This is a genomic window from uncultured Parvibaculum sp. (assembly GCF_963975745.1).
Lineage (GTDB): Bacteria > Pseudomonadota > Alphaproteobacteria > Parvibaculales > Parvibaculaceae > Parvibaculum.
Genome location: NZ_CAXBIB010000021.1, coordinates 1 through 49,305, shown reverse-complemented (window position 1 = coordinate 49,305; position 49,305 = coordinate 1). Strand labels below are relative to the sequence as shown.

The 49,305-nt window shown below is 64.7% G+C and carries 52 protein-coding genes and 2 tRNA genes; 38 read left to right on the top strand and 16 right to left on the bottom strand.

Features of this window, described 5'->3' with window-relative positions; translation table 11 throughout:
- Positions 1–276 precede the first annotated feature (276 nt).
- Positions 277–1,023, top strand: coding sequence for a creatininase family protein (locus AAC071_RS14865; RefSeq protein WP_339833986.1), 747 nt, complete (start codon positions 277–279; stop codon positions 1,021–1,023).
- Positions 1,024–1,361: 338 nt separating this feature from the next.
- On the opposite strand, the gene AAC071_RS14860 is transcribed toward AAC071_RS14865, so the two are convergent.
- Genes AAC071_RS14860 through AAC071_RS14850 form a run of 3 tightly spaced genes read right to left on the bottom strand, consistent with a single transcriptional unit; the run spans position 1,362 to position 3,123 of the window.
- Positions 1,362–1,787, bottom strand: a complete 426-nt coding sequence (locus AAC071_RS14860; RefSeq protein ID WP_339833984.1) for an EVE domain-containing protein — start codon at positions 1,785–1,787, stop codon at positions 1,362–1,364.
- Positions 1,788–1,806: 19 nt separating this feature from the next.
- Entirely contained in the window at positions 1,807–2,091 is a 285-nt protein-coding gene (locus AAC071_RS14855; RefSeq protein ID WP_339833981.1) for a YciI family protein, read from the bottom strand.
- Between the two features lie 27 nt (positions 2,092–2,118).
- The gene (locus AAC071_RS14850) at positions 2,119–3,123 is read right to left on the bottom strand and encodes an NAD(P)H-dependent glycerol-3-phosphate dehydrogenase (protein ID WP_339833979.1); all 1,005 of its coding nucleotides are present in this window, start codon (positions 3,121–3,123) and stop codon (positions 2,119–2,121) included.
- Between the two features lie 87 nt (positions 3,124–3,210).
- On the opposite strand from AAC071_RS14850, the gene AAC071_RS14845 reads away from it, so the two are divergent.
- Together AAC071_RS14845 and AAC071_RS14840 are read left to right on the top strand one after the other, a co-directional pair.
- Positions 3,211–3,837 carry a TetR/AcrR family transcriptional regulator gene (locus tag AAC071_RS14845; protein WP_339833977.1) on the top strand — a complete coding sequence of 209 codons (627 nt, stop codon included), beginning with the start codon at positions 3,211–3,213 and terminating at the stop codon, positions 3,835–3,837.
- Positions 3,838–4,265: 428 nt separating this feature from the next.
- Entirely contained in the window at positions 4,266–4,391 is a 126-nt protein-coding gene (locus tag AAC071_RS14840; RefSeq protein WP_339833974.1) for a hypothetical protein, read from the top strand.
- A 113-nt stretch (positions 4,392–4,504) separates the two neighbouring features.
- Here AAC071_RS14840 and AAC071_RS14835 read toward each other — a convergent pair whose 3' ends face one another.
- Both AAC071_RS14835 and tsaD read right to left on the bottom strand, forming a co-directional pair.
- Complete coding sequence (locus AAC071_RS14835; protein WP_339833973.1) at positions 4,505–5,404, bottom strand: alpha/beta hydrolase; 900 nt, start codon at positions 5,402–5,404, stop codon at positions 4,505–4,507.
- 11 nt (positions 5,405–5,415) lie between these two features.
- A complete protein-coding gene (gene tsaD, locus AAC071_RS14830) occupies positions 5,416–6,492 on the bottom strand; it encodes a tRNA (adenosine(37)-N6)-threonylcarbamoyltransferase complex transferase subunit TsaD (RefSeq protein WP_339833972.1) in 1,077 nt (358 codons plus the stop codon).
- 123 nt (positions 6,493–6,615) lie between these two features.
- Between tsaD and hemC the strand changes: the two genes are divergently transcribed.
- The 7 genes from hemC to AAC071_RS14795 all read left to right on the top strand — a co-directional run bounded on the left by hemC (position 6,616) and on the right by AAC071_RS14795 (position 13,805).
- Positions 6,616–7,542, top strand: coding sequence for a hydroxymethylbilane synthase (hemC, locus tag AAC071_RS14825; RefSeq protein WP_339833970.1), 927 nt, complete (start codon positions 6,616–6,618; stop codon positions 7,540–7,542).
- Between the two features lie 6 nt (positions 7,543–7,548).
- On the top strand, positions 7,549–8,262 hold the full coding sequence (locus tag AAC071_RS14820) for a uroporphyrinogen-III synthase (protein ID WP_339833968.1): 714 nt from the start codon (positions 7,549–7,551) through the stop codon (positions 8,260–8,262).
- Positions 8,263–8,345: 83 nt separating this feature from the next.
- Complete coding sequence (locus AAC071_RS14815) at positions 8,346–9,599, top strand: mitofilin family membrane protein (protein ID WP_339833965.1); 1,254 nt, start codon at positions 8,346–8,348, stop codon at positions 9,597–9,599.
- 7 nt (positions 9,600–9,606) lie between these two features.
- The gene (locus AAC071_RS14810) at positions 9,607–11,124 is read left to right on the top strand and encodes a heme biosynthesis HemY N-terminal domain-containing protein (RefSeq protein WP_339833963.1); all 1,518 of its coding nucleotides are present in this window, start codon (positions 9,607–9,609) and stop codon (positions 11,122–11,124) included.
- Positions 11,118–12,134 (top strand): alpha/beta hydrolase, encoded by a 1,017-nt coding sequence (locus AAC071_RS14805; RefSeq protein WP_339833961.1) that lies wholly within the window; start codon positions 11,118–11,120, stop codon positions 12,132–12,134. The genes AAC071_RS14810 and AAC071_RS14805 overlap by 7 nt, the downstream gene beginning before the upstream one ends.
- A gap of 78 nt (positions 12,135–12,212) precedes the next feature.
- Positions 12,213–12,288 (top strand) — tRNA-Thr (locus tag AAC071_RS14800).
- A gap of 98 nt (positions 12,289–12,386) precedes the next feature.
- Positions 12,387–13,805 (top strand): saccharopine dehydrogenase C-terminal domain-containing protein, encoded by a 1,419-nt coding sequence (locus AAC071_RS14795; RefSeq protein ID WP_339833959.1) that lies wholly within the window; start codon positions 12,387–12,389, stop codon positions 13,803–13,805.
- An 18-nt stretch (positions 13,806–13,823) separates the two neighbouring features.
- On the opposite strand, the gene AAC071_RS14790 is transcribed toward AAC071_RS14795, so the two are convergent.
- Positions 13,824–14,354 (bottom strand): hypothetical protein, encoded by a 531-nt coding sequence (locus AAC071_RS14790; protein WP_339833956.1) that lies wholly within the window; start codon positions 14,352–14,354, stop codon positions 13,824–13,826.
- A gap of 160 nt (positions 14,355–14,514) precedes the next feature.
- Here AAC071_RS14790 and AAC071_RS14785 point away from each other — a divergent pair, with 160 nt between their 5' ends.
- The 11 genes from AAC071_RS14785 to AAC071_RS14735 all read left to right on the top strand — a co-directional run bounded on the left by AAC071_RS14785 (position 14,515) and on the right by AAC071_RS14735 (position 28,849).
- Positions 14,515–15,387, top strand: coding sequence for an ATP-binding protein (locus AAC071_RS14785; RefSeq protein WP_339833953.1), 873 nt, complete (start codon positions 14,515–14,517; stop codon positions 15,385–15,387).
- The gene (locus AAC071_RS14780) at positions 15,384–17,108 is read left to right on the top strand and encodes a DUF87 domain-containing protein (RefSeq protein ID WP_339833950.1); all 1,725 of its coding nucleotides are present in this window, start codon (positions 15,384–15,386) and stop codon (positions 17,106–17,108) included. The genes AAC071_RS14785 and AAC071_RS14780 overlap by 4 nt, the downstream gene beginning before the upstream one ends.
- 105 nt (positions 17,109–17,213) lie before the next feature.
- Positions 17,214–17,678, top strand: coding sequence for a copper chaperone PCu(A)C (locus AAC071_RS14775; protein ID WP_339833947.1), 465 nt, complete (start codon positions 17,214–17,216; stop codon positions 17,676–17,678).
- A gap of 311 nt (positions 17,679–17,989) precedes the next feature.
- Positions 17,990–19,996, top strand: coding sequence for a DUF1302 domain-containing protein (locus AAC071_RS14770; RefSeq protein WP_339833944.1), 2,007 nt, complete (start codon positions 17,990–17,992; stop codon positions 19,994–19,996).
- 983 nt (positions 19,997–20,979) lie between these two features.
- Positions 20,980–22,320 (top strand): DUF1329 domain-containing protein, encoded by a 1,341-nt coding sequence (locus AAC071_RS14765; RefSeq protein ID WP_339833941.1) that lies wholly within the window; start codon positions 20,980–20,982, stop codon positions 22,318–22,320.
- A 440-nt stretch (positions 22,321–22,760) separates the two neighbouring features.
- On the top strand, positions 22,761–23,840 hold the full coding sequence (locus AAC071_RS14760; RefSeq protein WP_339833938.1) for a YCF48-related protein: 1,080 nt from the start codon (positions 22,761–22,763) through the stop codon (positions 23,838–23,840).
- Positions 23,841–24,007: 167 nt separating this feature from the next.
- Positions 24,008–24,811 carry an enoyl-CoA hydratase-related protein gene (locus tag AAC071_RS14755; RefSeq protein ID WP_339833935.1) on the top strand — a complete coding sequence of 268 codons (804 nt, stop codon included), beginning with the start codon at positions 24,008–24,010 and terminating at the stop codon, positions 24,809–24,811.
- Positions 24,812–24,816: 5 nt separating this feature from the next.
- Positions 24,817–26,004 carry an acyl-CoA dehydrogenase family protein gene (locus tag AAC071_RS14750; protein WP_339833932.1) on the top strand — a complete coding sequence of 396 codons (1,188 nt, stop codon included), beginning with the start codon at positions 24,817–24,819 and terminating at the stop codon, positions 26,002–26,004.
- A gap of 10 nt (positions 26,005–26,014) precedes the next feature.
- On the top strand, positions 26,015–27,208 hold the full coding sequence (locus AAC071_RS14745; protein ID WP_339833930.1) for an acyl-CoA dehydrogenase family protein: 1,194 nt from the start codon (positions 26,015–26,017) through the stop codon (positions 27,206–27,208).
- Positions 27,209–27,244: 36 nt separating this feature from the next.
- The gene (locus AAC071_RS14740) at positions 27,245–28,030 is read left to right on the top strand and encodes an SDR family oxidoreductase (protein WP_339833928.1); all 786 of its coding nucleotides are present in this window, start codon (positions 27,245–27,247) and stop codon (positions 28,028–28,030) included.
- Between the two features lie 72 nt (positions 28,031–28,102).
- Positions 28,103–28,849 carry a glutamine amidotransferase gene (locus tag AAC071_RS14735; RefSeq protein WP_339833925.1) on the top strand — a complete coding sequence of 249 codons (747 nt, stop codon included), beginning with the start codon at positions 28,103–28,105 and terminating at the stop codon, positions 28,847–28,849.
- A gap of 42 nt (positions 28,850–28,891) precedes the next feature.
- On the opposite strand, the gene AAC071_RS14730 is transcribed toward AAC071_RS14735, so the two are convergent.
- A tRNA-Ala gene (locus AAC071_RS14730) sits at positions 28,892–28,967 on the bottom strand.
- 219 nt (positions 28,968–29,186) lie between these two features.
- Here AAC071_RS14730 and AAC071_RS14725 point away from each other — a divergent pair.
- Genes AAC071_RS14725 through AAC071_RS14710 form a run of 4 tightly spaced genes read left to right on the top strand, consistent with a single transcriptional unit; the run spans position 29,187 to position 31,771 of the window.
- Positions 29,187–29,486, top strand: coding sequence for a YggT family protein (locus AAC071_RS14725; RefSeq protein WP_339833922.1), 300 nt, complete (start codon positions 29,187–29,189; stop codon positions 29,484–29,486).
- Between the two features lie 14 nt (positions 29,487–29,500).
- A complete protein-coding gene (locus tag AAC071_RS14720) occupies positions 29,501–29,836 on the top strand; it encodes a DUF167 family protein (RefSeq protein WP_339833919.1) in 336 nt (111 codons plus the stop codon).
- Positions 29,833–30,744: a bifunctional methylenetetrahydrofolate dehydrogenase/methenyltetrahydrofolate cyclohydrolase FolD gene (folD, locus tag AAC071_RS14715; protein WP_339833916.1), complete on the top strand. Its 912-nt coding sequence runs from the start codon at positions 29,833–29,835 to the stop codon at positions 30,742–30,744. Before AAC071_RS14720 ends, folD begins: the two co-directional genes overlap by 4 nt.
- 10 nt (positions 30,745–30,754) lie before the next feature.
- On the top strand, positions 30,755–31,771 hold the full coding sequence (locus AAC071_RS14710) for an aldo/keto reductase (RefSeq protein ID WP_339833913.1): 1,017 nt from the start codon (positions 30,755–30,757) through the stop codon (positions 31,769–31,771).
- A gap of 20 nt (positions 31,772–31,791) precedes the next feature.
- Here the strand turns inward: AAC071_RS14710 and AAC071_RS14705 are convergent, their stop codons facing one another.
- Positions 31,792–32,049 (bottom strand): YjhX family toxin, encoded by a 258-nt coding sequence (locus tag AAC071_RS14705; protein WP_339833911.1) that lies wholly within the window; start codon positions 32,047–32,049, stop codon positions 31,792–31,794.
- A 163-nt stretch (positions 32,050–32,212) separates the two neighbouring features.
- On the opposite strand from AAC071_RS14705, the gene AAC071_RS14700 reads away from it, so the two are divergent.
- Both AAC071_RS14700 and AAC071_RS14695 read left to right on the top strand, forming a co-directional pair.
- Positions 32,213–33,730: a serine hydrolase gene (locus AAC071_RS14700; RefSeq protein ID WP_339833907.1), complete on the top strand. Its 1,518-nt coding sequence runs from the start codon at positions 32,213–32,215 to the stop codon at positions 33,728–33,730.
- A gap of 32 nt (positions 33,731–33,762) precedes the next feature.
- Positions 33,763–34,434 (top strand): DNA-3-methyladenine glycosylase I, encoded by a 672-nt coding sequence (locus AAC071_RS14695; RefSeq protein WP_339833904.1) that lies wholly within the window; start codon positions 33,763–33,765, stop codon positions 34,432–34,434.
- Between the two features lie 3 nt (positions 34,435–34,437).
- On the opposite strand, the gene ppa is transcribed toward AAC071_RS14695, so the two are convergent.
- Together ppa and AAC071_RS14685 are read right to left on the bottom strand one after the other, a co-directional pair.
- On the bottom strand, positions 34,438–34,971 hold the full coding sequence (gene ppa, locus AAC071_RS14690; RefSeq protein ID WP_339833901.1) for an inorganic diphosphatase: 534 nt from the start codon (positions 34,969–34,971) through the stop codon (positions 34,438–34,440).
- On the bottom strand, positions 34,972–36,204 hold the full coding sequence (locus AAC071_RS14685; protein WP_339833898.1) for an argininosuccinate synthase: 1,233 nt from the start codon (positions 36,202–36,204) through the stop codon (positions 34,972–34,974).
- A gap of 152 nt (positions 36,205–36,356) precedes the next feature.
- Between AAC071_RS14685 and AAC071_RS14680 the strand changes: the two genes are divergently transcribed.
- The 4 genes from AAC071_RS14680 to AAC071_RS14665 all read left to right on the top strand — a co-directional run bounded on the left by AAC071_RS14680 (position 36,357) and on the right by AAC071_RS14665 (position 39,295).
- Positions 36,357–36,938 carry a LemA family protein gene (locus tag AAC071_RS14680; protein WP_339833895.1) on the top strand — a complete coding sequence of 194 codons (582 nt, stop codon included), beginning with the start codon at positions 36,357–36,359 and terminating at the stop codon, positions 36,936–36,938.
- Positions 36,939–36,945: 7 nt separating this feature from the next.
- Positions 36,946–37,887 (top strand): DUF3137 domain-containing protein, encoded by a 942-nt coding sequence (locus AAC071_RS14675; RefSeq protein WP_339833892.1) that lies wholly within the window; start codon positions 36,946–36,948, stop codon positions 37,885–37,887.
- An 81-nt stretch (positions 37,888–37,968) separates the two neighbouring features.
- Positions 37,969–38,556 (top strand): 2-hydroxychromene-2-carboxylate isomerase, encoded by a 588-nt coding sequence (locus AAC071_RS14670; protein ID WP_339833889.1) that lies wholly within the window; start codon positions 37,969–37,971, stop codon positions 38,554–38,556.
- 103 nt (positions 38,557–38,659) lie between these two features.
- On the top strand, positions 38,660–39,295 hold the full coding sequence (locus tag AAC071_RS14665; RefSeq protein WP_339833887.1) for a glutathione S-transferase family protein: 636 nt from the start codon (positions 38,660–38,662) through the stop codon (positions 39,293–39,295).
- Between the two features lies 1 nt (position 39,296).
- Here AAC071_RS14665 and AAC071_RS14660 read toward each other — a convergent pair whose 3' ends face one another.
- The 3 genes from AAC071_RS14660 to AAC071_RS14650 form a co-directional block, all read right to left on the bottom strand.
- A complete protein-coding gene (locus AAC071_RS14660; protein WP_339833885.1) occupies positions 39,297–39,617 on the bottom strand; it encodes a hypothetical protein in 321 nt (106 codons plus the stop codon).
- A 19-nt stretch (positions 39,618–39,636) separates the two neighbouring features.
- Positions 39,637–40,821, bottom strand: coding sequence for a 23S rRNA (adenine(2503)-C(2))-methyltransferase RlmN (gene rlmN, locus AAC071_RS14655; protein ID WP_339833882.1), 1,185 nt, complete (start codon positions 40,819–40,821; stop codon positions 39,637–39,639).
- 75 nt (positions 40,822–40,896) lie between these two features.
- Complete coding sequence (locus tag AAC071_RS14650; RefSeq protein ID WP_339833879.1) at positions 40,897–41,535, bottom strand: hypothetical protein; 639 nt, start codon at positions 41,533–41,535, stop codon at positions 40,897–40,899.
- A gap of 217 nt (positions 41,536–41,752) precedes the next feature.
- Between AAC071_RS14650 and AAC071_RS14645 the strand changes: the two genes are divergently transcribed.
- The 3 genes from AAC071_RS14645 to AAC071_RS14635 are packed head-to-tail and all read left to right on the top strand — an operon-like array spanning position 41,753 to position 44,787.
- Positions 41,753–42,757: an NADPH:quinone oxidoreductase family protein gene (locus AAC071_RS14645; protein ID WP_339833876.1), complete on the top strand. Its 1,005-nt coding sequence runs from the start codon at positions 41,753–41,755 to the stop codon at positions 42,755–42,757.
- Between the two features lie 46 nt (positions 42,758–42,803).
- On the top strand, positions 42,804–43,526 hold the full coding sequence (locus tag AAC071_RS14640; protein WP_339833873.1) for a GDSL-type esterase/lipase family protein: 723 nt from the start codon (positions 42,804–42,806) through the stop codon (positions 43,524–43,526).
- 34 nt (positions 43,527–43,560) lie between these two features.
- Positions 43,561–44,787 (top strand): serine hydrolase domain-containing protein, encoded by a 1,227-nt coding sequence (locus tag AAC071_RS14635; protein WP_339833870.1) that lies wholly within the window; start codon positions 43,561–43,563, stop codon positions 44,785–44,787.
- On the opposite strand, the gene AAC071_RS14630 is transcribed toward AAC071_RS14635, so the two are convergent.
- Complete coding sequence (locus tag AAC071_RS14630) at positions 44,788–45,192, bottom strand: YkvA family protein (RefSeq protein ID WP_339833867.1); 405 nt, start codon at positions 45,190–45,192, stop codon at positions 44,788–44,790.
- Between the two features lie 238 nt (positions 45,193–45,430).
- On the opposite strand from AAC071_RS14630, the gene AAC071_RS14625 reads away from it, so the two are divergent.
- From AAC071_RS14625 to AAC071_RS14615, 3 genes are all read left to right on the top strand, one after another.
- Positions 45,431–46,213, top strand: coding sequence for an SDR family NAD(P)-dependent oxidoreductase (locus AAC071_RS14625; protein WP_339833865.1), 783 nt, complete (start codon positions 45,431–45,433; stop codon positions 46,211–46,213).
- Between the two features lie 158 nt (positions 46,214–46,371).
- Positions 46,372–46,752 (top strand): type II toxin-antitoxin system RelE/ParE family toxin, encoded by a 381-nt coding sequence (locus AAC071_RS14620; protein WP_339833863.1) that lies wholly within the window; start codon positions 46,372–46,374, stop codon positions 46,750–46,752.
- Positions 46,736–47,059, top strand: a complete 324-nt coding sequence (locus AAC071_RS14615; protein WP_339833861.1) for a DNA-binding transcriptional regulator — start codon at positions 46,736–46,738, stop codon at positions 47,057–47,059. The genes AAC071_RS14620 and AAC071_RS14615 overlap by 17 nt, the downstream gene beginning before the upstream one ends.
- Before the next feature lie 68 nt (positions 47,060–47,127).
- On the opposite strand, the gene AAC071_RS14610 is transcribed toward AAC071_RS14615, so the two are convergent.
- Together AAC071_RS14610 and AAC071_RS14605 are read right to left on the bottom strand one after the other, a co-directional pair.
- Positions 47,128–48,396 carry an NAD(P)/FAD-dependent oxidoreductase gene (locus AAC071_RS14610; protein WP_339833858.1) on the bottom strand — a complete coding sequence of 423 codons (1,269 nt, stop codon included), beginning with the start codon at positions 48,394–48,396 and terminating at the stop codon, positions 47,128–47,130.
- Positions 48,397–48,407: 11 nt separating this feature from the next.
- Positions 48,408–48,722 (bottom strand): 4a-hydroxytetrahydrobiopterin dehydratase, encoded by a 315-nt coding sequence (locus tag AAC071_RS14605; RefSeq protein WP_339833856.1) that lies wholly within the window; start codon positions 48,720–48,722, stop codon positions 48,408–48,410.
- Between the two features lie 81 nt (positions 48,723–48,803).
- Between AAC071_RS14605 and AAC071_RS14600 the strand changes: the two genes are divergently transcribed.
- Positions 48,804–49,208, top strand: coding sequence for a metallopeptidase family protein (locus tag AAC071_RS14600; protein ID WP_339833854.1), 405 nt, complete (start codon positions 48,804–48,806; stop codon positions 49,206–49,208).
- Positions 49,209–49,305: the final 97 nt, after the last annotated feature.

Below are 49,305 nucleotides of genomic sequence, written 5' to 3'. Positions count from 1 at the left end.
ACCGCCAAATCCTGCGCAACTGGAGATTGCCTATGCTTAACCGGACAGCAGTGGGTCGAGCCCGGCAAAGACAAGTGTGGGAAAGTGCTTCTTCCGGCGCGAAGCGCCAACAAACCTTCTCTGCGCTGGCGAGGGTCCGATGCCTTTGCCCCGCATCACGACATCTCTGCGTCTCTGCGCCTCTGCGTGAGTCCTTCCCTTTCTTCGCCCCATCCCCTCACCAGCAGCATGCCGCCCCGATTCCACATTCGCCGCCATCTCCCTTATGCTCCCCCCATGCTGCTGCATCTCTCCACCTGGCCCGAGATCGAGGCCTATCTCGAAAAGTCGAAGGGGATCGTCATCCCGATCGGCTCGACGGAGCAGCACGGGCCGAACGGGCTGATCGGCACCGATGCGATCTGCCCCGAGGCCATCGCGCATCGCGCGAGCGAGGAAGCCGGCTTTCTGGTCGGCCCGACCTTCAATGTCGGCGTCGCGCAGCATCACCTCGGCTTTCCGGGCTCGATGACGCTCCGGCCCTCGACCATGATCGCGGCGATTCACGACTGGGTGTCGTCGCTGGCCCGCCACGGCTTCGAGCGCATCTATTTCTTCAACGGGCATGGCGGCAATGTCGCGACCATCGAGGCGGCCTTCGCCGAGATCTATGCCGACAGCTCGCTCGGCAATGCGGCCTCCAATCGCGGCCCGGTCAAATGCAGGCGCGCCAACTGGTGGGACTTCAAGCCGGTCACCGATTTCTGCAAGACGCGCTATGGCGCCGCGCATGGCGCGCATGCGACGCCGTCCGAAGTCGCGGTCACGCAGTTCGTCTATCCGGCCGCGATCAAGCAGGCCGAGATGACGCCCAAGGTCGCGCCCTGGGGCCGCTACACGGACGCCGAAAGCTACCGCGCCGCCTTCCCGGACGGGCGCATCGGCTCCGACCCCTCGCTGGCCGATCCCGCCGACGGCGAAAAGCTCCTCGCCCTGTCGGCGGCCGGCCTGATCGAGGATTTCCGCAAATTCGAGGCGGAGTGACAGCGGTCACTTGGTCCGTGTGCGCCGTTTTCTGCACTGTCACCCAAACGCCACAGCGCAGCGCTGCGCTGGTGTACCCGGGCCACAGCGGGGATAAGTCGCGTCGCTTATCCCCGAATCGGGGACAAGTCGATGTTGCGTTGCGGTGCCGCGACGAAAAGAGAGACGCATTCGTCTCCTTTGCGGTCTCTCATCCCGGCACCGGGAAATGTTCGAATTCGATTTGTGACAGTTTTTTGACAGTTGCGTGACAGAGGGGGGGGTCGCTGTCGTTTTCGCTGTCGATCGGCTGTGCCTTCCGGCCCTCATCCTCCGTCAACGGATGAAGTTGTCCCCGGTCACGGCGCCTTCTTCAATCCGCCCATGGCGCAGATCCGTTTCCACTCCCCGGCGCGGACCGGCTGGACCGAAAGCCGCGACTGTTTCAGCAGCGCCATCTCGGCCAGGCGCGGCTCGCCCTTGACGTCGGCCAGCGTCACGGGCGCGGGCATGTCGCACACCGCCTCGATATCGACAAGCCCGAAGCGGCCCGTCTCGTCGGTCGGGTCGGGGCGATGTTCGCCGATCACGCGGACGATGCCGACGATGCGCTTCTCGTCGACCGAATGATAGAAGAAGCCGAGGTCGCCCTTCTTCATCGCCTTCATGTTGTTGTTGGCCTGGTAGTTGCGCACGCCGTTCCAGGGCTCGCCCCGGGCGCCCTTCTTCTTCTGGTCGTCCCAGGACCAGGTCGAGGGTTCGGACTTGAAAAGCCAGTAGGCCATGTTCGCCGTTCCTTCGCGCTTATTGCTGCGGGCCGAGCAGCCATTTCCAGGCGCGTATATCCGTGTGCTGAAAGAGGCCGGCCTTGTTGTAGGGATCGTTCGCGACCAGCCTTTCGGCGGCGGCGCGATCGGCGACATCGATCACCAGCAGCGAACCGTTCATCACGCTTGCATCGTCATTGGTGAAAGGCCCGCCGATCTTCACGCAAGCCGCCTCGCCCCAGTATTTCAGATGCGCCTCGCGATTGGCGAGGCGAAGCTCCAGCGCGTCCGGCTTGTCGGTACAGATCAGGCAGAAAAGCATTGGCGTCGTTCCGTTGTGTTGGTCGTTTCAATTCTCGCGGCCGATCGGGCGGGCCAGCAATGCGGCAATCGCCTCGTCGACGCCGGCCTTGCCGGCGACGATCGCCGCGACCGCCTCGGCGATCGGCATCTCGACCTTGTGGCGGGCGGCGAGGGCCACGACCGCGGCGGCCGAATGCACGCCCTCGCTGACCGAGTTGCGCGCGCCCATGATCTCGTCGAGCGTCTTGCCCTCGCCCAGCGCCATTCCCAGCGACATGTTGCGCGACTTCACCGAGTTGCAGGTCAGGATCAGATCGCCAAGACCGGAGAGCCCTGTCAGCGTTTCGGCGCGGGCGCCCAGCGCGAGGCCGAGCCTTGTCAGTTCGGCAAAGCCGCGCGTCGTCAGCGCGGCGCGTGCACTCTCGCCGAATTTCTTGCCCTCGACAATGCCGCAGGCGATCGCCAGCACGTTCTTGACCGCGCCGCCGATCTCGGCGCCGGTCAGGTCGGCGGAATAATAGGGGCGGAAGGTCGGCAGGCCGATCGCATGGGCGAGCGCTTCGCCCGTCGTCTCGTCGGCGCAGGCCAGCGTCACCGCGGTCGGCAGGCCGCGCGCGACCTCGGCGGCGAAGCTCGGGCCGGAGAGCACGGCGGCTTGCGCCTGCGGCACGGTTTCGGCCAGGACCTCGGTCAGCAGCTTGCCGGTTTCCTGTTCGATGCCCTTGGCGCAGAGCACCACCGGCGTGCCGGCCGCGACGACGGGAGCCAGTTCCGTCAGTACCCGGCGCATATGCTGGGCCGGCGTCACCATCAGCAGCGCCTCGGCGGTCGCCGCCTCGGCCATTTCGGTCGTCGCCCGGATCGTCGCCTCGAGCGGGATGCCCGGCAGGAAGAGCGCGTTGACATGGCGCCGGTTGATCGCCTCGGCGACCTCGGCCTCGCGCGCCCAGAGCGTCACCCGGCAGCCGGCGCGGGCCGCCACCTGGGCCAGCGCCGTGCCCCAGGCGCCGGCACCGATGACGGCGATGTTGCTGATCTGCTTTGCGGCCAACAGGGCCCTCCCTCCCGCAATCCGGTGCAGGTTCTAACGATTGAACGGTTCGTTGATTATTTACTCGGTCGCATTATAGTCATTTGTATGACTGCTCACGACGCGACGCATCAGAAAATCATCGACGCCGCCAAGCGGCGCTTCATGCATTACGGCTATACCAAGACGACCATGGCCGAGCTTGCGTCCGATTGCGAGATGTCGCCGGGCAATCTCTACCGTTATTTTCCGGGCAAGCTCGACATCGCCGAAGCGATCTGCCGCGAGGCGTCGATGCAGACGGCCGAGGATCTGTCGCGCATCCTGACCGCGCCCGGGCGCAGCGCCGCGCAACGGCTCTACGATTTCCTCTTCATGGATCTGCGCGAGACCTTCCACAAGCTCGAGGAAGATCCGAAGATCGTCGAGATGGCGCAGATCGTCACCGCCGAGCGGCCCGAGTTCCACAATGAGGGACTGAAACGGGAACGCGAGGTTCTCGCCCGCATCGTCGAGCTCGGCAACATGTCGGGCGAGTTCAAGGTGCCCGAACCGGAATTCGCCGCCGAGATGATCCAGGCCGCCACGCTGAAATTCAGCTACCCGCAGCTCTTCACGCGCTTGCCGCTCGAAAAACTCGAACGCGAACTGGAAGGCGTCTATCAGCTGATCGTCGCGGGCTTGAAGGGCGGCGCTGCCTGTTGCGACCCGCACAAACAACTCGCGGAAGCTTGAGCCGCTCTAAACCCTCGTTCAAAATCCTGTTTTTATTGCGGCGCATCGCATTTTTCGATGCACCTTTTTGTATTCCAGGCCCCTGATTTCATTAACAAAACACAGCGGGATGCCGTGTTATGTGTTGCCGCGCCGCAACATAAATCCTGATGATTGAACATTTTTTATTTTGTTCATTGTTTTTGATTTTCCAGCTCCTAAATCCCCTCTGTCAGCGGGACACCGGACCCGACCCGCCGACAAGGAACACAGGAGCAAGAGCCATGATCAACATCTCCAGCAAGCTGACCAACCGCGTCATCACCCTCGCTGTCGGCGGTTACTCGCTCGTCTTTCTGGCTCAGATCGCCTCCCAGTACGCGGCCTGAGCGGGAACGGCATACCCATCACCGGCGGCATTGGCCGCCAGCCATCGAAAGACCATTGCCATGACGCAGAACCGGAAAGTCTTCCCCCTTGTGGAGCGCGTCGCCGCCAAAGCCATCGCCGCGCTGTTTGTGGCCTACACGCTCGCGCTGATCGTGCAGACCTCGGGCGTCGCCACCATCGTCTGATTTCCCCGTCCGGGCTCCTCTCCCTCCCCTCACGGAGCCCGGCGATCCCAGGACCCTTGCCCCCCAAGGGTCTCTTGACCCCGCCGCCTCCCCCGCGGCGGGGTCCTTTTTTGTCAATCGAGATGCTGGCGGGCGAAACGCACGATATGCGCGATTGCCTCGCGGGCTTCGGGCAGCATGTCGGCGTTGAGATGCCAGACATGCCAGACCTTCGGCCAGACCTCGAGCGTCGCAGCGGCGCCGGCGGCTTTCAGCGCGGCTGCCATGCGGACGGCGTCATCCCTCAGGATTTCGCGCTCGCCGACCTGAATGAGCGTTGACGGAAAGCCGGAAAGGTCGCCGAAAAGCGGCGAAAGATAGGGGTTTTCCGGCGCGGCGCCCGGGCAATAGGCCGGCATCAGACTATGCATGATTTCAGGCACGAATATCGCGTCCGTCTCGGCATTCGACTCGAGCGAGGCGCCGCTGCCGGTCATGTCGGTGGCGGGCGACAGGCAGATCAGCGCCGCCGGCAGGGGCAGACCTTCCGCCTTGAGGCGCAGGACAAGCGCCAGCGTCAGGTTGCCGCCGGCCGAATCGCCGCCGACCAGGATCGATTTCGGCGACAGGCCGCGGGCGATGAGCGCGCGGTAGGCTGTGACGCAATCGTCGAGCCCCGCCGGGAAGAGATGTTCGGGCGCCAACCTGTAGTCGATCGCATAGACCGGCACGCCGATCTCTTTCGCCAGCCGCCAGGTCAGTGGGCGATGTGTGCGCGGCGATCCGGCAACAAAGCCGCCGCCATGAATATAGAGAAACGCCGCGTCGGCCCGCGTCTCGGGCGCCGACAGCCTTTCGGCCGGTATGCCGCCGAGCTCCAGCGGTTGGCAATCGATCACGGCCGGCAGCTTCGAGGAACGCGGCTCCATCTGCAGCATCAGCGGCCGCAACAGGTTGACGTCCGGGTTCTTGCGGAAGCGGCGCTTGATCTGCCAGCGGATCAGCAGGTCGATCAAGGTCAACTGCAGACTCATGTGGGTTCCTTTCAGGCTTTTGCGCCGGCCGAGGCGGCTTCGGCGTCCAGCGGCCAGCGGGCGCGGGGGCCGATCGAGATCGGGTCGACAAGGCCGAGCGCCAGTCGTTCGGCGCCTGCCCAGGCGATCATTGCGCCATTGTCGGTGCAGAGCTTCAGTGGCGGCACGACGATCTCATAGCCGCAGGCATGGGCTGAAACCTTCAGCCGTTCGCGCAGCAACTGATTTGCGGCGACGCCGCCGGCGACGACCAGATGCCGATAGCCGGCCGGGATCGCTTCGGAGGCCAGCGCCATCGCATTTTCCGTACGCTCCGCCAGCACATCGGCGACTGCAGCCTGAAACGAGGCGGCGATGTCGGCGCGGTCCTGGTCGCCCAGACGGCCATGGGTTTCGGCGGCCTGCCGTACGGCGGTCTTCAGGCCCGAGAAGGAAAAATCGCAGCCCGGCCTGCCCATCATCGGCCGCGGCAGCGCAAAGCGCGTCGCATCGCCCTCCAGCGCGGCGCGTTCGACCGCCGGCCCGCCGGGAAAGCCCAGGCCCAGCAGCTTGGCAACCTTGTCGAAGGCTTCTCCCACCGCGTCGTCGATCGTCGTTCCGAGGCGGCGATAGCGACCAACTCCCTCGACAACAAGAAGCTGGCTGTGCCCGCCCGAAACCAGCAGCAGCAGATAGGGGAAGGGCAGGCCGTCGGTCAGCCGTGCCGTCAGCGCATGACCTTCGAGATGGTTGACCGCGATCAGCGGCAGACCCCGCGCCGCCGCAATGCCCTTGGCCGTCATCAGGCCAACAATGACGCCGCCGATCAGGCCCGGACCGGCGGTTGCCGCCACGCCGTCGAGATCGTCCCAGCCGATACCGGCCTCGTCCAGCGCCCGGGCGATCAGCCCGTCGAGATGCTCGACATGCGCGCGGGCCGCGATTTCCGGCACCACGCCGCCGAACGGTGCATGTTCGGCAATCTGCGAAAAAACGACGTTGGAGAGGATTTCGCCGCTGGCATCCGGGCCGGCGCCGCGGCGCACAACGGCGGCGGCCGTCTCGTCGCAGCTTGTCTCGATGCCGAGCAGGGTGAGCGGTTTCGCCACGGGTTTTCAGTCCAAAAGGTCCGGCTTTCCCTCTCGTCAGAGGGCAAACGGGGCTATAAGAAGCCGGTGCGGCATCTGTGCCGCCCGGAAATTCCTGTTGGCATACAACCTTAGAGACCCCGCATGCAACGGCGCTACCGTATCGGCACCAGAGGATCGAAGCTCGCGCTGATCCAGGCCAATGAAGTGGCGCGGCGGATCGCGCAGGTCCAGCATCTGTCGGTCGAACATGCGGCAGAGATCGTCGTCATCAGTACCGAAGGCGACCGGGTGCAGGATCGGGCATTGTCCGAAATTGGCGGCAAGGGACTTTTCACGCAGGAAATCGAGGAACAGCTGGCCGATGCACGCATCGACATCGCCGTTCATTCGATGAAGGACATGCCGACCGCATTGCCTGAGGGACTGACCATCGATTGCCTGCTCGAGCGTGCCGATCCGCGCGATGCGTTTCTCTCGCCGAAGGCGGCAACGCTGGCGGCGTTGCCCAAAGGCGCGGTTATCGGCACGTCCTCGCTTCGCCGCTCGGCACAGATCCGGGCGCTCAGACCCGATATTCGCGTGGTGCCGTTTCGCGGCAATGTCGACACGCGGCTCGCGAAACTTGCCGACGGTGTTGCCGATGCAACGCTGCTGGCAATGGCCGGCCTGATCCGGATGGGGTTTCAGGACAAGGTGACGTCACCGCTTTCCCCGGACCACATGCTGCCGGCCGTGGCGCAGGGCGCGATCGGCATCGAACGCCGTTCCGGTGACGACGAGGCAGCTCATCTGCTGGCCAAGATCAATCACCGGGAAACCGGTCTGCGCGTCGCCGCGGAGCGGGCCCTGCTTGCCGTCCTTGATGGTTCCTGCCGTACGCCGATTGCTGCGCTGGCCGAGATCGCGGGCGAGCGACTCACGCTGCGTGCGATGATCCTGACACCCGACGGATCGGAGGTGCTCGAAACGTCGCGTGAGGGCCTTGCAAGTGACGGTGTTGCGCTGGGCCGCGATGCCGGGCTCGAGCTCAAATCCCGCGCGGGACCGCATTTCTTCGACGGGATCTGAGCGGCGATGCGGCTCCTGGTCACCCGGCCCGAAGCGGATGCGGCCGCGCTCGCGGGGATTCTTGCCGGCAGGGGCCATGAGCCGATCGTGGCGCCTGTCATGTCGATCCGCTTTCTCGATCAAGCCGCCATACCCTCGCGCGCCTGGCAGGCATTGCTGGTCACCAGTGCCAATGGTGCGCGTGCGCTGGCGCGGCGGCCGGAAGCGGCGGCGCTGAAGAATGTGCGCGTTCTCGCTGTCGGACCGGCCAGCGCTCAGGCCATGGCCGATGCGGGGTTTCGCTGGGTCGAGGCGGCGGCGGGCGATGTCGACGCGCTGGCAGCCCTTGTCTGTCTCGAACTCTCGCCCGATGGCGGGCCGCTGCTGCATGTCGCGGGGAGCGTGGTCGCCGGCGATCTCCAGACGGTGCTGGCGGTCCAGGGCTTCGAGGTCGAACGAGCGGTCCTCTACGAGGCGGCGCCGGCGGCCGCGCTTCCTTCAGCGGCTGTGCAGGCGCTTGCCGAAGGCGGTGTCGATGGCGTTCTTCTCTATTCGCCGCGAACGGCCCGCCTCTTTCTGTCTCTGGTGCGTGCCGCTGGTCTCCAATCCGGACTTGCGGCGATCACCGCTTATTGCCTGTCGCCTGCAGTCGCCGAGGCGCTGGGCGATGCAAGCTTTCTTACGGTGAAAATCGCCGAGCAGCCCGAACAGGCAACCTTGCTCGCGCTGCTCGATCGCTGATGCCGGCCAAGTTCGTCCTGACCCGGCGTCTTTGAGTCTCTATAGTGTCCGCCGAACCGATATGTCCCCCAAGATGGTTCCTCATGACTGATTCAAGCGATGCGGATGCGGGCAAGGGTCCCGAGCCCGAAATTCTGAAGCCGGATGCGGAAGCGCGGCGGCACAATGAAAAGCCGCGCAAGGGGCCGCGTACCCTTGAGGGCACAGCGGAAGAGGTAGGCGACGAGACGGCGGCCGGCGGGGAGACGCGTAGCGACGACGCGCGGCCGAAGTCAGCGGCCGGTGCATCGCCGGGAGTAGGTGTCGCAGTTGCGGCATCCGCCGGCCTGGGCGGTGCCGTCGTCGCGCTCGCCGCGGCCTGGTTTCTCGGCTTCGGCGGACCGGCGACCGGTCCGGTGCCGGATAGCCGCCTCGACGATATCGAGGCGCGGCTGGCGGCGGTCGAGCCGGAAAGCGGCAATGATGTGCGCAGCATCGCGGCGCGCGTGCAGGCGCTCGGCGCCCGTCTCGATGCCGTGGAGAAAGGTGTCGCGACGGTCGAGGCGGCGGCGCCAGACGCGCAAATGGCGCGGCTTGCTGACGAGCAGCAATTGCTGACGCAGGCGCTCGACGATACGCGGCGTCAGGTGGAGGCCGCGCAGGAGCGGATCGATATGCTGGCGGCCGATCTGCCGCCCGCCGGCATGGCTGATCGGGTCGGCGGCCTCGATGTGCTGGTCAAGGCACTCGATGCGCGGCTTGCTGCCCTCGGACCACAGATCGAAACGATGGAGGCACGGGTCGTTCTTCTCGAGGAAAAGAAGGAGGACCCGGATGCCGCTGCGCGTGCCGCACTCGGCCTTGCTCTTGCAAACCTCGCCCGAACCGCCGAAACGGCCGCACCTTTCGCGGCGGAACTCGATGCGGTTGCAAGCTTCCTGCCCGGCGAAGCCGGCATCGCCTCGTTGTCGGAGATCGCGGCGCGCGGCGTTGCGACACGCGCTGCTCTCAAGGCGCGTTTTCCATCGGTTGTCGAGGGCATTTTCGATGCGGAACGGCGCGCCGGCGCAGAAGGTCTCTGGTTGCGCCTTGTCGCCAATGCCAAATCGCTGGTGACGATCCGGCGCACCGGCGAGATTTCGGGCGCGACGACCGAAGCGATTGTCGCGCGCATGGAGGAGCGCCTGCGGACAGACGATCTTGCCGGCGCCGTGGCCGAAGGACACATGTTGCAGGGGCCGGCCGGCGAGGCGGCGGCAGCCTGGCTTGATGATGCAAAGGCACGGCTCGAAATCGATATCCTGCTGCGCGATCTTTCGGCGCGCGTTGCGACCCAGCTCTCGCAAGGCAGGGAGTGACACCGCGATGCTGCGTGCCCTGTTCATTTTCATCGTCATCGCGCTTCTGAGCGCGCTTGCGATATGGCTTGCGGAAAATCCCGGCGATCTGACGATGCATTGGCGCGGGTTCGAAATCCGCACGAGCTTCGTGGTCGGTGTCGGCGTGATGGCACTGGCGGCGTTTCTGGTCCTTCTCGTCTATCGCGTCGTGTCGGCGTTTCTCGATACGCCCGCGAGCGTTTCCGCCTTTCTGGAGAAGCGTCGTCAGCAGAAGGGTTTTCTGGCGCTGTCGCGCGGCATGGTGGCTGTTGCGGCAGGCGATGCGGCCGATGCGAAACGATATGCGGCCCAGGCGCACAAGCTTCTCGACGCACCGCCCCTGACATTGCTGCTGGCGGCGCAGGCCGCCCAACTCGAAGGCGACGAGGCTGCGGCGACCGGCTATTTCGAACGGATGCTCGATGCGCCGGAAACGGCGTTTCTGGGTCTGCGCGGGCTCTTCATCCAGGCGCGTCGCGCCGGCGACCGGGAGCAGGCGCTGGTCCATGCGCGGCGTGCCTTCGAGCTGCGGCCACAGACGCCATGGGCCGCGCAGGCCGTTTTCGAGATCGAGGCGGCCGAAGAGGATTGGGATGGTGCGCTCAAGACACTCGACCGTGAAGTTTCGGCGCGGGTCATTTCACGCGACAAGGCACGCCGCCGCCGCGCCGTCCTGCTGACCGGCAAGGCGATGACGGCTGTCGAGGCCGCGCATGGGCAGGCCGGTGATGCACGAAAGGCGGCACTCGAAAATGCCGTTGCGCTTGCCCTTGATGCGGCGGTACTCGAACCGACCTTTCCGCCGACGGTTGCGCTGGCGGCGCGTCTCTGCGCCGAGACCGGCCGCGCGCGCAAGGCGACGCGGCTGATCGAGACAGCCTGGGGCTCTGCGCCGCATCCCGAACTCGCCGATGTCTGGCTCGACATGATTGAGGGCGAGAGCGGCTATGATCGTGCCATTCGTGCGCGTGTGCTGGCCGCGCACAATCCGGACCATATCGAAAGCCGCATTCTCGTTGCACGCGGCGCGATCGGCGCCCGCGACTGGCCGGCGGCGCGCGAGGCTCTCGGCGCCTATGTGGGCCCCGATGCTCACGAGATGCCGACACAGCGCATCTGCGAGTTGATGGCCGAGATCGAGGAGGGCGCCTTCGGCGACCGCGGCGCCGCGCGCGGCTGGCTTTCCCGTGCGCTGCACGCACCGGAGGATCCGCACTGGACGGGTGAGGGCTATCGATCCTTGCGCTGGTCGCCGATCAATCCGATGACCGGTGCCTTTGACGAGCTTGTCTGGACGGCACCGGTCGTCGCGCTTGCCCGGACGGAGCCGTTGTCTTCGGAGCCCGCAGCGGAAGCAGGAGTTGTCGAGCCGCCGGTGGCGGCGGTTTCTCGGCCGCAGCCGGTGTCCGCCGGCGAGGCTCTTGTTTTTCAGCCCCCGTTGCCCGACGATCCGGGTACGGACGGGGCTGCCGAAGAGGCGCATCAGGGGGAACGGAAATGGTGAAGCGGATACTGCTCGGAACGCTGACACTGATCGTGCTGGCATTTGCGGTGATCGTCATTTCGGTCGTGCGGTTCGACGTGCCGCGCGAGGAGTTGATCGGCAAATACGCCGGTGGCGCCTCGCAATTCGTGACGTTGCCTTCAGGCGCGAGCGCGCATTTCCGCGACGAGGGAAATCCGGACGGACCGGCCCTTGTACTGGTGCACGGGTCAAATGCCTCGCTGCACACATGGGAACCCTGGGTCGCGGAACTCGGCGGCACCTATCGCATCGTCAACATGGACCTGCCGGGACACGGACTGACGGGGCGCGTACCGGGCGACGATTACAGCCGCGAGGGCATGGCCGCCTTCGTGCATGAGCTGACCGAAACGCTCGGCCTGACGCGGTTCGCCATTGGCGGCAATTCGATGGGTGGCGGCATCTCGGCGCTTTATGCACTCGAACATCCGCAGCGCGTTTCGGCACTGATCCTGGTCAATTCGGCCGGCGTGCCGGTGGCGCGCGACGACACCGATCCGCCGCTGGCCTTCCGTCTGGCGCGGATGCCGGTGCTCAGCAAGGTCATGCGCTATGTGCTGCCGCGCTCGGTGGTCGAAGAGGGCGTGCGCAAGGTCTTTGTCGATCAGTCGAAAGTGACCGATGAGATGGTGGCGCGCTATCTCGACCTGTCGCTGCATGAAGGAAATCGCGATGCGACGCGGATCCGGTTCGCGAGCTATGCCGGTCGTGATGAGGCTGCCTTCGCTGCGCGCCTCGATGCCATCGAAATGCCGACCCTGATCATCTGGGGCGATCAGGACCTGCTCATTCCGGTGGCGGCGGCCCATGCGTTCAAGGAACGCATCCCGCATGCCGAACTGGTGATCTATGAGAATGTCGGCCATGTGCCGATGGAAGAGGTGCCGATGGAGAGCGCCGGTGCGGTGGCGGCCTTTCTCGGGGTGGCGGCGGTCCCGCTGGCTTCAAGCGCCGTGCTGGTTGAGGAAGAACCGGAAGAGGTGGAATAGGGTTGTTGCCAAAGGGCGCGGGGCGGGGTATCTGAGGCCTCTCGGCGGCCGTTTCGCAAGGCGGACGGCCGCTCCGGCGCCGCTTTAGCTCAGTTGGTAGAGCACCTCATTCGTAATGAGGGGGTCGGGTGTTCGAGTCACCCAAGCGGCACCACCCCCCTCTCTGTCATCGAACTGTCAAGAAACTGTCACAAAACCGTTGCGACCGGCTCGCAAACGGGGGCCGGGTCGAACACGCAATCGAGGCACGTCATGACTTCCGACATCCAGCATGCCCGTTTCGGGGGCCGTATCGTAATTGTCGGCTTTGGCAGCATCGGGCAGGGCGTGCTGCCGCTTCTGCTCCGGCATGTCGATGTGGCGCCGGACCAGATTTCGATCCTGACCGCCGACGAAAGCGGGCGGGAAGTGGCCGAAAGCTATGGCATCGGCTTCGCGGTGATGCCGTTGCGCAAGGGCAATTACCTGTCGGTGCTCGACCCGCTGCTGGGCCCGGGCGACTTCCTGCTCAATCTGTCGGTCGATGTGTCGAGCCTGGCGCTGGTCGAGTTCTGCCGCACCAAGGGGGCGCTCTATCTCGACACCTGCATCGAGCCCTGGAGCGGTCAGTACACGGACACGTCGCGCTCGCCGGCGCAGCGTTCGAACTATGCGCTGCGCGAAAACGCCATGGCGCTGAAGGCGAAGCACGAAGGCGGGCCGACGGCGATCCTGACGCATGGCGCCAATCCCGGTCTCGTCTCGCATTTCGTCAAGCAGGCGCTGCTCGACATCGCGGCCGACACAAGGACGGCCGCCGAAAAGCCGCAGACGCGCGCCGACTGGGCACGGCTTGCGGCCCGGCTCGGCGTCAAGGTCATTCACATCGCCGAACGCGACACGCAGGTCTCGCCGATCCCCAAGCGCATCGGTGAGTTCGTCAACACCTGGTCGGTCGACGGTTTCGTCAGCGAAGGGTGCCAGCCGGCCGAACTCGGCTGGGGCACGCATGAACGGCACTTCCCGCCGGACGGGCACCGCCATCCGGGCGGGCCGGGTTGCGCCATCTATCTGGCGCGGCCGGGCGCCTCGACGCGGGTCCGGAGCTGGACGCCCAACGAAGGCCCCTATCACGGCTTCCTGATCACGCATGGCGAAGCGATTTCGCTGGCCGATTATTTCACCCTGCTGCAGGACGGCGCCGCGCAATACCGGCCGACCGTTCACTACGCCTATCATCCCTGTGACGCCGCCGTGCTGTCGGTGCATGAATTTGCCGGCAAGAACTGGCAGCTCCAGAAGGCCAAGCGCCTGATGATGGAAGAAATCAGCACCGGCGTCGACGAGCTCGGCGTGCTGCTGATGGGACATGCGCGCGGCGCTTACTGGTTCGGCTCACAACTTTCGATCGACGAGGCGCGGCGCCTCGTGCCGCACAACAATGCCACCAGCCTGCAGGTGACGGTCGCCGTGCTGGCAGGCGTCGTCTGGGCGATCGAGAATCCCGATCGCTGGATCGTCGAACCGGAGGAGATGGATTTCGAACGGATTCTCGAGATCTGCCGGCCCTATCTCGGGACGATGCTCGGTGCCTATAGCGACTGGACGCCGCTGCTCGACCGGGGCCTGCTCTTCGAGGAAGAGCTCGACGAGGCGGATCCCTGGCAGTTCCGCAATTTTCGCGTCGTCTGACGCCGGCGGCGGCGCGGCTCAGTCGCCGGCATGGTGGCGGAAGGTCAGGCCGGCAAAGGTCTCGCCGCCGACGGTCAGGGTGCCGGCCAGACTGCCCTGCCCGAACCGGCCGGTGAAGCCGACCGGACCCAGCGCGTCATGCGTGCCGGCGAAACGGACATCATCGGGAAAGACGCGATAGGCCGAAGGCAGGACGCGGTGGGATACCTCGTACCAGGTCTGGCCGAGTTCGTTGACGCCCCGGGCGCTCGTCTCGTCGTCGAACTGCAGCATCAGGGGCGCATAGGTTGCCAGGCGTTCGCCGCCGCCTTCGAACAGACCGAATTCGCGGGGGCTGCCGATATGGAGATGATGCAGGCGGAGGTCGCCGATCCGGACCGGCGGCTCGGCAAAATAATAGCCGAAGAAATCGCGACCGGGCGCATGGGCAAAGCCTTCAAGCGGCGGTGGCGCCGCTCTTTCTCCCTCGGCGGCGGGCCGCGGCACGAAGAGCAGCCAGATCGCGGCGATGGCCGCCAGAATGAACAGCGCCACTGTCCGTTTCCGCATCATTCATCTCCCGCTTATTGCCGTTTCCCCATCCCGTACCGCCGGCGCGGAGATCGTGCAGAAACCCGTATTTCAACTAACAAGTCGTTTACCTCCGTGCAAGGTGCCCCGCCCCATACTGCGGTTCAATGTTCCTCTGGCCCGGATTCCAAGAAGCGCCATGCATGGCCACAGACACATAACGCCCCGGCGGCGGAAATCGCTGCTGGCGGAATATTCGACCGACCTCGGTCAGTTGATGTCGCGCCACCGGTCGGAAGCCGCGTTGCGCGCGGCCAAGATCGAATCCGATGCGGCCAGCCGCACCAAGTCCGAGTTTCTCGCCAATATGAGCCATGAGCTGCGCACGCCGCTCAATGCGATCATCGGCTTTTCGGAGTTCATCCAGCACATCGCCGCCACCGGCAAGCCGTCGGAGAAAACCGCCGAATATGCCGAGCACATCGCCGGCGCCGGGCGGCATCTGCTCAACATCATTTCCGACATTCTCGACATCTCGAAGATCGAAAGCGGCACCTTCACCCTGTCGACCGAAATCTACAGCCTGCGCGAACTGATCGATGCCTGCACGGTGCTGATCGAACCGCGGACGCGCGAGAAGAAACAGATTCTCGAGATCAAGGCCGATCACGACCTGCCGCAGGTGCCCATCGATGTGCGACGCATCAAGCAGGTGCTGATCAACCTTCTGTCGAACGCCCACAAATTCACGCCCGAAGGCGGCCGTATCGTTCTGGTGGCGACGCGGGCGCCGGATGGCGGCGCGACGGTGGCCGTCGCCGACAGCGGCATCGGCATGAACGAGAAGCAGCTCGCCTATGCGATGACGCCGTTCGGCCAGGTGCAATCGAGCTATGCGCGCGGTCATGAGGGCACCGGTCTCGGCCTGCCGATCGCGGCGGCGCTGGCACGGCTGCATGGCGGCGAGTTCCATGTTCACAGCGAACCCGGCAAGGGCACGACCGTGTTCTTCACGCTGCCGCCGATGCGCCATGCATCAGATGGTTCATCCGTACAAGGTATGTTGCAATGAGTGTTGCCGCTCCCCCCGCTGCCGAAAAGGCCGAAGCCGTTGCCGGTCCGTCCGCCGAACCCGAAGCGCCGCCCTTTGTCGAGCGCCGCGGATTGCCCGCCGCGCCGCCGCGCCGCATCGGTCATATCGTGTCGGTGTCAGGGTCGCAGGCCATTGCCGTGCTTGAACACGACACGGCGCCGGATGCCCCGGATATGCGTGTCGAGATCGGCCAGCTCGTCAAGATTCCGACGCCGGTTTCAACGGTGGTCGGACTGGTGTCGAGTGTCAGTTCGCCTTCGCCCGCCATGGGCGGCGGCGAAGATCTCGGCCTCGTCGAAATCAATCTTGCCGGCGAAGTCGTCCCCGATGCGAAGGACGGGCGGCTCGGGTTCCGCCGCGGCGTCACCAATCTGCCGACGCTGGGGGATATGGTGCTGCTGGCCGACCGCCACGATCTGACGCGCGTCTACACGCAGCCCAATGTCGCCACCATCGAAGTCGGCTCGCTCTACCAGGACGCTTCGGTGCCGGCACGGTTTCTGACCGACGATCTGCTCGCCAAGCATTTCATCGTTGTCGGCACGACCGGTTGCGGCAAGTCCTGTGCGCTGACCGCGATCCTGCAACGCGTGCTGATGCAGCACGATCATGCGCATATCGTCGTGCTCGACGTTCACAACGAATATCCGGCGGCCTTCGGCGCGCGGGCCGAACTGATCAACCCGACCAATCTTCATCTGCCGTTCTGGCTGCTGAATTTCCAGGAACTCGTCGCGGCACTGACCAGCGGCGATGCCGATCACGACGCCGAGGTCGAGATTCTCAGCGATGCGGTGCTCACGGCCAAGCGGCGCTATTCCGACGCCTCGTCGAGCCGCCAGCTGGCGCGCCGTCCGGGCGATCTCAGCGGCCTGACCGTCGACGCGCCGACGCCGTTCCGCCTGTCGGATGTGCTGGCCATCATCGACGAACAGCTCGGCAAGCTCGAACGGACCCAGAAGACGATGCCCTACCGGCGGCTGAAGAGCCGCATCGAAACGCTTGCCAGCGACCAGCGCTACAGCTTCATGTTCGGCAGTCTGACCGTGCAGGACACGATGACCGACATTCTCGGCCGGTTGTTCCGTGTACCGAATGACGGGCGGCCGATCACCGTCATCGACCTTTCCACGGTGCCGCCGGAAATTCTCGATGTGGTGATCTCGGTGATCGCGCGGCTGGCCTTCGACCTGGCGGTCTGGAGCAAGGGCGGGCTGCCGATGCTGCTCGTCTGCGAGGAAGCCCATCGCTATGCACCGGCCGCTGTCGGCCAGGGGTTCGAGCCGACACGTCAGGCGCTGTCGCGAATCGCCAAGGAGGGACGCAAATACGGGCTCTCGCTGGCGCTGGTCACGCAACGGCCGTCCGAGCTCGACACGACGATCCTTTCACAATGCAGCACGGCGGTCGCGATGCGGCTGTCGACCGAGCGCGACCAGCAGGTGATGCGCGCCAACACGCATGACGGCGCCCTCGATCTGCTCGATTTCCTGCCGCTCCTGGGCGACCGTGAAGCCATCGTGCTGGGGCAGGGCGTTGCCATGCCGATGCGCATCCGCTTCCACGATGTTGCCGAAAAAGGCCTGCCGCGCAATCTCAACAGCGCCTTTTCCGATTCCTGGAGCCGGCCCAATCTCGACCGCGCCGGGCTCGAAGCCATCGTTTCGCGCTGGCGCCATGCGGGCCGCGAAAAACCCTGAGCAGGCGCGACGGAATGTCTCCCTGAATCTGCCGGCGCACAGATGCGGCGGCAGCGATTTGGCGCTAGGGTGGCGCCGTCCAGGCCTCAGCCGAAAGCTTGCCCGATGATGTCCTCCGCCATACGCGCCGCTCTTCTCGTTCTCGCCATTGCCGGCTTTTCCGCGCCCGCCGCGGCCGGCGACGGCATTGCCGTTTCCGATGCCTGGGCGCGGGCCAGCGTGACGGCGACAGGTGCGGCTTACATGACCATCGAAAATACCGGTGCCGGCGCCGACACGCTGGTCGAAGTGCGCGCGGATGCGGCCGAAAAGGTCGAGATTCACGACATGACCATGGACGAGATGGTGATGCGGATGCGCAAGGTCGAGCGCCTCGAGATTCCGGCCGGCGCGCGCGTCGAACTTGCGCCGGGCGGGCTACATATCATGCTGATCCGCCTGCGGGCGCCGCTTGCCGAGGGCGACAGCGTGCCGCTGACGCTGGTGTTCGAAAAGGCCGGCGAAATCGCGGTTGCCGCCGCGGTGCAACAGGCCGGACATGGCGGGCATGGCGGTCACCCGGCCCATTGAGTCAAAGGCACTATTTTGATTCGCGCATGACCGGAATGCTGCGACGCATATAATCAGTGTGCGATGCAACAAACTTAACCTTATCCCGCGTTACACATTACACCCGTGTCATTATTGCAATAGTGCGCGGCAATGTTGCATGCGGGTGCGCGCATGACCCCGGCCAGCCTTGACTCGGAGCGCCAATGAAGGTGGGCTAGCGCTTGAGGGATGCTGACTGGCCGGGGGGACCAGTCGGAACTCGTTCCGCACCACCTCCCGATCCAGCTGCAAAGTTAGTGAAGCCATCGAGGATCGAGGAGGATCGCTCCATGAAAAGAAGAATTGTCCAAAGTGCGTTTTTGGGCGGCATGACGGGTGCGGCAATGCTGCTGACCGTCGGAACGGCCCAAGCCGTCGAATTCAAGTTCGGGGAAGCCAATCTCCGGATCGACAATCTGGTTTCGATCGGCACCGGATTCCGGACCTCCAAACAGGATTGTACGCTCGTTTCGAAGCCGAACGGCGGCTGCTCCGCCGGAAACGGGGCCGGCTTTGGCATCAATAGCGATGACGGCAACATCAATACCGACCAGTGGGATCCCTACACCGCAACCGTCAAGATCACGACCGACTTCGATCTTCAGTGGGAAAATTACGGGGCATTCGTTCGCACCAAGGCGTTCTACGACTACTGGGTGAACGAGGAACTCGGCACCAGGAACAACCGGTTTGGCAGCCGTCCCCTCACCGACGCGGCGCGCGGCGACCAGGCGCGCGATTTCGGCGGAAGAAGCTTCGACATCCTCGATGCCTTCGTATACGGGAATTTCGACGTTGCGGGCATGCCCTTGAATGTCCGCGTCGGCAAGCAGGTTGTGAACTGGGGTGAAAGCCTCTTCTTTCAGGGCGGTATCAATTCCTTTCTGCCGATCGACGTGACGGCCATTCGCACGCCTGGTTCGGAACTGAAGGAGGCGCTGATGCCTACGCCTTCCGTGTTCGCGTCCATCGGTCTGCCGGGCAGCGTAACGGTCGAGGCTTTCTGGCAGTTCGGGTGGAAGAAAACGGAACTGGACGCCTGCGGCACCTTCTTCAGCACCTCCGACGGCGCCTGCGAAGGCGGTCAATATATCATGCTCGGCGCAGAATTTCCAGGTCCCGTCCTGCTTCCCCGTCGTGCGTCCGAGGAGGGCGACGATACAGGCACCTTCGGCGTGGCGATCAAGCATTACGCCGAAAACCTCGGAGCGGGCACCGATCTCGGTCTGTATTTCACGCAGCAGAGTCTGGTCGTACCGGTCGGCACGTTTTCGCTTGGCGATTTCGCCGCCGCGACGACAGGTATTCTCGGCGCACCGTCTGCCGACCTGGACTCCTTTTGCGGCGCCTTCGGGCAAGCGACCCTTTTGGATTGCGCGACAACTCCAATTGGGGCTCTCGGCGGGTTGACGGCCCTGGAGGCGGGCGTGGGCGCCACGGCGGCGACAAAGACCTTCCTGACGCAGTATCCCGAAGACGTCCAGACCTTCGGCGCCAGCTTCAATACGTCGATTCCGCTTTTCGGCGGGTCGGCCTTTTCCGGCGAAGTGGCGTTTACGCCCGATATGCCGTTTACACTCAGTGACCCGGAAATCAATGCCGCCGATCTGGATGCCATCGACGCCTGTTCCTTTGCCTTTGCCTTGGCGCCCGGCAGCTGTATCAGCCAGGGAAGCCAGAACGCCGGATTCGCCTATGCGCCGGGCGACACGATCCGGGGCTTTGACGAGTTCGATGTCATAACGGGTCAGCTTGCGACGATCAGCACGCTCACCGGGTCGGAGCCTCTGCCGTCCCTGATCGGTTCGGATTTGATGATCCTGATCGCGAATGTCGGCTTTCAGTATCTTCCCGATCTCTCGGACAGCACCAACAGGCTGGCCGCTCCGCGGTCGGCGGATGCGCATCCCGATCTGGCCACCGCGTTGATCCTCGGCGATGCCACTTGCGGGTTGGCCGCGGCCAACCCGCTGGTTCCGGATTGCAAACTGGCTTTCGCAACGTCCCATTCCTGGGGTTACCGTCTCGCGGCTACCGCGGATTACAATAATGCTTTCGGAACGGCCTGGACGCTCACACCGGTTCTTCAGTGGGCGCATGATGTGAACGGTGTGTCGGCCGGTCCGGTCGGCCCCGGTTTCATCGAAGGCAGGAAGACGGTCAGTATCGGCCTCAACGCCAATTTTCAGAATACCTGGCGTGCCAATATCCAGTACACCAACAGTTTCGGTAACAAGTACAAGAACTTTTCCAGCGACAAGGACTTCGTGACGGCGACGGTCTCCTACGCGTTCTGATCCGTCTGATTGCGTAAAGCGAAAACAGAACCCGGCGGTGGCAACACCGCCGGGTTTTTCCTTTGGGGGGTGGGGGTGGTTTGCCCGGACCTGAACCAAAATTCGGTGTCATCCCGGGAGTGTTGCATCAGCTTTTGCCCCCCTCTCCACATTCGTCTCCCCCGGACTTGATCCGGGGGCCCAGAAGCTGCCGAAGGCAGCGTCTTTCTTCATAAAAACTTGTCGGCGCAAGTCGACGCGCAAAGCAAGGAGTCTTTGCGAAGAGAGACGCCGCTTCCACCTTCGCTCCTTGCGGAGCTTCGGTGGACAAGTGCGCGGCTTCTGGATTGCCGGGTTTGCCCTTCGCTTTGCTTCGGGCGTTCGGAACTCGAAAAAGTCCACCGGACTTTTTCGTTCGCGTTCCGCGAAACGCTCCTCACCCCGGCAAAGACGAGTATGGGGAGCAGCATAGGGTAAACGAACGGCAACACTCCCGGGATGACACCGAATTTTGGTTCAGGTCCGGGCAAACGAGAGCGCAACAAGTGCCGGATCAAGTCCGGCAAAGACGAGCGTGGGGCGGGGTGGCGGGCAAACGTCAAGCTCGGCAATGACGAAGGCGGGAGAGCGGCGCACCCTGCCATGTTGCACCGCGGCAGACGGCGCCCACGCCGGCGCCGGCGGACTGAATCATCCGTAGACGGATTACCTGCCGCCGCACCGCCGCCGCGGCCGCCGCGATCCACATTAAAAAGATTTAATGAAACCAGGGCGAAAACGCCGCCAAAACGGGCTGAAAAGCGACCCGGAAGACACACAATCACACAAGCCGCGATTTGCGCGGGCAAGGCAATTTGGTATCATTCCGCGAGAGTGAGGCGGGGAAACCGGCCTCGGTGTGCAGTCGCAAAACGCCTTTTCAATCGTGAAAAGCTCCGTTTGTGCCTGGCATCGAAAGCCTTATAAGAAATCCAGTGGAGGGAACGTATATGAAAAGGACGACCATGTTGGTGTCCGCCCTTGCGATCAGCGCTCTTGCGACGAGTGCGCTGGCCAAGGTTCCGGATGCCCAGGTGAACCGTCTGGGTCAGGATTTGACCCCGATGGGTTCGGAGAAGGCCGGCGATGGCGACATCCCCGCATGGACCGGCGGCCTGCCGACCGTGCCGAGCAATGTCACCTACACGCCCGGTCAGAAACTGCAGGATCCGTTCGCCGGCGACTCGATCAAGTACACGGTGACCGGCGCGAATATGGGTCAGTATGAAAGCCTTCTGACCGAAGGCTACAAGGCCATGCTGAAGACCTATCCGAGCTACAAGATGAACGTGTACGAGACGCGCCGCAGCTGCGCGTTCCCGGACCGTTTCTACGAAGCCAACAAGCTCAACGCGGCGGTCGGCGAACTCGCCGGCGGCGGCGCCGGCGTCAGCGAGGCGATCTTCGGTTCGCCTTTCCCGATCCCGAACAACGCGCTCGAGATCATCTGGAACCACACGCTGCGCTATCGCGCCTTCAAGGTCGTGCGTCAGTTCGCGGCGGCGCCGGTGACGCGCGGCGGCGACTACACGCTGCAGATCGTGCAGGACGAAGCCATCCTGCAGTGGTCGGACCCTTCCGCGCAGCGCGCCGAAGATCTGAACAACATCTCGCTCTACTACATCGCCAACACGATCGCGCCGGCCCGTGCCGCGGGTAACGTGATCCTGGTGTATGAGGCCCTGAACGCCCAGGTGCAGCCGCGCCAGGCCTGGCAGTACAGCCCCGGCACGCGCCGCGTGCGCCGCGCGCCGAACATCGCCTACGACAACCCGGGCACCAACTCGGACGGCCTGTCGACGTCGGATTCCTTCGACGGCTACAATGGCGCACCCGACCGCTACGACTGGACCGTGCTCGGCAAGAGCAAGAAGCTCGTTTCGGCCAATGCCTATGAAGGCGAATCGACACCCTACAAGGACTACCTGCAGGCGGGTCACCTGAACCAGGACAAGGTCCGCTACGAGCTGCGCCGCGTCTGGGAACTGGAAGCCACGCTTCGTCCCAACACGCGTCACGTCTATTCGCGCCGCGTCTACGCCAACGAAGAGGATGCCTATCAGATGTCGACCGTGGCGCTCTATGACGGCCGCGGCCAGCTCTGGCGCGTTCAGGAAATGCACCAGATCCAGCGCTACAACGTGCCGCTCTGCGGCTCGGCGGGCGAAATCGTCTACGATCTGCAGGCCGGCCGCTATCTGGCGCTCGCGCTGCAGAACGAAGAGCCGCCGGTCAACTACTTCGCCGACGAGCTGGACAAGAACCGCTACACGCCGAACGCGATCCGTCAGCTCGGCGTCCGCTAAAAACAACTTCGTCTGAAGTTTGAGGACAGGGCCCCGGGAAACCGGGGCCCTGTTTTTCTTTATCACCCTCCCCTTGGGGAGGGTCAAACCGCTGCAAGCGGTTTGGGGCGGGGGGATTTTCTCCGCAGCGCAACGCTTGCCCCCGCCCCGAAAAACTTTCGCTTCGCTCCAGTTTTTCGACCCGCCCCCAGGGGCGGGTGGAAAAAAGGGATGATCCATCTGGCCCGGCCGCGGACTTCTTAACCCTGATTCCGCGTGCCGCGACGCCCGGATCACGGAGTCCAAGACCGCGCTCGAAAAATGCGCTATAAGGAAAAAAACGTTATAAAAAGACCAGCAAAACAGGAGGCTCGCCGGGGAAGACCCAAGCGGCGCCGGCGGATCGCCGGGCCGGGGTTTCGCCACGACGACCCAAACGCCCGAGTGAGGAGCCCAAGGTAATGTCACCGTCGTTTATCGAAACCCTTTCCAGCCGAATGCCGCGCCTTCGCCACGCCGTTGCCGCCTTCGCCGCCGTTCTCGTCGCGGCCACGATGCCGGCCGCCGCGCAGGATGCAATGGACGGCGAGAGCGGACCGGCCTATGCCATGGCATCGGAGCTGGCTGCGGAATCGCTGCTCCTCGATGCCACCTTTGCCAATGGCCGCCTCGTTGCGGTCGGCGAGTACGGGCATGTGGTCTATTCCGACGATCGCGGCGTCACCTGGACACAGGCCGCCTCCGTTCCGACTCAGGCGACGCTGACCGGCGTCACCTTCGTCGATGCCAAGCTCGGCTTCGCCGTGGGCCACGACGCCACCATCATCCGGACACGGGATGGCGGCGAAAACTGGGACCTCGTCTATCACGATCCGGAGTCGGAGATGGCCTTCATGGCCGTCTATTTCGAAAACGAAGAGCGCGGTTTCGCACTGGGCGCCTTCGCCTTCATGGTCGAAACGCAGGATGGCGGCGAACCGGGCACCTGGGAAGAGCGCTCGCTTAGCGATGGTCTTCTCGACGACTATCATCTCAACAAGCTGTTTGCCGACAAGGATGGCGATCTCTACATCGCCGCCGAGTTCGGCATCGTCTACCACTCGAACGACAAGGGCCGCACCTTCGCCAGCATCCAGACGCAGTATGAAGGTTCCTTCTGGGGCGGCTTCGGCATGAGCGACGGTTCGGTGATGGTGTTCGGCATGCGCGGCAACGCCTTCCGCTCCTGGGACAAGGGCCAGAACTGGACCAAGGTCGATACCGGCACCGACAAGTCGATCGCCGGTGGCGTTCAGCTCGGCGGCGGCAAGATCATTCTCGTCGGGCTTCAGGGTTATGTCGGTTACAGCGACGACAACGGCAAAAGTTTCGTCGAGGTCACGCGCGCCGACCGTCTCGGTTATGCAGCCGTCGCCGATGGGCCCGAGGGACAGATCGTCGTTTTCGGCGAGCCGGGCGCCAAATTGATGCCCGACGATCCCGAGAAAGCACGCGAGGCCGTCGGCGCGCGGATCACCGCCGTTTCGGAAGGCGGCAGCTAGAACGCCGACCGTCCTGTGTTCCGTCATCGAACGACCCCGGCCTCGCGGCCGGGGTTTTTCGTTTGGACGCCCTGCGGCAATCACCCTCCTTTCATTGCCTCTTTTCATTGGCGGGGGCGCGAGCCACAATCCGGAAAACGAAAAACGAGAAACGGGGAGAGAAATGCATGGCGGAGGGCGTCGATTTCGGCCGCTACACGCGGATCAAGGCGAGCCGGCAGGGCCGCGTGCTGACGCTGGCGCTCAGCAATCCGGCGCTGATGAATGCGGTCGATGGCGAGATGCATCGCGAATTGTCGAGCATCTTTCTCGACGCCGCCGACGACCGCGATTCGGACGTGATCGTGCTGACCGGCGAGGGCGCGGCGTTTTCGGCCGGCGGCGATCTCAACTGGATGAAGCGCAGTTTCGAGGCCGGCGACAAGGGGCCGGATGCGGCCGAAGCCAAGCGCATCGTCTTTTCGCTGCTCGATCTCGAGAAACCGATCATTGCCAAGGTGCGCGGGCCGGCCGTCGGGCTCGGCGCGACGATCGCGCTGATGTGCGACGTGATTTTCGCCGGCGAGAGCGCGCGCTTTGCCGATCCGCATGTACGGGCCGGCATCGTGGCGGGCGATGGCGGCGCCATCATCTGGCCGCAGCTGGTCGGTTATGCGCGGGCCAAGGAATATCTGATGACCGGCGATCCGGTGCCGGCGGCGGAGGCCGAGCGCATCGGTCTGGTCAATCATGTGGTGCCCGATGCCGAACTCGATGCCCGCGTCGATGCCTTTGCCGCGAAGCTGGCCGGCGGCGCGACACAGGCGATCAAGTACAGCAAGGTCTCGGTCAATATCGGGTTGAAGCAGCTCGCGCATTCGATTCTCGACACCTCGATCGGCTATGAAATGCTGACCTTCACGACCGACGACCACAAGGAAGCGGTCAATGCGTTTCTCGAAAAGCGCAAACCGGCCTTCACGGGGAAATGACGGGCATGGATGCGGCGATGGGCGAGACGGCTCTCAATTTCGACGAACCGGAACATGTGCGCATGCTGCGCGATGCGACGCGGCGTTTTGTCGAAGCGGAGATGCCGCGGGCGAAAGCGCGCGAATGGGACCGCGGCAACATCTATCCGGCCGAGGTGATCAGGAAGCTCGGCGCAATGGGGATGATGGGGCTGACCGTCGAGGAGCAATATGGCGGGGCGGGCGTCGACATCTATGCGACCATGGCCGTCATCGAGGAAATCGCCAAGCGGTCGGTGGCGGTCGCCTGCCCCTATATCATGGCGGTCTGCTATGCCGGCATGAATCTCGGCGAAAGCGCCAGCGCCGCACAGAAGCAGGAACTGTTGCCCAAGGTCGCCAGCGGCAATCTGCTGTTTGCCTATGGGTTGTCGGAGCCGAATGTCGGCGGCGATCTCGCGACCGTCGAAACCACGGCACGGCGCGAGGGCGACGCGGTCGTCATCAACGGTGCCAAGCGCTGGTGCACCGGCGCCGATATCGCCGATTATATCTTCTGCCTGCTGCGCTCGGGCCCGAAGGACGACAAATACAAGAACCTTTCGATCGTGCTGGTGCCGCCGACCCTGCCCGGGATCACCATCACGCCGCTCGGGCATCTCGGCATTCGCGGCGTCGAGACCAAGGACGTTACCTTCGACGATGTGCGGGTGCCGGCCGAGAATATTCTCGGTGGCGCGGAGATGTGGAACAAGGGCTGGCAGCAGCTTGCCGGGCGCGCGCTCGAGGTCGAGAAGCTCGAGCTCTCGGCCTGTGCGCTGGGGCTGGCCGAAGCCGCCGTCGCCGATGCCTGGGCTTACGCCGAAGAGCGCGTGCAGTTCGGTCGCGCCATTGCCGGGCATCAGGCGGTGCGGCACATGCTGGCGGAAGCGCGCACCAAGGTTCGTGCGATGCGGCTGATGCTCTACAGCGCCGCCTGGCTCGCCGATCAGGGGCGGCCCTGTTCGGTCGAGACCTCGATGGCCAAACTCTTCTGCTGCGAGGGCGCGGCCGAAGTCACGCAGACCTGCATGCGCGTCACCGGCGCCTATGGGCTGTCGGACGAGATGGACATGGAGCGCTATGTGCGCGACGCGATCAGCCTGCCGATCGTCGGCGGCTCGTCGAACATGCAGAAGAACAATATCGCCAACCGGCTGAAACTCGGCGCCTGAGGGAGAGAGCATGAGCGAGACGCAGACGCGCAGCGGCGCAAGAATCGATCCCGTGGCCGCCGCCGACGGCTTTGCCGCCGAAATCGCGGCGCGGGCCGCCGAGATCGAGGCCAACCGTTTCCTGCCGCAGGACATTGCGCGGCGCTTTGCCGAGGCGGGACTCTACCGGCTCTGCATCCCGGCCGTCTATGGCGGGCTCGAAGCGCATCCGGCGGTGATGGTCGAGACGGTGGAGCGGATTGCGCGGGCCGACGGGTCGGCCGCCTGGTGCGTCTTCATCGGCGCGACGTCGGGCGTCGTCTCGGCGTTTCTGGCGCCCGAAGAGGCGCGCGCCGTGTTCGGCGATCCGCTGACGATCACGGCCGGCGTCTTCGCGCCGCGCGGCAAGGCGGTGCATGCGGTCGAGAAGGGGGTTCAGGGCTACCGGGTCAGCGGGCGCTGGCAATGGGGCTCGGGCTCGCGCAACGCGCAGTATATTTCGGGCGGCGCGATGATTGTCGGCGATGACGGCAAGCCCGAAATGGCGGCCGAGGGCGTTCCCCAGAACCGGATGATGATGTTCGAAGCCAGGGACGTGACGCTGCACGATACATGGGACGTATCGGGGTTGTGCGGAACCGGCAGCACCGATTTCGAAGTGAAGGATCTTTTCGTGCCGGCATCGCGTGCGGTCAGCCTGATCAGCGACAAGCCGCTCAAGCGGCCGCTCTATTGCTTCCCGACCTTCGGTCTTCTCGGCATCGGCATCGCGGCGGTGGCGCTGGGCCTCGCGCGCGGTTCGATCGAGACGCTGGTGGAGCTGGCCGGCGGCAAGACACCGCAAGGCTCGTCGAAGCCGCTGGCCTTGCGCGCCAAGGCGCAGCTCGACGTCTCGCAGGCCGAGGCGCTGACGCGTTCGGCACGCGCCTGGCTGATGGAGACGGTCAACACGGCTTTCGACGCGGCCGAGAAGAACGGCGAGATGACGGTGGCGCATCGCCGCGACCTCAGGCTGGCGACGACACATGCGGTGCAGTCGGCGGCACGCGCGGTCGATCTCATGTACACGCTGGCCGGCGGCAGTTCGGTCTATCGCGGCTCGCCCTTGCAGCGGCAGTTCCGCGACGTGCATGTCGCGACCCAGCACATGATGGTGTCGGACGCGACCTATGAGCTAACCGGGCGTCTGCTGCTCGGCGTGCCGACCAACACGGCGATGCTTTAACCCGTTGAATCCGTTTATTTTTCCGAAAGAGAATCCATGAGCGAAACAAGCAAGGGCCGGGTTGCCGGCAAGATGGCCTTCGTCACCGGCGGTGCGCAGGGGCTCGGCAAGGCGTCGGCGATCATGCTGGCGCGGGAAGGCGCCAGGGTGACGCTGGCCGACATCAACGAGCGGGGCGCGCAGGAGGTTGCCGACGAGATCAATGCGGATCATCCAGGTACGGCCTTTGCCGTCGGGCTCGACGTCACGCGCGAAGACCAGTGGAAGGACGCGCTGGCCGAAGCCGACAAGGCGATGGGCGGCATCAATGTGCTGTTCAACAATGCCGGCATCGGCGGCGGGACGACGGTGGAGGACACCGACTTCGAGACCTACAAGAAGGTCATGGCGGTCGATGTCGATTCGGTCTTTCTGGGCTGCAAATATGCGATCTCCTACATGGTGCCACATGCGCCCGGCTCGATCATCAACACCTCCTCGATCGCGGGTCTGATCGCCGGCCACAACATGGCGGCCTACAACGCGGCCAAGGCGGCGGTCTGGCTGCTCTCGAAGTCGGTGGCGCTGCATTGCGCCAAGCGCGGTTACCGCATCCGCTCGAACTCGATCCATCCGACCTTCATCGACACGCCGATCCTCGACGGCATGGCGCGCGGCATGTCGAAGGAGGAACTGGTCAGGAAGCTTGCCAAGCAGGTGCCGCTTGGCATTGTCGGCGAACCGGACGACGTCGCCTATTGCGTGCTCTATCTGGCGTCGGACGAATCGAAATTCATCACCGGCGCCGAGATCAAGATTGATGGCGGCATTAGCGCGATGTAAGGGATCGATCGGACATACTGTGTTGCCGGGCCTTGCGGGTGGATGGGGCCGGTCCCATATCGGTCGGCAGTCATGACCCAGCGCATTCTCATCGTGCTTCATCAGGAGCGTTCCAGTCCCGGCCGGGTGGCGCAGGCGCTGATCCGGCGCGGCTGCGAACTCGATATCCGCCGGCCGGCGCTGGGCGACCCGCTGCCCGCGACCATGGCCGCACATGATGCGGCGATCATTTTCGGCGGGCCGATGAGCGCCAATGACGATCTGCCCTTCATCAAGGCCGAGACCGAATGGATCGGGGTGCCGCTGAAGGAGGGAAAGCCCTATCTCGGCATCTGTCTCGGCGGGCAGATGCTGGCGCGCCATCTCGGCGCGCGTGTCTGGGCGCATCCGGAAGCCCGCGTCGAGGCCGGCTATTATCCGATCCGGCCGACCGCCGACGGGGCTTCACTCTTCGAGGATCCGCAATATGTCTATCAGTGGCATCGCGAGGGTTTCGACCTGCCCGCAGGTGCGGTGCAGCTGGCAGAAGGGGCCGGCGACTTTCCGGTTCAGGCCATGCGCTATGGCGACACGGCCTATGGCCTGCAGTTCCATCCCGAACTGACCACGCCGATGATGGATGCCTGGCTGACGCTGGCGGCCGAACGGCTGACACAGCCCGGCGCCCAGCCGGCCGAGGCGCATCGCGAAGGGCGCCAGAGCCATGACGCGGCGCTGCGGCTATGGCTTGCACGCTTTCTCGATCACTGGCTGCCGCCGGAGCACGAGGAGGCGCGCGAAAGCGAAGACCGGCAGCCGGCGGCCGAACCGGGCGCCTGACGGCCGTTGGACATGAATTCGGGGAAAGGGATGCTCCGGAAATGGTGGAGCCGAGCGGGATCGAACCGCTGACCTCCTCATTGCGAACGAGGCGCTCTCCCAACTGAGCTACGGCCCCGGAGCCCGGCATTTTCCGTGCCGGAGCCGCTTCTTAGGCGGCGACGGGCGAGGTGTCAAGAGAGCGGGGGGCGCGGCTGCCGGCCCGGCGGAAACCGGTCCTTGAACGCGGTCCCGCGCCCGTTTACACCTTGAACAACGGATTCGCCGCGGCGTCGCCGGCGCTGCATTCCGGGGGGCCGGCCGCCCGGCCCCGAACAATCAACAATGGCGAGGCCCCATGATTGCGCTGCTCAACCTGATCGCTTCGGCCATCACCCTTTATGTCTGGATCATCGTGATCGGGGTGGTGCTGAGCTGGCTGGTCGCCTTCAATGTCGTCAATACCCAGAACCGCTTCGTCTACACAGTGGTCGACACGATCAACAGGTTGACGGAGCCCGCGCTGCGGCCGATCCGCAATTTGCTGCCCAATCTCGGGGGCATCGACATCTCGCCGATCCTGTTGATCCTGCTGCTCTTCTTCCTGCGCAACCTGATCGTCTACGATCTGCCGATCTGGCTCGGGCTCGGCTACTGAGCGGCGCGCCGGCATTGCGGGCGGTCGATGATGGTGTCGCGGTCCGGCTGCGCGTGACGCCGCGCGGCGGGACCGATCGCATCGAGGGGCTGGCCTGCGATGCCGAGGGTGGCAGGTTTCTCCGGCTGCGCGTTTCGGCGGTGGCCGAAAAGGGCAGGGCCAATGCGGCGGTGGTGAAGCTGCTGGCCAAGGCGTGGCGGCTGCCGCGCACGGCACTCGCGATCACCGCCGGCGAGACCGGCCGCGACAAGGTCGTCACCGTTGCGGGCGATACGGCGGTACTGGAGGCACGGATTTCGGCCTGGCTCGAAGAATTGCCGGGTGCGAACGGAAGGAGCGGGGCGGCATGAGCGAGGCGCGGATCATCGACGGCAAGAGTATTGCCGAAGCCTTGCGCGCCCGTATCGCCGTCGAGGTTGCGCGGCTCAAGCAGGATCACGGATTGACGCCGGGCCTTGCCGTCGTGCTGGTCGGCAACGATCCGGCCAGCGAAATCTATGTCCGCAACAAGGGTGTGCAGACGCGCGAGGCCGGGATGAACTCCTGGGAGTTCAAGCTGCCCGACACGACCACCCAGGAAGCACTGCTTGCCAAGGTGCGCGAGCTCAATGCCGATCCGGCCGTGCACGGCATTCTGGTGCAGTTCCCGGTGCCGGCGCAGATCTCGCAACAAGCCGTCATCGAAACCATCGATCCCGACAAGGATGTCGACGGGCTTCATCCGGTCAGCGCCGGACGGCTGGCCAGCGGCTTGCCCGGCCTCGTGCCGGCCACGCCCACGGGGTGTCTGGTTCTTGCCGGCGAAACGCTTGAGTCACGCGGCGAAAGCCTGGCCGGCAAGCATGCGGTCGTGGTCGGCCGTTCCAATCTTGTCGGCAAGCCGGTGGCGCAGCTGCTGCTCGCCGCGAACTGCACCGTGACGATCGCCCACAGCCGCACCGCCGATCTTCCGGCGATCTGCCGACTCGGCGACATACTGGTCGCCGCAACCGGCCGGGCCGAGATGATCCGCGGCGACTGGGTCAAGCCCGGCGCCGTCGTCATCGATGTCGGGACGACGCGCATTCCGGCGCCCGAACGCGGCGAAGGCAAGATGCGGCTCGTTGGCGATGTCGCCTTTGCCGAAGCGCGTCGGATTGCCGGCGACATCACGCCGGTGCCGGGCGGCGTCGGTCCGATGACCATTGCCTGCCTGCTGCGCAATACGTTGTTCGCTGCGTCGCGCCTTCACGGCATCGCGCCCCCGCAAGATATTTGAGGTCCCGCTCATGGAGATGCGCCAACTCGGAAAATTGTGGCCGGTCAGCGCGCTGACACTGGGCGGCGGCGGTCTCGGGCAGATCTGGGGCGCGACCACGCGCGCCGAAGCGGTGGCGACGGTACGCGCGGCGGTCGATGCCGGCATCACGCTTTTCGACATGGCGCCGAGTTACGGCCGCGGCGAGGCCGAGGCCGTGATGGGCGCCGCCTTCGAGGGAAGCTGGCCCGATGGCATCCGGGTCACGACCAAATGCATGATCGGCGGACGTCACGCGCCCGATATCGCGGCGCGGCTCGAGGCCTCGCTGCTGCGCAGCCTTGCCGCGATGAAGCGCGAACGGGCCGATATCTACTTTCTTCACTCCAACATCTGCCCCGAAGGATATGTCTATCGGCGCGATGCCGATTTCGCCCATCACGCCGCCGTCACACTGCCGGTCTTCGTCGAAACCGTCGTTCCCGCCTTCGAGGCGTTGCAGGCAAGGGGATTGATCGGTGCCTGGGGCATCACCGGCACGGGGTTGCCGCGCACCATCATGGATGTATTGCGTGACGGGCCGCGGCCCGCCGTCGTGCAGGCCGTGGCGAACCTTCTCGATTCGCCGGGGGGCATGCGCTACTACGAGGAGCCGGCCGAGCCGCGCAACATCATCCGTACCGCAAAGAACAACGATGTCGGCGTGATGGGCATTCGCGCGGTACAGGCTGGCGCGCTGACATCGGCCATCGACCGCAAGATGGACGACAGCGAGCCCGAGATGCGGGACTACGCAAGAGCCGCGCCCTTTCGTGCGCTCTGCCGCGAAATCGGCGAGGACCCCGCTCTCGTTGCCCATCGCTATGCGCTGGCGATACCCGGCGTCGATACGTTGGTCCTCGGAGTCAAGAACCGTGAGGAACTCGCAAGCGTTGTCGATGCGGCGGCGTGCGGGCCCCTTGAGGCCGATCTCGTCAAGCGCATCGACGCCTTGCGTCTCAACTTCCAGATGCCGCGCATGCCGATCGACGGGGAGGACATTTCTTGATGCCGCTCCCCGTCGCGCGCCTATCTGTTGTCGAGCTGTGCCCGGACCGCGTGCAACCCGTCGCGTGTGATGCGATAGGGGCTACCGTCGCGCGAAGCGATCAGGCCGCGTCGACGCAAACGGCGAAAGGTCGCCAATGAGCAGTCGCTCAGAACCCAGCCCTCGCGCGTGACGCAGATGACGGTACGGATCTTTCCTTTTTCATCTTTCTCGACGCGGATCGTACCACCGCGCGCCAGCGCATGGAGCGTGCGCTGCTCGAATTTCGAGACATTCATCGGAAGACACCTGGAGAAAAGCCAAAGCGGGACAGGCGGCACGGCCGGCACAGGCAATCGCGCTGCGCGGGCGGCGGCCCGTCTTTTCAAATGGCCCGTCCGAGAGGGGAATCCCGTCTCAGCGGCCGCGCTTTTCTCCGGCTACAGACATCAACGCTCCATCGTGCGTGGTGCATCATCTCTAGCCGACGGACGCGCGGCCCGTCAATTCGTATGGCTGGTGCTGGCGGCGGCGCTGCTCGTTTTCGCAACGCTGTTGCCGTCGGGCGACGCGCATGCCGAACAACATGAAGTCGCGGGCGGGATGGTTGCCTGGCCGGTCCATGAAATGGAACGGGCGCTCGATTTCCTGATCGAGAGACGGATGGCGGAGCTCGATGTGCGCGGCGTCTCGGTCGCCGTTGTGGCCGATGGGCGGCTCGTCTTCGAGCGCGGCTATGGCGTGGCCGATATCGGCGGCGATATTGCGGTCAGCGAATATACGCTGTTCGAGGCCGCATCGCTCGGCAAGCCTATTGCGGCCTATGGCGCGATGTTGCTGGCGCGGGAAGGGAAGCTTGCGCTCGACGCACCGCTGGCCGAGGCATTCGATACGCCCTGGCTCGCCAATGCCGGGGACGGCGCGGCGGTGACCCCGCGCCACGTGCTGACGCACCGCTCGGGCCTTTCCAACGATCTGCGCTTCGGATCGCGCCGTGCCCGTTTCGAGCCCGGCACACGTTTTTCCTATTCGGGCGTCGGCTACATGTATCTGGCCGACGCGATGTCCCGGATCGAGGAAACCGGTTTCGAGCGGCTGATGCGCGAACGCATCTTCGCGCCGCTCGGCATGCACTCCTCGGGCTATACGGTGCCGGAAGCGCTGGTCGACACGGTGGCTCGGCCGCATGTGCCACTCTGGATGCCGATCCTGGCGCTTGTCGGGCCGACGCTCTGTTTCCTTGCCATCCTTGCCTTTCTGACGCTGCTCGTCGTGCGCTTCGGTTTCGAACGGTTGCGCGTGCGGCCGGTCGAGTTTCTGCCGGCGATCCTGCTGTCTCCCTTGCTGGCCGGCGGGCTGGTCTTCCTGACATTCGGCTTCTGGGTGCTGCTTTTCAGTCTCGGCTATCTTCTGGTCTGGCTCGCCGCGCTCGCCTTTGTCGCCTTCACGCTGCAATATCTGCGCGTGGTGCTCGATCAGGGCCGTGGCGATCGGGTCATCTCGCGCGGTCGCGTCAGGCGCCACGGCCTCGAACCGGGCATGATCGGCATCGCCTTTGTCGCCAGCCTCCTCTTCATGTTCTGGCAGGTGCCGGGGCCGATGCGCGACGGCAACGACCTCAATGCGGCGTCGTCGCTACGTTCGAGCGCGCATGATCTCGGATTGTTCATGGCGGGCTTCATCGACGGCGCGGTAATCGGACCGGAATGGCGTGCCCGCATGATTGCCGAGCGCGTCGAGATCGGCACGCGGGATGGCAGCCGTATCGGTTGGGGTCTCGGTTTCGGTACGCGCGAAACGGCAACCAGCCTCACCGCATGGCAATGGGGCTCGAATGTCGGCTCGAAAAGCCTGATGGTGATCGAACCGGCCCGGCGTGCCGGCGTGGTCGTGCTGACCAATGCCGAGAGCGGCGACCGGCTGGCCCAGGACGTTGCCGGGCATGTGCTGGGTATCTACGGACCGTGGCGCCTGCCCTGAGGCGGCGCCGGACTTCGGAAGCGAGACGGGTCATGGAGAAATTCGAGAAGATCCTCGCCCGCGCCGCGAAGCGCCATGGCGGCGCGGCGGCGGTCGAGAGCGGCCTCTCAAAGCCGAAAAGCACAGCGGCGCTCAAGCGGATTCCGGATGATCGCTGGCTGGCCGGCATGACGCGTGCGGTCTTCCAGGCGGGTTTCGTCTGGAAGATCATCGAAAACAAATGGCCGGGTTTCGAGGAGGCCTTTGACGGTTTCGACCCGCATCGCATCGCCTTCTATTCCGACGAGAAGATCGGGAAGCTTGCCAGCGACGCGCGGATCGTGCGCAACGGGCAGAAGATCGTGGCAACGCGCGACAATGCACGCTTCATCGTCGAACTGGCGAAAGATCACGGCTCGGCCGGTGCCTTCTTTGCCGGGTCGAAGCCCGAACAATTCGTCGAGCTGCTCGACATCCTCAAGAAGCGCGGCAACCGGCTGTCCGGTGCCTCGGCGCAGTTCTTCCTGCGTCAGATGGGCGTCGATGGCTGGATCCTGTCGCCGTCGGTCGTGGCCGCGCTGGTCAATGCCGGCGTGGTCGACAAGGCGCCGACCTCGCGCAAGGCAATGGAGGCGGTGCAGGTCGCCTTCACGCAATGGCGCAAGGAGAGCGGCCGTTCGCTGACCGAAATCAGCCGGACGCTGGCACTGTCGGCGGACGGGTGATCCCTAGCCGGCCTTCTTCGCCGCTTCGATTGCTTTCATGATCAGTTCGCGGGCGATCTCGGGGCCTTCCCAGCCTGCGACCTTCACCCATTTTCCTTCCTCGAGATCCTTGTAGTGCTCGAAGAAATGGGTAATGCGCTTGATCAGGATGTCCGGCATGTCGCGGTAGCTCTGGACGTTCCTGTAATAGGGATTGAGCTTTTCGACCGGCACGGCCAGGATCTTCTCGTCCTGTCCGGCCTCGTCATGCATCATCAGCACACCGATGGGTCGCGAGCGGATGACGGCACCGGGCACGACCGGGATGCGGCTCACCACCAGCACGTCGACCGGATCGCCATCCTCCGACAGCGTGTGCGGCACGAAGCCGTAATTGCACGGATACTGCATTGCCGTGTGCATGAAGCGGTCGACGAAGAGCGTGCCCGACTCCTTGTCCATCTCGTATTTCACCGGATGGCCGCCATGCGGCACCTCGATAATGACATTGATGTCGTCGGGCGGATTGCTGCCGATCGGAATGGCGTCGATACGCATCTACTTCGCGGTCCTGTTGTTGCGTGCGGCCAGCAGCCGCAGGCGCAGCGCGTTCAGTTTGATGAAGCCGGCCGCGTCCTTCTGGTTATAGGCACCGGCATCGTCCTCGAAGGTCACGTGCGCCATCGAATAGAGCGACCAGGGCGAGGACCGGCCGACCACCGTGGCCATGCCCTTGTAGAGTTTGACGCGCACGCTGCCAGTCACCATCTCCTGGCTCTTGTCGATCAGCGCCTGCAGCATTTCGCGCTCCGGGCTCCACCAGAAGCCGTTATAGATCAGCTCCGCATAGCGCGGCATCAGCTCGTCTTTCAGATGCGCGGCGCCGCGATCCAGCGTGATCGATTCCATGCCGCGATGGGCGGCCAGCAACACCGTGCCGCCCGGCGTTTCGTAGATGCCGCGCGACTTCATGCCGACGAAACGATTTTCCACCAGGTCGAGCCGGCCGATCCCGTTGGCACCGCCCAGTTCGTTGAGCTTCGTCAGCAACGTTGCCGGCGACATCTTGACGCCGTCGATCGAAACGGCATCGCCCTTTTCGAATCCGATTTCGATATAGGTCGGACGGTCGGGTGCTTCCTCCGGCGAAACGCTGCGGCTGTAGACATATTCCGGCGCCTCGTCGGCCGGGTCTTCCAGCACCTTTCCCTCGGCCGAGATATGCAGCAGGTTTGCATCGACCGAGAAGGGCGCTTCGCCGCGCTTGTCCTTGGCGATCGGAATCTGGTTCTTCTCGGCGAATTCGATCAGCCGCGTGCGCGAGGTCAGGTCCCATTCGCGCCAGGGCGCGATCACCTTGATCTCCGGGTTGAGCGCATAATAGCCGAGTTCGAAACGCACCTGGTCGTTGCCCTTGCCGGTGGCGCCGTGGCAAACGGCGTCGGCGCCGGTTTCGCGCGCGATCTCGATCTGGCGCTTGGCGATCAGCGGCCGCGCGATCGAGGTGCCGAGCAGGTAGACGCCCTCATAGAGCGCATTGGCGCGGAACATCGGGAAGACATAGTCGCGGACGAAGGTCTCGCGGAGATCCTCGATATAGATTTCCTTGATGCCGAGCATTTCGGCCTTCTTCCGTGCCGGCTCCAGCTCCTCGCCCTGGCCGAGATCCGCGGTGAAGGTCACCACTTCGCAGCCATAGGTTTCCTGCAGCCATTTCAGGATGATCGAGGTGTCGAGGCCGCCCGAATAGGCCAGCACCACCTTCTTGACGTCTTTTGTCGCGCCGCTCATCGCTTTTCCCTCAAGCCGGTCGATTTTGCGGCGCATCATAGGCAAATCGGACCGGGCGGCAAGGGGCGGGGGACGCGGCGTCATTCGGGCGCGACGGGCCGGCGAATGACTGCCATAATCGCCCGCGAAACGCCATTTTTCGGGGGAGTCCCATGGATTCGTCGCTCATCCTGCTCATCGTGCTGGGGCTCATCGTCGCCGGCGGCTATGGCTGGTATGTCAGCCTGATCACGCGCCGCAACGCGGTTCGCGAGGCGATGGGCTCGATCGACGTCCAGCTCCGCAAGCGTTTCGACCTGCTGCCCAACATCGTGGCGCTGGCGCAGAAATTCATGACGCATGAGAAGGAATTGCTCGGCGAATTGACCGCGCTCCGGGCCCAGGTCGAGGCACCCTATGCGAAGGACGATCCGGCCGCAGCCGGTGCGCATCTCGATGCCTCGAAGAAGCTCGAAGCCGGCATGATGCGGTTCTTCGCGGTGGCCGAGAACTATCCCGAGCTTCGCTCCGCCGAAACCATCACCACCGCCCAGCACAGCTTCGAGGAAGTCGAGGGCAATATCGCGGCGGCGCGGCGCTTCTACAATTCGGCGGTGACGCGTCTCAACAATGCGGTCGAGATATTCCCGGGCTCGATCATCGCGAACCTTGCCAATGTGAAGAGTTTTCCCTTCTACGAGGTCGAGGACGCGGCGGCGCGCCAGCCGGTCGACGTCAACAAGCTGATGTCGTGACGGCGCCATGCCGGCCGCCGATGCCACATCCGGGTTCGACGCGTTTTTCGCCCGCGAGATCGCGCCGTGGATCGCGGAGAAGGAGGTCGAGCGCCGTGCCGTCTTCCGCCGCACGGTGTGGCGCGCCGCTCCGATCATCGGCACCGGCCTCGTCGCGTTCGCCGTTTCCGCGCAGGCGATCGAAGGCGAGGACATGCGCGGATTTGCGCTTTTTGCCAGCGTCGCGATCATGGTGGCCGGCGCGGCGATGTTCGGATCGGTGCTGCTCTGGGGGCGCAAGTTTGCCGAAGAACTGTCCGCGAAGATCTTCGGCCATTTCGGCTATGCCTATTCGCCCGACGTGCCGGCCGATTTCCTGGAGCCCTTCAATCGCTGCCACCTGCTGCCCGGCTACAGCCGCAAATCGCTGGAGGACCATGTGCGCGGCGAGGCCGGCGGCGTTCCCTTCGAGCTTGCCGAAGCCTTTCTCGAGCGCAAGGTACGGCGCGACAAGCGCGACGAATATGATCTCGTTTTTCGCGGGATTGTCGCGCGCTACCGCTTCCCGAAGCGTTTTTCGGGCCGCACCGTTCTGCGCGCCGACCAGGGGTTGCTGAACGCGCTGGGTCATTCGGGCGTTTCCGGCGAGCGGGTGCGGCTTGAAGATCCGCGCTTCGAGAAATTGTTCGAGGTCTTTTCGAGCGATCAGGTCGAGGCGCGCTACCTGCTGACGCCGGCTTTCATGGAACGGATGACGGCTCTCGCGGAGACGACCGCTGCGCCGTTGCAGGCCGCCTTCGAGGGCGGCGAGCTGCTGATCGCCATCGACGGGCGGCGGGGCTATTTCGCGCAACCCTCGCCGTGGCGCGATCTCGGGCGCGGCGATCACATCCGCGCCTTTGTCGAGGATATCGAGCTGATCGGCGACATCGCCGCCACACTCAAGCTCGACACGCAGACGGCCGTTTGAGTTTTAGCAACGGCTCTTGCGCAAGTCCGGCCTTCTTCCCACCTGTTGGCGGGCGATCATCGACGGACGAAAGGGGCGGTCATGCAGGTCGAGTTCTGGTACGAGTTTGCGAGCACCTATTCATATCCGGCTGCGATGTGCGTCGAGCGCGCAGCGGCGGAAGCGGGCGTCGATCTTGTCTGGCGCCCCTTCCTTCTGGGCCCCATTTTCGGCGCGCAGGGCTGGAACGACAGTCCCTTCAACATCTATCCGGCCAAAGGCAAGTATATGTGGCGCGACATGGCGCGGATCTGCGCGGCGCAAGGCCTCACACTGAAGGCGCCGGTGCGCTTCCCGCAGAACGGGTTAAAGGCGGCGCGGCTGGCGCTGCTCGGGCAGGACGAGCCATGGGGCCCGGCTTTCACGCGCCGCGTCTATCTCGCAAACTTTGCCGAACAGAAAGACATCTCCGACGAGGGCGTGCTTGCCGGAATTCTCTCCGCGCTCGGTCTCGATGCGGCGGCACTCACGGTGCGCGCGAACGAACCCGCCAACAAGGAGCGGCTCAAGGCGCAGACCGACGAAGCGATCGCGAAGGGCATTTTCGGTGCGCCTTCATTCGTTGTCGGCGACGAGCTCTTCTGGGGCAATGACCGCCTTGAAGCAGCGCTCGACTGGGCGAAGCGCTAACGGGGCCAATCCGCGAAAAAAGCCGGGACCATTCGCGCGCCGGGTTGCATGTGGTGGTTGCGCTTCCGATCTAAGCGCCAACCTCATGCCGCAGGAGATTTTCATGACCGAGATCGTTTTCCATTCGCAACCCCTCAGCGTCTATCTCTGGACGGCCTCGCTGGTCGCAGCGGAAAAGGGTGTCTCCTGGTCGGTCAATCCGGTCGAGGTCGGCAGCGACGCGCATCGTGCGCTCCATCCGTTTGCCAAGTCGCCGGTGCTGCAGCATGGGCAGACCTATGTCTACGAGACGCTCGCCATCGCGCATTACATCGATCGCGCCTTTAACGGGCCGGCGCTTCAACCGGTGGATGCGCTGGGTCAGGCGCAGGTGCTGCGCTGGGCGAGCCTCGTCAACGCCTGTATATTCCCGACACTGACCAACGGTATCGCCAAGGAGCGCCTGCTGGTGCCGATGCAGGGCGGCACGACCGACGAGGCGCGCGTTGCCCAGGCCGCGAAAGACATGGCGATGCAGCTCGGCGTCGTCACGCGCGATCTCGAGGCGCATGCGTTTCTTGCCGGCGACGCCGTTTCGATCGCGGATTGCTTCCTTGCCCCGCATCTCCAGTTCGTCTCGATGACGCCGGAAGGAACGGCGCTTCTTGAGGCCGCTCCGAAAGTCGCCACATGGCTCGATGCGATGCGCGCCCGGCCGAGCTTCGCCGCGGCGGATCAATTCGCGCGCCGCGCGGCGTGAGTTATTTGAAGTGTTCCGGCAGGTCGGCTTCGGGGATCAGCAAATCGTCTTCGATTTCGAGCCAGACCTCCTCGATCATTTCGGCGCGGCCTTCCCGTTGCGGCGTCGAGTGCTTCGCCGAATAGTCGCTGAAGGCCTTGTCGCGCGCTTCCTTCGAGGGCCAGCGCGCATAGGCGACGAAGTCGCCGTTTTCTGCCCGGTGCAGCCGCGAGCCGCCGCCGCCATGGTCGCGCATGATGTCGATGGTGATGTCGTGCCAGCGGCGCCTGAAGTCCGTCTCGTTCTCAGGCGCCACGCGCCAGCGATAGATGGCGGCTTTCATGGAGGAAATCTCCTCGTCGTCAGGCCCGCGCTTCCCTGATCCGCTCGCTGGCGCGCTGCTTCACCGTCTCGCTCTTCAACTGTCCGCAGGCCGCCATGATGTCGCGGCCGCGCGGCGTGCGCACCGGGCTTGCATAGCCGGCGCGGTTGACGACGTCGGCGAATTTCTCGATCTGCTCCCAGTCGGAACATTCGTAAGGTGAACCCGGCCAGGGATTGAAGGGGATCAGGTTGATCTTCGCCGGGATGTGCTTCAGCAGCCGCACCAGCGCCTTCGCATCTTCAAGGCTGTCGTTGACGCCCTTCAACATCACATATTCAAAGGTGATGCGACGTGCATTGGAGACGCCGGGATAGTTGCGGCAGGCCTCCAGCAATTCCTTGATCGGATATTTCTTGTTCAAGGGCACCAGCCTGTTGCGCGTCTCATCGTTCACCGCATGCAGCGAGATCGCCAGCATGCAGCCGATTTCGGCGCCCGCCTTTTCGATCATCGGCACCACACCGCTGGTCGACAGCGTGATGCGGCGCTTCGACAGCGAGAGGCCTTCGCCGTCCGACACCACTTCCAGCGCGTCGCGCACATTGTCGAAGTTGTAAAGCGGCTCGCCCATGCCCATCAGGACGATATTGGTGATCAGGCGGTCCTCGGAGTTGCGGCCGCCATCCGGCCATTCGCCCAGCGCATCGCGGGCAATCAGGATCTGGCCGACGATTTCGCCGGCGGTGAGATTTCGCACCAGCTTCTGCGTGCCGGTGTGGCAGAAGCTGCAGGTCAGGGTGCAGCCCACTTGCGAGGAGACGCAGAGCGTGCCGCGTCCTTCTTCCGGAATATAGACCGTCTCGATTTCAGGACCCGACACACCCGGCCGGTCGGCGGGCAGGCGCAGCAGCCATTTGCGCGTGCCGTCGACCGATTTCTGTTCGGTGACGATCTCGAGCCGCGAAAGGTCGAAAGCCTCGTTGAGCTTTCCGCGCAATTCCTTCGACAGCGTCGTCATGCCCTCGAAGCTGGTCAGCCCGCGATGATAGATGCCGTTCCAGATCTGCCCGGCACGCATGCGGCACTGGCTTTCGGGAATGCCGAATGCCTTCAATGCTTCGGCAAGCTGCGGCCGCGTCAGCCCGACAAGCCGCGTTCGCGCCGCCGCCGTCCGGGCGGGCGCGGGCGTCCGATTTTCATGCGCGATGTCGAGGCTCGTCATGGCCGCTTCATATCACAGACGGCATGACGGGGGCCACTGGCCCCCGTTTTCCGCAGGAATCCGGCGTTTGTCCGCCTATTTGCAGGTCTCGTCGATCTTCTTCAGCGCGGCCGCAGAGCCTTTCAGCGAATAGGTGTCGGTGGTCAGCGTGTCGCGCGAGGAGGTGCCCTTGATCTCCATCGAGCTGCCGGCCTTCAGCGCCTGCACCATCTTGCCCTCTTCCGATGGGTTTTCGAGCCAGGCCCAGTATTGATGCTCGCCGCCTTCCTTGGTGCCGTTGAACATCTGGAACTTGTCCGAGCCGATGGTGGCGAAGGGGCGGCTGGTGGTCTTGAAGATATAACCGGCGCGCATGCTGATCTCGTTGCGCGTGTTGCGGCCCGGACGGTGCGTCACCATGAAATAGACGTCGCCGCGATTGGCGCCGGCCGGCAGCATCCTTGTCGGCGCGCTCATCGCATAGCACATGCGCTCGCTGCCCGAACCATAGCTGTAGGCCGACCAGTCGTCATATTTGCCCAGCAGCTTCGGGGCGTCCTGCGCGGCGGCGAGGCCGGCGGTGCCGAAGCTCAGCAGCAGGGCCGACACGGCCAGGGCGGCGGCGCGGGCGAAGCTCGTGGAAAGGCGCGGGCGTCTTGGCATGATCTCTTCAACTCGTTGCTTGCGCTTGTTATCCGGGATCGGGCGGCGATGCGCCTGACCATAACGGCCCATGGCCCCGATTTCCAGATATGCCGCCCGGAAAATGGGGCGAATTCCGGCCGGCGGGGTCGGGCGGGCCGGCCCGGAAACTTACCGATTCTTGTGGCGGAACCATGGCAAGGGGCCGGCGGCGGCGTCAATCTGGCGAATGCGGCCCCGCTCGTGCTAAGGGAGAGGCATCGCCATTTCCGGCAAATGCCCAACCGACCAAGATCAGGGGGAGACGATCATGAAAGCCGTGCTGTGCAAGGAATACGGCCCGCCCGAAAGCCTCGTCATCGAGGAGGTGCCGACGCCCCAGCCCGGCAAGGGCCAGGTCCTGCTCGAGGTCCATGCGGCGGCGGTCAATTTCCCCGATGTGCTGATCATCGAGAACAAGTACCAGTTCAAGCCGCCGCTGCCCTTCTCGCCGGGCGGCGAGGTTGCCGGCAAGGTGATCAAGCTGGGCGAGGGCGTCTCGAAGGTGAAGGTCGGCGACCGCGTCATCGGGTCGTGCGGCTGGGGCGGTTTCGCCGAGGAGATCGCGCTTGACGAGGCCCGCGTGACGCCGATCCCCGACGAGATGGATTTCGTCACGGCCTCGGCCTTCCTGATGACCTATGGCACCTCGCATCACGCGCTGAAGGACCGGGCCCAGATCAAGCCGGGCGAAACGCTGCTGGTGCTGGGGGCGGCGGGCGGCGTCGGGCTTGCCGCCGTCGAGCTCGGCAAGGCGATGGGCGCGCGCGTCATCGCGGCCGCCTCGTCGGAGGACAAGCTGCAGGTCTGCCGCGAGCACGGCGCCGACGAGACGCTGCTCTATCCGGCCGGCGCGCTCGACCGCGACGCACAGAAGGCGCTGACCGACCAGATCAAGGCGCTGACCGGCGGCAATGGCGCCGATGTCGTCTACGACCCGGTCGGCGGCGATTATTCGGAAGCCGCGCTTCGCGCCACCAACTGGGAAGGCCGTTTCCTGGTGGTCGGCTTTGCCGCCGGGCCGATCCCGAAGATCCCGCTCAATCTGGCGCTGCTGAAGGGTTGCCAGATCGTCGGCGTGTTCTGGGGCGCCTTCACCGGGCGCGAGCCGAAGCGGCATCAGGAGAACCTCAAGGAGCTGATGGCCTGGTTCAAGGCCGGCAAGCTGAAGCCGCATGTCTCGCGGCAATACAGGTTCGAAGAGGCGGCCGAGGCGCTCAACGACATGGCCGCGCGCAAGGTCAAGGGCAAGATCGTCCTGGTGCCGTCGCGCTAGGCGGCACCGGCCGGGGGGCGGACGAGATGACAGGGCGGGACGCGCCATGAAGCGCATGCTGATCACGCTGGGCGTCGTCGCCGGCATCGGCACCCTCGCGCTTTTCGCCTTTCTGATCTATGTGCTGCTGGCGTCGGGCGATCCCGGCTACTGGGAGGCCGAGATCGCCGCCTTCGAGCGCCGCGACGTCTCCAACCCGCCGCCGGCCGGTGCCGTGCTGTTCGTCGGCGGGCGCGATATCCGGCTCTGGCCGGAACTCGCCGCCGACATGGCGCCGGTGCCGGTCATCCAGCGCGGCTTCGGCGGGGCGCAGATCGCCCATATCAGCCATTACATGGCGCGCATCATCCTGCCCTATCATCCGCGCGCCATCGTCGTGATGGCCGGCGAGGCCGATCTCGCCGATGTCCATGGCCGGCGGCCCGAAGACGTGCTCGACGATTTCCGCACCCTGGCGCTGTCGCTGCGCGCCGAAGGCGTCGCGGCGCCGATCTGGTTCGTCTCGATCCGGCCGCAGCCGGCGCGCCAGGAACGCTGGTACGGCGCGCAGCGCGCCAATGCGCTGATCGCCGATTTCGTCGCCGGCCAGCGCGGCATGTATTTCATCGATGCCGCAAGCCCGATGCTCGACGAGACCGGCCGCATCCGCGACGGCCTCTATCGCTGGGACGGGCTGACGCTCAATGAACGCGGCTATGCGCTGCTTGCCGAGGCGATCCGGCCGGCGCTGATCGGTGCCGGCTATGGCGGCTTGCGCTCGACACGCTAGATCTCAGGACAAACGGAACCCCAGGGAGGGCCGCATGGCCGAAACGCTTTCACGCGAAACCGCTGCCGGAAAACTCGAAGGCAGCTACGATCCGAAATTCAAATCCGTCGTCGATGCCTTTGTCGAGAACTTCGAGCGCCGCGACGAGGTCGGCGCCAATGTCGCGCTGACGCTCGAAGGCAGGACGGTGGTCGACATCTGGGGCGGCCGGAAAGAGCGCGACGGCGATCCCTGGGAGAAGGACACGGTCTCGATCGTCTTTTCCTGCACCAAGGGCGCGACCGCCTTGTGCGCGCATATGCTGGCCGACAGGGGCAAGCTCGATCTCGACGCGAAGGTCGGCCAGTACTGGCCCGAATATGCGCAGAACGGCAAGGAAGAGACGCTGGTCTCGATGATGCTCGATCATTCGGCCGGCCAGCCGCATCTGCGCACCAAACTGAAGGACGGCGCCTATTACGATTACGACTACATGGTGAAGCTGCTCGAGGCGGAGACACCGTTCTGGCAGCCGGGCACGCGCAACGGCTATCACGGCGTCAGCTTCGCCTGGACGGTCGGCGAACTGGTGCATCGCGCCGGCGGCAAGCGCACGGGGCGTTTCTTCGCCGACGAGGTCGCCGGCCCGCTCGGTCTCGATTTCTGGATCGGCCTGCCCGAAGAGATCGAACCGCGCGTCGCGCCGATGATCTTCGCCGAACCGGATCCGGCAGCCGCCAGTTCGAAATTCACGCAGGCGGTGCTCACCGATCCCGACAGCCCGGCGCATCTCTTTCTGCTCAACAATGGCGGTGCCAATTTCAATTCGCGCGCGGCCCATGCCGCCGAGATCGGTTCGGCCAATGGCATCACCAATGGCCGCGGTCTGGCCGGCATGTACCAGCCGCTGGCCAATGGCGGCGGCAAGCTGGTCGGGCCGGACACGCTGGCCCGCATGGGCCGCGTCGCCATGGCAACGCATGAAGACGCGACGCTGCTGATCCCCTCGCGCTTCGCGCTCGGCTTCATGAAGTCGATGGACAATCGCAAGGTGCCCGATGCGCCGAATTCGAGCTGCCTTCTCGGCGATACGGCTTTCGGTCATGTCGGCATGGGCGGCTCGATCGGCTTTGCCGATCCGGAAGCGCGATTGAGCTTCGGCTACAACATGAACCGCATGGGGGCGGGCATCCTCTTGAACGAGCGCGGTCAGGCGCTGGTCGACGCGGCCTATAGCGCGCTCGGCTATCGTTCCAATGCGAGCGGAGTCTGGACGATGTGATCAGCCGGCTTCGGCGTCTTCGGCCGGCGGCAGGTGCAGCGCCTTGCGCGCGGCCTGGCGGTGGCGCGGCATGATGTGGCTCGACACCAGGCCGATCGCGGCCATCAGCACGGCCGCATCGTCGGTGAAGCCGAAAGCGGCGACGAGATCGGGAATGAGATCGACCGGCGTCACGAAATAGGCCAGCGCCGCCAGCAGCGTCGCCTTGACGCGCATCGGCGTTTTCGGATCGCGGGCACAGAACCAGGCGGCGGCCGCTTCCTCGGCAAAGGGCAGCCTGCCGGCAAAGCGCGCCATTTTCGGCCAGAAACCATCGCGCACGGTCCGTTCGTTGCGCGCGATGACGGCCGGCAATTGATGGACCGGGTCCAGCGGCGCGCCGGGGCTTCCTTGCGATGTCGTCATGGCCGTTTCCGCCGTTCTCTCTTCCCCGCTTCCCGGCAAAAGATGGGCGTTCGGCCGGGCCCATGCAAGCGGCGCGGACGTAGCGTCAGGGCCGCACCGCGCATCGGCGCCGCGGATTCAAGGAATTTCGGGGATTTTTGGCTCGCAACAGTGCCGACAAATTTGTAAAACCGGCGCCAATCGGGCACCGCGCAGGCATGGCGCGTCCCGGAAGACCGTTCATCAAGGGAGACGACCCATGAAACTCGATTCCGGCATCAGCGCCATCATCACCGGCGGTGCCTCGGGCCTCGGCGCCGCGACCGCGCGCCGCCTCGCGAAAGAAGGCGTCAAGATCGGCATCTTCGATCTGCAGGAAGACAAGGGCGAGGCGCTGGCCAGGGAACTTGGCGGCGTCTTCGCCAAGGTCAACGTCACCGACGAAGCGAGCGTCGATGCCGGCTTCGAAAAGGTCCGCGCCGCCATCGGCCAGGAACGCATCCTGGTCAACTGCGCCGGCACCGGCAATGCGGTCAAGACCGCGTCGCGCAACAAGGAGACGGGCAAGCCCGAGCACTTCCCGCTCGACAAGTTCAACCTGATCATCCAGATCAATCTCGTCGGCACCTTCCGCTGCATCGCCAAGTCGGCAGCCGGCATGCTGACGCTCGATCCGCTCGCCGATGGCGACCGCGGCGCCATCGTCAACACCGGCTCGGTCGCCGCGCAGGACGGCCAGATCGGCCAGGCGGCCTATTCGGCGTCCAAGGCCGGCGTCGTCGGCATGACGCTCCCCATCGCGCGCGACCTTTCCCGCGAAGGCATCCGCGTCAACACCATCCTGCCCGGTATCTTCGACACGCCGCTCTTGGCCGGCGCGCCGGAAAAGGTGCGCCAGGCGCTCGGCGCCCAGGTACCGTTCCCGGCCCGTCTCGGCAATCCGGAAGAATATGCCTCGCTCGCCTGCGAAATGATCCGCAACGGCTACTTCAACGGCGAAACCGTCCGTCTCGACGGCGCGATTCGCATGGCGCCGCGCTAAACCTTTTCCAATTTCTGGAAAACGAAAGCCCCGGTGGAAACACCGGGGCTTTTTGTTGGGCAAAAACAAGATCCTCATAGCGAGGAGCGCAAGCGACGACGCGATCCAGCACTCAGCTGGCACTTGACGTCGGTAGCACCCAGTGCTACATATAAAACATGGCCGATACCGGGAAATCCGCGCGGATTTTCAAAACTGCCTGGTTCGGCAAGGCGGCGCGGAAAGCGCGTATCACCGATGACGAACTCTGCGAGGCCATTCAGGAAGTCATGAAAGGCCAGGCCGACGATCTCGGCGGCGGCGTATTCAAGAAGCGGCTGAACAGGAACATGCACCGGAGCCTCATTCTTGCGAAGGGTGGCCGGTACTGGATCTACGCCTATCTGTTCGCGAAGAAGGATCGCGGCAATATCGATGAGGGCGAACTAGGCGACTTTCGCACTCTCGCCAAAAACTACGCCCAGTTGAGCGAACAACAGCTCGCCGGGCTTTTGAAGGACGAAGACCTGAAGGAGATATGTCATGGCAACGCGAAATAGGTTCAAGAGCGATATTTCCGAGGCCATCCACTCATCGGCTTCGGCCTTGCACAAGGTCGGTGCGATCGACAAGGAGACCATGCGCGATTTCGATGCACGGCATCTGGCCGTGCCGCCTGCGATCGAGCCGGCTGAAATCAAACGGCTCCGCGAGCGCAATCATGTCAGCCAGCCCGTCTTTGCCCGTTATCTCAACACCAGCGAAAGCACGATCGAGAAGTGGGAGACGGGCGCCAAGAAGCCCAGTGGCATGGCGCTCAAGTTGTTGTCGATTGTTCAGAAGCACGGCTTGAAGGCGCTCGCCTGATGGCCGGATTGCCGGGCGCGATTTTTCCGAGATGCCAGGCCCCGGCGGCAACGCCGGGGCTTTTTGTTTCACGGCAGATCCGTCGAGCCCGTGATCAGCCGCACGCCGCGCTGGAAGCTGAGATAGGCCCACATCCAGTGCAGCATCACCATCAGGCGGTTCCTGAAGCCGATCAGGAAGAAGATATGCGCCGCGCCCCAGGTCAGCCAGGCGATGAACCCGGTGAGCCGCACCCGGCCGAAATCGATCACGGCGCTCTTGCGGCCGATGGTGGCGAGATTGCCCTGGTGGCGGTAGCGGAAGGGCGCCGGCGTTTCGCCTTTCATCCTTGTACGGATCGAACGTGCCACATAGGCGCCCATCTGCTTGGCCGCCGGCGCGATGCCCGGCACGAACATCCCGTCCTTCCAGCTGACGGCCGCCGTGTCGCCGATGACGAAGACATGGGGGTCGCCCGGCAGTGTGAGATCGGCTTCGACGGCGACACGGCCCGCCCGGTCTCCGGCAACTCCGAGCCACACCGCGGCAGGCGAGGCCTCGACACCGGCCGCCCATATGATCGTCCGCGTGCCGATCCGCTCGTCGCCAAGCTCGACTCCGGCGCGCGTACAAAGCGTCGCAGGCCTGCCGGTCAGGACCTCGACGCCCATGCGCACAAGAGACCGCTGCGCGACGGCCGACAGCGCATCCGGAAAGGACGGCAGGATGCGCGGCCCCGCTTCCAGCAGCACGACCCGCGCCGACGCCGGATCGATATGGTGGAAGTCGGCGGCCAGCGCCTTCTTCGCCAGCTCGATGATCGCGCCCGCCATTTCGACGCCGGTCGGGCCGCCGCCGACGATCACGAAGGTCAGCAGCGCGCGGCGCTTCTCGGCGTCGGACTCTGTTTCGGCCCGTTCGAAGGCCAGCAGGATGCGCCGCCGGATTTCGGTCGCATCGTCGATGGTCTTCAGCCCCGGCGCCACCGGCTCCCAGTCGTCATGGCCGAAATAGGCGTGGCGCGCACCCGTCGCGACCACCAGATGGTCGTAGGGTACGCGACGGCCGTCGTCGAGCAGGACCAGCCTTTCGCCGCGCTCGATCGTATCGACGCTGCCCAGCAGCACCGCGCAATTCTCCTGATCGCGCAGGATCGAGCGGATCGGTACCGCGATGTCGGCGGGCGACAGCGTCGCCGTCGCGACCTGGTAGAGCAGCGGCTGGAACAGGTGATAGTTCTGCCGGTCGATGATGGTGATGTCGACGGGCGCGCCGGACAGGTCCTTCGCGGCAATCAGGCCGCCGAAGCCCGCGCCCAGGACGACGACGCGCGGGCGGGCGCCGGGAGAGGGGGGCATGGCGCGCGCTCCTACTTCTTCGCCGTCTTGCCGGCCTTGCCGGCCCATTTGTCCATCAGCGCGGCCAGCTTCACGTCCTTTTCCGAGAGCCCGCCCGCATCATGCGTGGTCAGGATCACGTCGAGGCGGTTATAGACATTCGCCCATTCGGGATGATGGTCCATCTTCTCGGCGACAAGCGCCACCCGCGTCATGAAGCCGAAGGCCTCGTTGAAATCCTTGAACCGGTAGGCCTTCTCGATGGCGTCGCGGCCCTTGACCCTGGTCCAGCCCTTCAGCCCCGCCAGCGCCTTCTCCCGTGCCTTTCCCGTCAGTCGTTCCGTCATGGCCGCCTCTCCGATGTCCGGTGAAATTTGCAGCGCCAGCCTCGCCCGCCTAATCTGCCCGCGCAAGAGGGGAGACAAGCGATGGACTGGAAAGGCGTGCGCGCGCCGACGCTGGAAGAGTTCGAGCAACTGGCCGATCTGGCCTTTGCCGGCCTGCCCGAAGGCTTTCGCGCGCGCTGCGAGGGGCTCGTCATCCGCGTCGAGGACTTCCCCGACGACGAGGTTGCGGCCGAAATGGAACTCGAAAGCCCGTTCGACCTGCTCGGCCTCTATCAGGGCATTTCCCATGTCGACCGCTCGGTGATGGAGCCGGCGCATCTGCCCGACATGGTGTTCCTCTACCGCCGCCCGATGCTCGACTACTGGGCCGAATATGACGAGCCGCTCGATCATCTGATCACGCATGTACTGGTGCACGAGATCGGCCATCACATGGGTCTGTCCGACGAGGACATGCACGCGATCGAGGAAGCGGCGGGGACGTGAGGCCGCTGGTTGTTCGGTCTGGTTCCGATTGTCTGAACACAGGTGTCACCCCGGCGAAAGCCGGGGTGTGGATTCACATTTGAAGTGCAACAGTTGG

Excerpts from the sequence above, each read along its gene's own strand:
- AAC071_RS14810 (WP_339833963.1), top strand. The coding sequence starts at position 9,607 with ATGCTGCGTGCCCTGTTCATTTTCATCGTCATCGCGCTTCTGAGCGCG.
- AAC071_RS14610 (WP_339833858.1), bottom strand. The coding sequence starts at position 48,396 with ATGCCCCCCTCTCCCGGCGCCCGCCCGCGCGTCGTCGTCCTGGGCGCG.
- AAC071_RS14605 (WP_339833856.1), bottom strand. The coding sequence starts at position 48,722 with ATGACGGAACGACTGACGGGAAAGGCACGGGAGAAGGCGCTGGCGGGG.
- AAC071_RS14710 (WP_339833913.1), top strand. The coding sequence starts at position 30,755 with ATGGAGATGCGCCAACTCGGAAAATTGTGGCCGGTCAGCGCGCTGACA.
- AAC071_RS14675 (WP_339833892.1), top strand. The coding sequence starts at position 36,946 with ATGCCGGCCGCCGATGCCACATCCGGGTTCGACGCGTTTTTCGCCCGC.
- AAC071_RS14645 (WP_339833876.1), top strand. The coding sequence starts at position 41,753 with ATGAAAGCCGTGCTGTGCAAGGAATACGGCCCGCCCGAAAGCCTCGTC.
- AAC071_RS14865 (WP_339833986.1), top strand. The coding sequence starts at position 277 with ATGCTGCTGCATCTCTCCACCTGGCCCGAGATCGAGGCCTATCTCGAA.
- AAC071_RS14775 (WP_339833947.1), top strand. The coding sequence starts at position 17,214 with ATGATGTCCTCCGCCATACGCGCCGCTCTTCTCGTTCTCGCCATTGCC.
- AAC071_RS14815 (WP_339833965.1), top strand. The coding sequence starts at position 8,346 with ATGACTGATTCAAGCGATGCGGATGCGGGCAAGGGTCCCGAGCCCGAA.
- AAC071_RS14855 (WP_339833981.1), bottom strand. The coding sequence starts at position 2,091 with ATGCTTTTCTGCCTGATCTGTACCGACAAGCCGGACGCGCTGGAGCTT.
- AAC071_RS14625 (WP_339833865.1), top strand. The coding sequence starts at position 45,431 with ATGAAACTCGATTCCGGCATCAGCGCCATCATCACCGGCGGTGCCTCG.
- AAC071_RS14860 (WP_339833984.1), bottom strand. The coding sequence starts at position 1,787 with ATGGCCTACTGGCTTTTCAAGTCCGAACCCTCGACCTGGTCCTGGGAC.
- AAC071_RS14725 (WP_339833922.1), top strand. The coding sequence starts at position 29,187 with ATGATTGCGCTGCTCAACCTGATCGCTTCGGCCATCACCCTTTATGTC.
- AAC071_RS14765 (WP_339833941.1), top strand. The coding sequence starts at position 20,980 with ATGTTGGTGTCCGCCCTTGCGATCAGCGCTCTTGCGACGAGTGCGCTG.
- ppa (WP_339833901.1), bottom strand. The coding sequence starts at position 34,971 with ATGCGTATCGACGCCATTCCGATCGGCAGCAATCCGCCCGACGACATC.
- AAC071_RS14760 (WP_339833938.1), top strand. The coding sequence starts at position 22,761 with ATGTCACCGTCGTTTATCGAAACCCTTTCCAGCCGAATGCCGCGCCTT.
- AAC071_RS14695 (WP_339833904.1), top strand. The coding sequence starts at position 33,763 with ATGGAGAAATTCGAGAAGATCCTCGCCCGCGCCGCGAAGCGCCATGGC.
- AAC071_RS14840 (WP_339833974.1), top strand. The coding sequence starts at position 4,266 with ATGACGCAGAACCGGAAAGTCTTCCCCCTTGTGGAGCGCGTCGCCGCC.
- AAC071_RS14735 (WP_339833925.1), top strand. The coding sequence starts at position 28,103 with ATGACCCAGCGCATTCTCATCGTGCTTCATCAGGAGCGTTCCAGTCCC.
- rlmN (WP_339833882.1), bottom strand. The coding sequence starts at position 40,821 with ATGACGAGCCTCGACATCGCGCATGAAAATCGGACGCCCGCGCCCGCC.
- AAC071_RS14745 (WP_339833930.1), top strand. The coding sequence starts at position 26,015 with ATGAGCGAGACGCAGACGCGCAGCGGCGCAAGAATCGATCCCGTGGCC.
- AAC071_RS14705 (WP_339833911.1), bottom strand. The coding sequence starts at position 32,049 with ATGAATGTCTCGAAATTCGAGCAGCGCACGCTCCATGCGCTGGCGCGC.
- folD (WP_339833916.1), top strand. The coding sequence starts at position 29,833 with ATGAGCGAGGCGCGGATCATCGACGGCAAGAGTATTGCCGAAGCCTTG.
- AAC071_RS14640 (WP_339833873.1), top strand. The coding sequence starts at position 42,804 with ATGAAGCGCATGCTGATCACGCTGGGCGTCGTCGCCGGCATCGGCACC.
- AAC071_RS14615 (WP_339833861.1), top strand. The coding sequence starts at position 46,736 with ATGGCAACGCGAAATAGGTTCAAGAGCGATATTTCCGAGGCCATCCAC.
- AAC071_RS14630 (WP_339833867.1), bottom strand. The coding sequence starts at position 45,192 with ATGACGACATCGCAAGGAAGCCCCGGCGCGCCGCTGGACCCGGTCCAT.
- hemC (WP_339833970.1), top strand. The coding sequence starts at position 6,616 with ATGCAACGGCGCTACCGTATCGGCACCAGAGGATCGAAGCTCGCGCTG.
- AAC071_RS14780 (WP_339833950.1), top strand. The coding sequence starts at position 15,384 with ATGAGTGTTGCCGCTCCCCCCGCTGCCGAAAAGGCCGAAGCCGTTGCC.
- AAC071_RS14845 (WP_339833977.1), top strand. The coding sequence starts at position 3,211 with ATGACTGCTCACGACGCGACGCATCAGAAAATCATCGACGCCGCCAAG.
- AAC071_RS14660 (WP_339833885.1), bottom strand. The coding sequence starts at position 39,617 with ATGAAAGCCGCCATCTATCGCTGGCGCGTGGCGCCTGAGAACGAGACG.
- AAC071_RS14680 (WP_339833895.1), top strand. The coding sequence starts at position 36,357 with ATGGATTCGTCGCTCATCCTGCTCATCGTGCTGGGGCTCATCGTCGCC.
- AAC071_RS14820 (WP_339833968.1), top strand. The coding sequence starts at position 7,549 with ATGCGGCTCCTGGTCACCCGGCCCGAAGCGGATGCGGCCGCGCTCGCG.
- AAC071_RS14835 (WP_339833973.1), bottom strand. The coding sequence starts at position 5,404 with ATGAGTCTGCAGTTGACCTTGATCGACCTGCTGATCCGCTGGCAGATC.
- AAC071_RS14665 (WP_339833887.1), top strand. The coding sequence starts at position 38,660 with ATGACCGAGATCGTTTTCCATTCGCAACCCCTCAGCGTCTATCTCTGG.
- AAC071_RS14795 (WP_339833959.1), top strand. The coding sequence starts at position 12,387 with ATGACTTCCGACATCCAGCATGCCCGTTTCGGGGGCCGTATCGTAATT.
- AAC071_RS14740 (WP_339833928.1), top strand. The coding sequence starts at position 27,245 with ATGAGCGAAACAAGCAAGGGCCGGGTTGCCGGCAAGATGGCCTTCGTC.
- AAC071_RS14635 (WP_339833870.1), top strand. The coding sequence starts at position 43,561 with ATGGCCGAAACGCTTTCACGCGAAACCGCTGCCGGAAAACTCGAAGGC.
- AAC071_RS14670 (WP_339833889.1), top strand. The coding sequence starts at position 37,969 with ATGCAGGTCGAGTTCTGGTACGAGTTTGCGAGCACCTATTCATATCCG.
- AAC071_RS14785 (WP_339833953.1), top strand. The coding sequence starts at position 14,515 with ATGCATGGCCACAGACACATAACGCCCCGGCGGCGGAAATCGCTGCTG.
- AAC071_RS14600 (WP_339833854.1), top strand. The coding sequence starts at position 48,804 with ATGGACTGGAAAGGCGTGCGCGCGCCGACGCTGGAAGAGTTCGAGCAA.
- AAC071_RS14650 (WP_339833879.1), bottom strand. The coding sequence starts at position 41,535 with ATGGGCCGTTATGGTCAGGCGCATCGCCGCCCGATCCCGGATAACAAG.
- AAC071_RS14805 (WP_339833961.1), top strand. The coding sequence starts at position 11,118 with ATGGTGAAGCGGATACTGCTCGGAACGCTGACACTGATCGTGCTGGCA.
- AAC071_RS14685 (WP_339833898.1), bottom strand. The coding sequence starts at position 36,204 with ATGAGCGGCGCGACAAAAGACGTCAAGAAGGTGGTGCTGGCCTATTCG.
- AAC071_RS14770 (WP_339833944.1), top strand. The coding sequence starts at position 17,990 with ATGAAAAGAAGAATTGTCCAAAGTGCGTTTTTGGGCGGCATGACGGGT.
- AAC071_RS14750 (WP_339833932.1), top strand. The coding sequence starts at position 24,817 with ATGGATGCGGCGATGGGCGAGACGGCTCTCAATTTCGACGAACCGGAA.
- AAC071_RS14790 (WP_339833956.1), bottom strand. The coding sequence starts at position 14,354 with ATGCGGAAACGGACAGTGGCGCTGTTCATTCTGGCGGCCATCGCCGCG.
- AAC071_RS14755 (WP_339833935.1), top strand. The coding sequence starts at position 24,008 with ATGGCGGAGGGCGTCGATTTCGGCCGCTACACGCGGATCAAGGCGAGC.
- AAC071_RS14620 (WP_339833863.1), top strand. The coding sequence starts at position 46,372 with ATGGCCGATACCGGGAAATCCGCGCGGATTTTCAAAACTGCCTGGTTC.